This is a genomic window from Pseudomonas sp. SZ57 (genome assembly GCF_009495975.1).
GTDB classification, from domain to species: domain Bacteria; phylum Pseudomonadota; class Gammaproteobacteria; order Pseudomonadales; family Pseudomonadaceae; genus Aquipseudomonas; species Aquipseudomonas syringae.
The window spans coordinates 173,015-229,955 of sequence record NZ_WIBD01000018.1; the positions used below are offsets into that span (position 1 = coordinate 173,015).

The following is a 56,941-nucleotide window of genomic DNA, read 5'->3' on the forward strand; positions in this document are numbered from 1 at the left end:
TCATCGACGACCATTCGTCAGGTGCGAAGGCAATCGCTTTGAACAGGCGTCTTCTGGTTGTGACAGATATTCGGTGAGCCCTAAGAAGCCCCATCGAATTTTTCACCAAGGAGACTCCGAACATGAAAGCCATCGTCTATGGCGGTCCGCGTGACGTCAGTGTCAAAAACGTACCGGATGCGAAGATTCAGAAGCCAACAGATGCTCTTGTCAGAGTGACCTCCACCAATATCTGTGGCTCGGACCTGCACATGTATGAAGGCCGTACGTCTTTCGAGACCGGGCGCATTTTCGGCCATGAGAACCTCGGCCAGGTGATTGAAGTCGGCGCCGGCGTCGACCGTATCAAGGTGGGCGACTGGGTGTGCCTGCCGTTCAACATCGGCTGCGGCTTTTGCGAAAACTGTGAGAAGGGCCTGACCGGTTATTGCCTGACTGCCAACCCTGGCAGCGCGGGTGCGGCTTACGGTTTTGCCGACATGGGCGATCATGAAGGTGGCCAGGCCGAGCTGTTGCGTGTGCCGTATGCCGACTTCAACTGCCTGCTGTTGCCCGAAGATGCCGCCGAGCGTGAAGAGGATTACGTCATGCTCTCGGACATCTTTCCGACCGGTTGGCATGCCACCGAATTGGCCGGGCTGCTGCCTGGCGAAAGCGTTGCCATCTATGGTGCCGGTCCGGTCGGTCTGATGGCCGCTCACTCGGCAATGATCAAGGGCGCCTCGCAGGTGTTCGTGGTCGACAACCATCCAGATCGTCTGGCACTCGCGGCGAAGATGGGCGCGACGCCGATCAACTCGCTGGAGCAGGGCGCAGTGGATCAGATCCTCAATCTGACCGATGGCAAAGGTACTGACCGAGGCTGTGAGTGCGTCGGTTATCAGTGCTGCGACCGTCATGGCCACGAGGCCAACCACGTGACCATGAACAACCTCGTTGCCTCGACCAAGGCGACGGGTGGGATCGGTGTCGTGGGCGTTTTCGTGCCGCAGGATCCGGGCGCCAAAAGCGACCTCGCGAAGGAAGGCAAGATGGCCTTCGACTTCGGTTCGTTCTGGTTCAAGGGCCAGCAGATCCGCACCGGCCAGGCCAACGTCAAGGCTTACAACCGTCGCCTTGCCGAGCTGATCCACCACGGTCGCGCCAAACCGTCGCAGATCATTTCCCATCGCCTGAAACTTGAAGAAGGCCCTGACGCCTACAAGCACTTCGATGCGCGTGATGAAGGCTGGACCAAGGTCGTGCTCAAGCCAGGTGCGTGATAAGCGCAGTTGACCAGGCCTGGCCTGAGAGCCCTTGTCTTATCTGCTACAGGCGATCGACAAGGGCATCAGCACTTCAGCCACAACGTTTTATTTAAAGAGATTTATTCAAATGAACGAAGAATACCCAAAGCCGCCATTTGCCAGTCAGCCACAGGACGTTCCAGGCCTGCAGGGCAAGATGGACCCCTATCCCGATTGCGGTGAAAAGAGCTACAAGGGCTCTGGACGTCTGCAGGGCAAGATCGCGCTGATCACCGGCGCGGACAGCGGCATCGGCCGTGCAGTCGCGATTGCCTTCGCACGTGAAGGCGCGCAGGTCGCGATCTCCTACTTGAACGAGCATGAGGACGCGCAAGAAACCAAGCGCTGGGTCGAAGAGGCGGGTCGCAAATGCCTGCTGTTGCCGGGCGACCTGGCGCAGAAGCAGCAATGCGAAGACATCGTGAGCAAGACCGTTGCAGAGTTTGGTCGCATCGATGTACTGGTCAACAACGCTGCGTTCCAGATGACGCATGAAACGCTGGACGAAATCTCCGACGAAGAGTGGGTCAAGACCTTCGATATCAACATCACCGCGATGTTTCGCATCTGCAAGGCTGCGGTTCCGCATATGCCGCGAGGTGGCTCGATCATCAATACCAGTTCGGTGAATTCGGACATGCCCAAGCCGACGCTGCTGGCCTACGCGACCACCAAGGGCGCGATTGCCAACTTCACTGGCGGTCTGGCGCAGTTGCTGGGCGAGAAGGGCATCCGCGTGAACAGTGTTGCTCCCGGCCCGATCTGGACGCCACTGATTCCGGCGACCATGACCGACGAAGATGTGAAAAGCTTCGGTAGCGAGACACCGCTGGGGCGCCCGGGGCAGCCGGTGGAAGTTTCGCCGATCTATGTGCTGCTGGCCTCGGACGAAGCCAGTTACATTTCCGGCTCGCGCTATGCAGTGACGGGCGGCAAGCCGATTCTGTAATTGCCCCGACAACGCCTTTTTGTTGAAACGGTGCCCAAACAGGCACCGTTTTTTTGGCGTCAATGGCACTTTGTATCTGCACAAGCAGGTACTGCCATTGATCGTCTAATTTCCAGACTGATTCATCCGTGTTTGCGCATATCGGGCAGGCTGGCCGGTCGCCATGACCAGCGACGAAAGCGTGTCGGCATTCATCTGCAATAATAAAGTCCGGGTCGTTGTGTTGCTCAAGAACTCTTGTTTTCGCTGTGTCGGGGTGCGCGCATTCTTGGTCAACGCCTGCATAGCGGCTATATAGTCGGCAGGATCAAATTGTTCTTCGTTGGGGCCATTCGTCGAGATTTCTCTTAATGATTTTAGGATCCCGCTGGACCACGCCTCGACCTGTGCAGTATCCGCTCCATCGAGGAGGGGGTTGCCAGCGTCCGTCGGATAATAAAACGCATCCACTGTATTCAGGCGGACATGGGAGGCCTCGTGAATAAGGGCTCGTGCAACTTTCAGCACATCGTAGTTGGCAAGCAGCGAGGCTGACACCCCAATCCGTTCGACCGCTTCCTGAAACTCGCCTTGAAAATCAGTCGATGCGAGAATGCTTTCAGGTCCATTAAAAAGAAACAGCGTCAGATCGGATTCTGGACTGCCGATGCCCTCAATGAGCTCCTGCATCTGCCGTAAGGAATCCTCCACGTCGATACTCGTAGCGGCGCGAGCGCTGGGGGCCAGCGCCCCAAAGGTTGCGTCGAATGCCTCCTTTACGTCTTCACCTGGTGATGCTTTTAACAGCTCGGAACGCGTGAACGTCAATAACGAAACGGCAACATCCCTGGCTTCATACATTTTGGATAGTTGCTCAGGTTCGAACTCGGAAAGGTCGTCTGCGACGACTGTGAGGGGCGCGTCGTGGGGAGCAGCCCCTTGTTGATCAGCAAACCGCAAAGGCGAATTCCTGACAAAACGATACAGATTCATCCCGTCCACTGCGCCCGCCGGATCCGGATTGATCCATCGCTGCAACCACGGCGCGTAATAGCGCAGGCCGTAGTAGTACAGCCCCGTCGCATCGCGTTCCTTGCCGGAATAACGAATGGTTTTATAGCTGGCTTCAACCGTACTGCGTCCTGCCCACCACGAGGTACCACCAAACGGGTAGTAACTTTCCTGGCTGATGATGTGCGCGTTTTTATCCAGCTCCAGGGTGCCGGACCCCAGATGATCGGCGAAGCTGTAGCGAACCTGATCGTTTTCAAGTCCTTCGGGTTGACCCGCCTGCCAGTGCAGCACCCGTACCTCGTTGCGCCCGGCCTGGGTGACGATAACGTGCAAAGTCTCGGCTGTGGCGCTGTTGCTGTGCACCTCCAGACCTGGTAGGTAGCGCACTTCGGCATTGTGGACAACGGCTTTCGCCTTGGTCGTATGGATTTTGCGCAGGCGTTGCCCACTGGCGTCGTAGACATAGCGCTCTTTGTCGTCGTCACCCGCTTCCCGAACCACAGGCCGCACTTGCTGCAACTGATTGCGCCAGTCCCAGCTCATTGCTTGCCCGGCTTGCAACTCATTTAGATTGCCATTGGCGTCGAATGCGGCAGCGATGGCCGCTTCATCCGGCGGTCGATCGTTGATAACCGGCAAGCTGCGATTGCTGGTTTGCGAAGTGACCAGAGTGCGCGAGTGGGACTGGGTGCCAGTGTGAGTCAGTTGCAACAGATTGCCGCTCGCATCATAACAGTAGGTTTGCGTGTAATTGGCCAACTGCGTCGCATCGAGGGGAGTCTGGAAGGATGGAAAAACAGGGCCTTGGTTGAGTTTCTTGGCCTCCCTGCCGGTAGCCTGGATCAACTGATAAAGCGTGTCGTATTGATAAGTCGACACCGGCTCAATACGCTGACCGGCACAACACCGTGTCGGCTGGGCGCGATCATCGATACGCAGGACATTGCCCGCCGGGTCGTAGTCATACAGCAGATGTTGCAGCAGTTGGCCATCTGCCCGTGTGCCTTTGAGTTCAATCAGACGGCCATTTGCGGCGTCATGCAACGCCTTGGTCACAACACCGTTGCCAGCCGTTTCCGAGGTTACGTAGCCTTGAGCGTCGTAATCGATACTGTGAACCAGAACTCGCTCTGTCTGTCCGGGGAGGCCAAGTGAAGTGGCCTCAACATGACCTGCCACAGTATGGACAAAGGTCTGGACGTTACGCTGGGCGTCCGTCTGCGAGATGACATCGCCAAGCGGACTGTGTGCCCAGCGCGTAGTCGCGCCTGGACCAGATTCGAGCAGGGCGTCACGTTCTGTCAGCGGTTCTGGCCAGTCGACATTTTCGGGATTGAAGAGAAAATGCCGCGTCTGTTCAAGCACGCCACCCGCCAGGGCGAACTCGTCATCCATTCGCGAACCAGCCGGGTCATCATGGCGTATACATTGGCCGCACTGGTTATGGCCCTTGGTATCCGGCCCGCCGTATTGCCGCCGCTCGACGCAGCGCCCGTTTTCAATGATGGCGACGGGTCTGAGCAGGGCGTCATACTGCACGCTCCGCTCAGTCCCACGGCCATCCCAGCCAGCCACGACCGCGCCGCTGTCACCGGCCAACATCAGCCGCCAACCGGCATCGACACTGTCGCTGAGAAGCGCCTGACCACTCAGGGAAAACACAGTAGCAAGATTGACGGCAGCCTGGCTTTCCCAGAGCCTTGCATCCCAGCAGTTGACCGGATGCCCGGCAGCATCATGAGCCACGCGGTTTATAAGAACTGTCGGCGTGTCCGTGGCCTGGTTGCGCCAAAAATCAATCGCGCGAATCTCCAGACCGCGTGGCTCAATGACATTCAGGCGGGGCGTATGATGATGCAGTGCGGCAGACTGTACGTTCATGATCACGTCATCCCTGACTGGTGACTTGAGTCCAGGCTATGTAAGTAAAGTATCGTCGTAAGTGCAGCATAGCGCAGGCCTATGAGACCACCGGCGTCAAACGTGTTGTGAGCCTGTCGACGCGCGTCACGACGCGTCGCAAAATCGACGAGCCGTAGCGCTTGGCATTTTTGCCGATGGCCGGTGCTGATCAGCGAGTCTGATCCATCGGCCACACCGTTCCTTTCAGCGACTTATGGAGAAATTGTTCATGTATCCAGACGTACAGCTTTATATCGATGGTCAGTGGCGCGCGAGCCGCGACAATCGCACGTTGTCAGTCATCAACCCGGCGACGGGCGAGGCGCTGGGCACTGTGGCGCATGCCGGTATCGCCGATCTTGACGAAGCCCTGGCGGCCGCCGAGCGTGGTTTTGCCACCTGGCGCGCGACCTCGGCTTATGATCGCTACAAGCTGATGCAGAAAGCGGCGAACCTGATTCGCGAGCGTGCAGACAGCATCGCCCGAATCATGACGCAGGAGCAGGGCAAGCCGCTGGCCGAAGCGCGTATGGAAACCCTGTCGGCGGCGGACATCATCGACTGGCTGGCCGAAGAAGGGCGTCGAAGTTATGGCCGTCTCGTGCCATCACGGGTCGTGTCCATCGAGCAGAAAGTCATCAAGGAGCCGGTCGGCCCGGTCGCTGCGTTCACACCGTGGAATTTCCCGATCAACCAGGTAGTGCGCAAGTTGTCCTCGGCATTGGCTGCGGGCTGCTCGATCATCGTCAAGGCCCCGGAAGAAACGCCGGCGTCGCCTGCCGAATTGATTCGCGCCTTCGCCGATGCCGGTGTGCCGGCCGGCGTCATTGGCCTGGTCTACGGTGACCCGGCAGAAATCTCCGGTTACCTGATCCCGCATCCGGTCATCCGCAAGGTCACCTTCACCGGCTCCACGCCGGTCGGCAAGCAACTGGCCGCATTGGCTGGCAAGCACATGAAACGGGCGACCATGGAGCTGGGCGGTCATGCACCGGCGCTGGTGTTCGATGATGCGGATATCGACCTCGCCGCTCGCGTGCTGGCCACCGCCAAGTTCCGTAACGCCGGGCAGGTCTGCGTGTCGCCGACGCGGATTCTGGTGCAGCGCAAGGTCCTCGATGCGTTCACCGAGAAATTCGTCGGCCTGACTCGCGAAATCAAGGTCGGTAACGGTCTGGAGGCAGGCACCACCATGGGGCCGGTGGCCAATGATCGACGTATTCCTGCGCTGGTCGATCTGATCGATGACGCGGTGCGTGGTGGCGCGACGTTGTCTGCCGGTGGCAAGGCTGTCGAGGGGGCGGGCTATTTCTTCGAGCCGACCGTGTTGAGTGGCTTGAAGCCGCACATGCGCATCATGAACGAGGAGCCTTTCGGCCCCGTCGCGCTGCTGGTGCCGTTCGACACGCTGGAGGAGGCCATCGCCGAGTCCAACCGCGTGCCGTTCGGGCTGGCATCCTATGCCTTCACCACGTCGATGAAGACTGCCCAGGCGCTGAGCACCTATATCGAAGCGGGCATGCTGTCGATCAACCATCAGGGTATTGGTTTGCCGGAAGTGCCGTTCGGCGGGATCAAGGATTCCGGTTACGGTTCCGAAGGTGGCACCGAAGCCATTGAGGCCTACCTGAATACCAAGCTGGTCACTCAATACAACTGAGTGTTGCTCGGGCAAATAAAAAACGGTCGCGATGTGCAAGCATCGCGACCGTTTTTCGTTGCTTGCGCCACTCAGTCTCTGGCTTGAATACCGGTCTGTCTCATGACCAGGTTCTTTTCCTTCTTGTACTGCAGGGCCACTTCGGGCGCGGGGCCGCTCTGGCCGGTTTCCATCCACTTGCGTATGCGGCTGGCGTCGGCGAAGTGCGTGTACTTGCCGAACGCATCGAGAATCACCACTGAAACCGGGCGGTTGGCCATGCTGGTCAGCAGCACCAGGCAGTGACCGGCCTGATTGGTAAAGCCGGTCTTGGTCAGCTTGATGTCCCAGTTGTCCTTGCGCACCAGATGATCAGTGTTGCTGAAACCGAGGGTGTAGGTCGGTTTGCGGAAGGTCACGGTCTTCTGCTCGGTGGTGCTCAGTTCACTGAGCAGCGGGTATTTGCGCGCCGCCATCACCAGCTTGGTGAGGTCGCGCGCGGTCGACACGTTGTACACCGACAGACCGGTGGGTTCGACGTAGGCCGTGTGTTTCATGCCCAGCGCCTTGGCCTTGGCGTTCATCGCCAGAATGAACGCCGGATAGCCACCCGGATAGCTGTGCGCCAGGCTGGCCGCCGCGCGGTTTTCCGAGGACATCAGGGTAATCAGCAACATGTCCCGACGGTTCATTTCACTGCCGAGTTTGACGCGGGAGAAGACGCCTTTCATTTCCGGGGTCTGGGAAATGTTCACCGGAATGACTTCGTCCATCGGCTGCTTGGCATCCAGCACGACCATCGCGGTCATCAGCTTGGTGACCGAGGCAATCGGCACGATCACATCCGGGTTGCTGGAATACAGCACCTTGTCGGTCTGCAGGTCGATAACCATTGCGCTGCCCGAGGCAAGGTGCAGGTTGGAAGGATCACGGCTCAGGACGGCAGGTTCGTTTGCCAGCGTAGGGGTAGAAAGCACGGGGCCGGTAAGTACAAATAATAGGCCCAAGAGAGACAGACGGATTTTCAAGAGCAAGGCTCACTCGATAAAAGGTGGTAAATGGAAGGGATCGCGTCAAAACGCTGCATTTTATGAGCAGACTTTGCCGTATGTCGATGGGCTGGGGTAGGCGTTTGCGCAATAAATGACGCAATCGGTCGTTCATTAAGTTGCTGTTAAGTCGCTTTCTGCTCTGCAACCTGCCAAAAACCACATCTCAATTGAATATTCGTGGTGCGCAAGGCCCGCACCGATTAGCATTCCATGCCATTCAGGTCACCGATTCAGGAGTCATGCAATGCTCAAGGGGTTTGTCAGCAAGGATTACGCAGTACTGGTGATCATCGCGTCATTGATCGTCATTCTGCTGCTGGGTGTCGGCTTTACCTCACGTCCAAGCGACTGGGCGGGCTGGATGCAGGCGATCGGCCTGATTGTCGGGCTGATGGCGGCCGTGGCAGTACCGGCCATCCAGCGCAAGCAGGAAGCGCAACTGGCGCACAAGCAGATACGTGACCGGGAAGTGGGCTACGCGCGGCGCATGCAGTACCTGTGCGGCGAGCTGAGCGAACTGCAGGGTCGCATCAGCCTCAACCTGACCCATCTGCGCGCCAGTGACCGGCACAGCTTGAAATACACGTTACAGGATTACCTGCATCGCCTGTTCGAGTCACATAAACAGGATCTTAACGATGACCGCGTGGTGCTGGCTTATGAATTGCGTCAGGTCGCCAATGACCTGATCGATGAACTCGACAGCGGCCGTACCGATCGCGTGGTGTTCATGGCGCTGGAGAAACGCCTGCAGAAACTGACCCATCGCTGTCAGGTCAACGCGGCCATGGCCGAGCGCGGCTGAGTCTGATCACCGGCTTTTTCCGTGGCAAAAAAAAGCCCGCCATCGAAGAGGCGGGCAAGGGATGTGCGGAGCAACGCACGAGGTTTGCAGAAGAAGTCAGCTGTTGAGGGGCTGGCACTGCATTTGCCGCGACAGGGCCTCTGCAACAGGCAATGACGCGAGCGGGCCGCTGACGGGTTCGCCATCCTGAATCAGGTACCAGCAGGCCAACAGGCCGCGCGCTCTGAGCGGGGCTGGAACTGCGCTACCGACGACGGACATGATGTGTACCTTGGTCATAAGTGCCTCCTCAATCCATGGCGCTACTGTAGAGGGCGGACGGGCAAGTCAGAAATCGACGCTCTCAATAGTGGTCATTGATAACAACGAGGGTTTGGCGCATTGCATTGGCAGCCCATAATGTGAGCACAGCAACGAAAAACCCGCCTGAAAAGGCGGGTTTTTTTGTTCTGTTACCAGCGGCCGCGTGGCGGGCCGTAGTAATAGCCGGGGCCTGGCGGTGGCCCGTAACGATGGTAGTAGCCTGGCGGTGGAGGCGGTGGGTAGCGCTCGACAACCTGATAGACCGGGGCCGGCTGGTAATAGACCGGTGGCGGCGCGTAGTAGACCGGCTGCTGTTGCACGTATACCGGCTCGCGCTCGACGTACACCGTTCTGTCGCGACCTGAAGATACCGCCGCCCCGACAACGGCAGCGCCAACGATAGCACCTACCACGGCAGGGCCACCCCAGCCACGGTCAGCATTCGCCTGGCCAGCAAGGGCCAGGGCACCTACAAACAAGGCGATCTTGGGGATTTGACGAATCATGACTGTTCCTCGCTCTCAACCCGTTGTCGCGCGCCTGCATCACTCTCAAGCACTGCCACGGGATAACACTATGACACCGAAATTGTAAGAATCTGCGAAAGTGCTGAGTAAATTTTATGTAAGGTGTGCCGCGTATGTCCTCGCGCTCACTGGTGCGTAGCATACGCTTCTATCGAAGATTCAAGCCATTACCGTCTGGAGGAAACACCCGATGTCCGTCACTGCTAACAGGGAGACATTATTGTGCATGTCCATGGCCGCCCGTCCCGGCAACTTTGGTGTGCGTTTCCATAATCATCTTTACCAGCAGTTGGGCTTGAACTTCTATTACAAGACCTTCGCCCCCAATGACCTTGCCGCCGCCGTGGCCGGCATACGCTCGCTGGGGATTCGTGGCAGCGCAGTTTCGATGCCCTTTAAGGAGGCCTGCATCGAACTGGTCGACGAACTGGACGCCTCGGCTGCCGCTATCCAGTCGATCAATACCATCGTCAACACCGACGGGCATCTGAAGGCGTTCAACACCGATTACATCGCCGTCGCTCAACTGATGGAGAGCCATGCGGTGCCGCACAGCGCGTTTGCCCTGCGTGGAAGCGGGGGAATGGCCAAGGCGGTTGCGTTCGCGCTGCGCGATGCGGGTTTCACCGAGGGGCTGATCGTGGCCCGCAACGAGCAGGCTGGCCGGCGTCTGGCAGCGGCGTGCGGCTTTCGCTGGCAAGCGGAGCTGGGCAGCGCGCGGCCACCCTTGCTGGTCAATGTCACTCCATTAGGAATGCAGGGCGCGCAAGCTGACGAGCTGTCGTTTGACCTGCAAGCCATCGAAGCCGCTGAAACGGTTTTCGATGTGGTGGCTACCCCCGCCGACACGCCGCTGATCCAGGCTGCACGTCGCTTGGGCAAGCGTGTGGTGAGTGGTGATGAAGTGGCGGCGATCCAGGCACTGGAGCAGTTTGTGCTCTATACCGGCGTGCGCCCGACCGATGAGCAGTATCAGCAGGCGGCAGCCTTCGCCAGAGCCGGCTAGCCGTCGGGTCGGGCAGGGCACATTACGCCTCGGCGTGTTCCAGTCTGGCCAGGCGTTCTTCAAGGGCCGCAACCCGTGCCTCCAGCTCATCGATACGCGAGTTGGCCGCCGGGCTTGCCGAATGTCGCTCCGGTGCCTGTTGGCGAGCGGCAAGCAGCTCCTGCAGCGATTCCGGGTCACCGAGCAGATGCATGTAACGGTCTTCGCGCTGGCCCGACTGGCGCGCCACGAGCATCGCCAGACCTCTGGCGATCAGGCGTTCCAGCTGGTGGACGACCTGCTCGCTGTCTTCGAAATCGTGCATGCGGTTACTGCGGGTCAGTAGCTCGTTGACGGTCTGCGGCCCGCGCAGCAGCAACAGACCCGTGAGTATCACCTGCGCCGGGACCAGCTCGAGCCCCTTGTCGACCCTGTGCTCCCAGCGATCGGCGCGACTGCCCATGACCAGCCGCGTCAGACCGCGGCCTTCCAGGGCTCGAAGGCTCTGGCCGACCTGCCCCTGGGTGAGGTTCATGACCGGGTCACGACTGGTCTTCTGGTTGCAGGCAGTCACCAGTGCATTGAGGGTCAGCGGGTAGGTTTCCGGATTGGTCGCCTGTTTTTCGATCAGGCAGCCCAGAATGCGCACTTCGGTGCCGTTGAGTTGTAGCGCCTCGGCATTCGGGGAGGATTCGGTGGAGGACGATTCGATGGACATGACGCTTCCCTGAGTGATGGCGGTGGATCAGCGTAGGGCGTGGCGGACATTATTGCCAGTGTCTGCTGCACGGATCTGCAGGAGCGCTGAAAAGTGTCACGGCGTTTGGCGTCATGTGAGTCTATAATTGCGCCTTTCTCAATCAGGATATGTCATGTCTATTTCCCTGTACGCCGCTTCCATTCCTGTCTTTCAGCAAATGCTCAACGCGCTGAGCGACGTTCTGACCAAAGCCGAAGCCTACGCGACCGAGAAGAAAATTCAGCCCCCAGCATTGCTGCAGGCACGTTTGTTCCCGGACATGCTGCCGTTCACCCGTCAGGTGCAGATCGCCGTCGATTTTGCCAAAGGTGCCTCAGCGCGCCTGGCAGGCGTCGAGATCCCGCAATACGATGACACCGAAACCACCTTTGCCGAGTTGCAGGCACTGCTTGCCAAGACTCTCGCGTTCATCGGCAGCATCACCCCGGATCAGGTCGACGGCAAGGAAGGCATCGAAATCGTCCTGCGTCCCGGCACTGAAAAGGAAAAACGCCTGAACGGTCAGGCCTATCTGCTCAGCTACGCCTTGCCGCAGTTCTTCTTTCACGTCACGACTGCCTACGATCTGCTGCGCCATAACGGCGTTGAAATCGGCAAGCGTGATTTCATGGGCAAGTTCTAAACAGTGGGGGCTGAAGCCTCATTGATGTTCTCGGCCCTCGGCGTTATACACAAAGCCAACTGACCCTCGTGCCAATGCTCCGCGTTGGCATGGATTGGGTGACGCAGAGCGTCACGAAATGCATTACCGCGCGGAGCGTGGGAACGAGAATTATCAGAGTCTCCGCCTCGTTTTTCGGGCTCTGCTTCACTAACTGCATGCCAGTGCGCAGCATTGGCGTGACAGTCACCTTCAAGCTGTTTTAATCCCCCTCCCGCAGGCCGCGCTGTTGCAGCGGCGTCTGTTGTTGTTCTGGAGTATTCATGTTGTTGCCCATCCTTCTGCTGTCAGCCGCCGGGTTTACCGTGCTGACCACAGAATTCGTTATCGTCGGTCTGTTGCCAGCCGTTGCCCGCGACCTGAATGTCACGGTCTCGCAGGCAGGGCTGCTGGTGACGCTGTTTGCATTCACCGTCGCCGCCTTTGGTCCTTTTCTGACCGCGTATTTTTCGCGCTTCGAGCGCAAGCGCCTGTTTGTCAGCATCCTGGTGCTGTTCGGCTTTGCAAATGTCTTGGCGGCGCTGGCGCCCAATATCGCCGTGATGGGTATCGCCCGGCTGATTCCGGCGTTGGGGTTGCCGGTGTTCTGGGCGCTGGCCAGCGAGACCGCCGTGGACATTGTCGGTCCGCAGTTTGCCGGCCGGGCAATTGCCAGAATCGGTTTCGGCATCGTTTGCGCCACGGTGTTCGGCATTCCCATCGGCACTCTGATTTCGGACGCATTCGGCTGGCGCACGGCCTTTCTGGTGCTGGCCGTTCTGGCGTTCGCCAAGGCACTGTTGCTGACGGTCTATCTGCCGAAGACGGCTGCCAAGCAGAACCCGGTATCGATCCTTAAGCAGTTCGGCATCTTGCGCAGCCGGATGATGCAGGGGCATGTGCTGCTCTCGGTGCTGGTGTTCAGCGGCATGTTCACGGCGTATACCTACCTGGCGGACATGCTCGAGCGTCTGGCCGGTTTCGACGGCGCTCTGGTGGGCTGGTGCCTGATGGGCTTTGGCGCTGTCGGCTTGCTGGGCAACTCGCTGGGTGGGCGCATGGTCGACCGTCATCCGTTGATTGCCAGCCTGGTGTTCTGCGCCTTCATGGTGGTCGGCATGGTCGCGGTAGTGCCGAGCATCCATTCGGTGGTGGCCTTGCCACTCGCGCTGGCGGTCTGGGGCATCACCCAGGCGGCCTTGTTTCTGGTCAGTCATGTGCGACTGATCAAGGCCGCGCCGCAAGCACCTGCGTTCGCGGCGTCACTGAACATCGCTGGTGCCAACCTCGGCATTGGCATCGGCGCGGTGATTGGCGGCAGGGTCATTGATCACCTGGGGCTGGGCAACGTCGGTTTTGCCGCTGCGGGCATCATCGTGCTGGCGATTGTGCTGGCGCTGTTGTTGATCAGGCGTGATCCGGGGCCGCTCCCGGCTTAGCCTGCATCGGTAAACAGTTGGTTTCGAGCACTTTCGGCAATGGCAACAACGCCGGGGTGCTTGACCTTGCGTTCCACGGTTATGGCATAGAACGATTCGGTCACCGCGTCAGTATGGCCAAGCACTTGTACGCCATACTGGTTCTGCACCTCATCGGCGATCACGCTGGGCGCAACGAACACGCCGCTGCCGGATTTGCCAAACGCCTTCATCAGCGCGCTGTCATCGAATTCGCCAATGATGCGCGGCTGAATGCTTTGTTCGGCAAACCAGCGCATCAGTCTGCCTCGAACCACGGTTTCCTGACCTGGAATCAGCAGGGGAGCGCCGTGCATGCACTGCGGAAAATCGTTCCCGATACGCTCCGCCATTTCACGTGTGGCGAAAAAGCTGACCCCGCATTCTCCCAGCTTCTGGCTATAGCCCTTGATGTCCAGATGCGGCGGCATAGGGCTGTCGGAAATCACCAGGTCGAGACGCTGGATGGCCAGGTCTGCCAGCAGTCGTTCCAGCTTGTCCTCGCGACAGGTGATGCGGATGGGCTCATCCAGCGTCATGGTCGGAGCGATCAGGCGGTAGACAATGGACTTGGGCACCACGTCGGCCACGCCAATGCGCAACAGCAATTGCTGTTCATCCGGCTGCGAGCGCAGCAGGTTTTCCAGGTCATTGCCGAGCTGGAACATTTGTTCGGCGTAGGGCAGGGCGAGGCGACCTGCTTCGGTCATTTCCAGTTGCCGACCGACGCGCTGGAATAGATCGACCCCCAGTGACGCCTCGAGCAGGCTGATCTGCCCGCTAACGGTCTGCGCGGTCAGATTCAGTTGTTCGCAGGCGCGCACAATGCTGCCGGTCTTGGCCACAACCCAGAAGTAGTGAAGCTGGCGGTAATTGAGCATATTTTCTGCCGATTCGGTAAAACCGAAGTATATGCCTTATAAAATCGAATTTTCCTTATGTTTCAAGATGTCTAGAATCCGCTCCAACGCCGGGCTGAACAGGCCGCCCGGTTTCACTGATTGAGGAGCCCATGAACAAAGTCCTTTACGCTGTACTACTGAGCGGTTCGCTGCTGGTGGTGACGGGATGCGATCAGCTAGAGTCTTCCACCAAGCATGTGGTGAACGCCGCCGCTGACAGTGCAAAACAGGTGGTCGATGACACCCATAAAGCCGCGACCAAGGCACTGGACGAGGCCAGGCAGGAACTTTCGTTGCAGGAACCACCACCAAACTCGGCTGAAACCGAAAACACGTCTGATAAAGAAATCTGACTTACAACTATTGGCGCAGGCAGGGCAGTGATCTATGGAATACCTATTGGAACTCGCGACAAGTCCGGCAGCCTGGATCGCGCTGGCGACACTGGTGGTGATGGAAGTCGTACTGGGCATCGATAACCTGATTTTCATCTCGATTCTCACCAACAAGCTGCCTGAGCATCAGCGCGAGAAGGCTCGCAAGCTGGGTATCGGCATGGCGCTGGTGATGCGCCTGGGCCTGCTCAGTACCGTTGCTTACATCGTGCAACTGACAGAGCCGGTCTTCGAGGTCTTCGGTCAGGCGTTCTCCTGGAAGGACATGATTCTGATCGCTGGTGGTCTGTTCCTGGTCTGGAAGGCAACCACGGAAATTCATCACAGCATGGACATCAAGACCGAGGAAGAGAAAGCCCTGGGTTCGGTGGTGATGTTGAGCATGAGCGCGGCGATCGTACAGATCCTGATGCTGGACCTGGTGTTCTCCATCGACAGTATCATCACTGCCGTGGGCATGACCGAACACCTGCCGATCATGGTCATCGCGGTCATCTCTGCGGTCGTGGTGATGCTTGTCGCAGCCAACCCGCTGGCGAAATTCATCAACGACAATCCGACGGTGGTCATGCTGGCTCTGGGCTTTTTGATCATGATCGGTATGACGCTGATCGCCGAAGGCTTCGGCGCCCACGTACCCAAAGGTTACATCTACGCGGCCATGGCCTTCTCGGCAGCCGTTGAAGCCTTGAACATGCTGGTACGCAGGGCAAGACGCAAGAAAGCGGTTGCCCAGGTGTCCACGCACTGATAACTGGCGAAGCTGTAAAAAAGGTCGACCCTGGCAGCAGGGTCGACCTTTTGCATTCAAGGTGCGGGCAAATACGCTGAGGAGGGCAGATCAGCTAAACGCTGCTCGTACTCCTGTAAATCAGCTGGCTGCTACAGCGGGGGCCTTGATGTGTTTTGCAAGTACAGCCGGTTGTGCCGCACGCGGCTCGACGCTGCGCGGCTGATGACGGCGACGGGATACACGCATCACCCCCCACAGCATCGCGCTGGCGACGGCGAGCCACGAAGCGATCAGCATCACTATTGTTAATTCCAGGCTCATAAGTGCCTCCACATTCCTGCTTTTTGTTGCGGTCTTGATAACTGACAGTCTAGTACGGGGCATGTTTCGGTTAATTGACCAGTGGCATCGGGCTATGAATTATTTTCGCCATTCTGTTGGTCGAGGTGCCACGCACGGCTATCCCCGAGACCCGGTCAGCTCTATCATCGGTGCTCAGGTCGGGTCGCGGGTTGCCCGACAACAGTTGAAGTGAGTGAACATGCTGTCGGTTTCTTTCTTTACCGGTACTTCCGGTGCGCTGCGTTCATGGCTGATTGCGGCCTTGCTGATGGGCCTTGCCGGTTGTTCGTCAATGGTTACGCCGGAGATGAAACGCCTTCCGGACCGGGTCGAGCTGACGTCGATTCCGTTCTTTCGGGGCAATGCCTATCAAAGCGGCCCCATGGTGCTGGCTAGCATGCTGGCCAATCAGCAGGTGCAGACGACGCCTGGTTTGCTCGACAAGCCGTTGCAATTGCCGGGTGCCGAGGACCGGCTCGAGCAGAACATGCAGAAGGTCGCGCGTGAGTACGGTTTCATGGTTTACCCGCTTGATGGCCAGTTGCAGGATCTGCTGACCCAGGTCTCGGCGGGTTATCCGGTCATGATGCGGTTCACCCAGGGCTCTGCGTTGTGGAAAGGGCCGCGTTATGCGGTGTTGATCGGCTATAACCGCATCAAGGAAACCGTGCTGCTCAACGCAGGCATGGATCGTCGCTATTCCATGAGTTTCAGCAGCTTTACGTCGGCCTGGAAAGACGCGGGCAGTTGGGCGGTGCTGATTCAGTCGCCCCGGCAGTTGCCGGCCAATGTCGATGCGCAGCGCTGGCTGCAGGCGGCCGAAGCGTTATCCATATCAGGGCAGGAACAGGCGGCGGGCGAGGCGAAAAGAACGCTGGCACGCGGCGTTAAATGAAATCAACGCGGCAGGAACAAAAACGGCACCGATAAGGTGCCGTTTTACGTTCAGCGAACCTAGAAACCGAGTCGGTCACGCAGGCTGTAATACCACGCGCCCAGCGCAGTCAGCGGGGTGCGCAGCACCTGGCCGCCGGGGAACGGGTAGTGGGGCAGGTCGGCGAACGCATCAAAGCGCTCTGCCTGACCGCGCAGCGCCTCGGCCAGTACTTTGCCGGCCAGGTGGGTGTAGGTCACACCGTGTCCGCTGCAGCCCTGCGAGTAATAGATGTTGTCGCCCAGTCGTCCAACCTGGGGCAGGCGAGACAGGGTCAGCAGGAAGTTGCCGGTCCACGCGTAGTCGATCTTCACGTTCTTGAGCTGCGGGAATGCCTTGAGCATTTTCGGCCGGATAATGGCTTCGATATTGGCGGGATCTCTGGCGCCGTATACCACACCGCCGCCGAAGATCAGGCGCTTGTCGGCGCTGAGGCGGTAGTAATCCAGCAGGTAATTACAGTCTTCGACGCAGTAATCCTGCGGTAGAAGTGTCTTGGCCAGTTCATCGTTCAACGGCTCGGTGGTGATGACCTGAGTGCCGCACGGCATCGACTTGGCCGCCAGCTCCGGGACCAGATTGCCCAGGTAGGCATTGCCGGCCACGATAATGAACTTGGCCCGGACCCTGCCTTGCGCCGTATGCACCACAGGGTTTGCCCCGCGCTCGATACGAATCGCCGCTGATTGTTCGTAAATGGTGCCACCCAGTGTTTCAACGGCCGCGGCTTCACCCAGTGCGAGGTTAAGTGGATGAATATGCCCGCCGGTCATGTCCAGCAAGCCGCCGATGTACTGATCACAGGCCACGACTTCATTGATCCGGCGCTTGTCCATCAGCTCGAGGCCGGTATGCCCGTAGCGCTCCCAAAGCCGCTGCTGGGCTTCGAGATGCGCCAGTTGCTTGCTGGTCAGCGCTGCGAATACACCGCCATCTTTCAGGTCGCACTGAATGCCATAACGGGAAACCCGATCGCGAATGATGGACGCGCCTTCGAAGGCCATCTGCCCGAGCAATTGCGCCTGGCGTGGCCCCACGGTTCGCTCGATGACATCGATGTCGCGGCTGTAGCTGTTGACGATCTGCCCGCCATTACGCCCCGATGCGCCGAAGCCTACCTTGGCCGCTTCCAGCACCGTGACCCGAAATCCGTTTTCCAACAGGAACAGCGCGCTGGACAAACCTGTGTAACCGGCTCCGATGACACACACGTCAGTTTCGACTTCACCCTGCAGCGCCGGACGTTCCGGGGCCGCATTGGCTGAAGCCGCATAATAGGACTGCGGGTAGGGCGTGTTTGCCATCCTGAGACTCCGTTTAATATTCTTGACGATGGCGGCAATCGTACCCGAGATATAAAAGCTCTGCCAGCAGCAGGCCAAAAGAGCCCTTGTCTGTCGATTGGCAAAAAACGCTGTATTTCATAGGGTTAGCAAAAAAACAGATTGACAGGCATTCGCATATCCGTAGAATGCCGACCCACAGCAGGCACGTAGCTCAGTTGGTTAGAGCACCACCTTGACATGGTGGGGGTCGTTGGTTCGAGTCCAATCGCGCCTACCAGACAAAATCCGCTCTGCTGGGCGGTAAGAAAAAGGGTCAGCCGAGAGGCTGGCCCTTTTTTGTTTTGCTGTCAGTTGCCAATGATCGAGTAGACGCGCGTGTTGCGCAGTCCTCCCTGAATGCTCATGCGATCCTGTCTAAGCGTGCCTTCGTACTCAAATCCGACCCGCTCGGCGAGTCTCTGGCTCGCCAGGTTTCTTTCATCCATTGTCAGAAACACGCGATTAGCCATCAAGTTGTCCAGCGCATAGCTGACCAATGCTGCAACGCCCTCACTTATCAGGCCGGCGCCAAGGTATTGAGTTCTGCCCCAATAGCCTACTTCAAAGCTTCGCAACTGCCAGTTGGCGTTATGCAAGCCGCTGCTTCCTACTAATGCGCCGTTGTTTTTCAGAAATAGAAGCGCCCTGAGATCCTCATTCAGGAGGAACCGGGCGTAGGCATGGCGGCAGATCAGTTCGGACTGATCGATACCAGGAGTCGGCGTTGCCCAGGCCAACCATTTCTGCAAATGCTCAGCCGATTCGGCAACAGCCTGATTGAACACGATGCCGTCACCTGGCTTTGCAACGCGAATCAACAGGCGCTCTGTCTGGATTTCAGCAGGCAGTAGATTGGACGCTGTCATCGACAATGTTCATGTGTCAGTACTTTGAGCCCTCTTTAGTATCGGCCTTGCACGGTTTCCAGTCAGGCGTCGGGGGCGGGCCCGGGATGTTTTGAATGATAATGACGATCCCGTCACTTCCCACTCTTGCATAGCGATTCGTGATAGCGGCCCCGTCTGCGGAGGCTGATTTGCTTTCATTGTTGCTCTGAACCGAGCCTGAGCCGTTATCAACCACCAGTGCGGACACTTCATCGTCCATGATTTTTCTCCTGAGTAACGCATAGTTCGACGCCTATGACGCTAGCAAGGCTATTGCGGCCGGATGATGAGTGATACTGGTAAATGTGCTAGGTAAGGTTTGGAAAGGTGCGTGAACACAAGAAGGCCGCTCGATCAGCGTGCTGGAAAGACGAAAGGAATCCGATGGCGCGTGATCACTGGCAGGAGCCTTAAAAAATTCACGTATTCAGAGAGTTACTGCAAAAAAGCGTTTGACAGGCAATCGAATATCCGTAGAATGCCGACCCACAGCAGGCACGTAGCTCAGTTGGTTAGAGCACCACCTTGACATGGTGGGGGTCGTTGGTTCGAGTCCAATCGCGCCTACCAAACAAAATCCGCTCTGCTGGGCGGTGAGAGGGGGAATCCGAAAGGGTTCCCCTTTTTCTTGCCTTGAGAAAACGTTCACAATCTATAGGCATCGTTCACACACTGCAATGGGAACGTCCGTTCTCGTTCAAATCATCGTTCACACGAACGTTCACAGTGGCATTCACACGAGTAAATGTGAACGACCATAGCTAACCTACTGATCTATATAGCCTGATTACCTTCTTGTTAAGGTGGTGCTCATTGTTCGTGGCCTCACAATGGCAAGCTTCTAACCAACTGAGCTACGTGCCTGCTGTGGGCTGGACGCTACCCAACCCCTCTGTGGAATTTTCTTGACGCTCAAGGGGCAGGGCTATTTCTGTGTGCGTGGGCTCATCAAGGCGAGAGGGGTAGGCAGGGGGTTAGGGGCTGTCCTTTCTTATGCATTGCTGGTCGGAAATTTCTATGAAAAATTATTGACGTGGTGTATGTATGGCGCAAGGCCATCCCTTGTCTGAGGTGTAGGAGGTACTGTGCAAAATCTTCTCAAAAGTCTGATGCTGCTATGGAGAGAGAGAAAATTCGGAGATGAGATAGCAGACCTGCTCGGAGTAAACAGACGTCTATTCCACAGCGCTATGGAAGAGGGTGGTTGCCGGTCTCACATGGTGAGGTTGTGCATATTGCGTGATGGGGGCGTGTCGAAAGTATTGATTGCTGTTGATTGTTGCAATTACTTGCTACCAGGTCTCAGGAGGTTAGAGAATAGATATGGACAGCAGATATTGATAGAAACAGGTAGGGCGAATTTAATGGCCTATATTATAGAGAATCGATAGCTATAGAGTTAGAGTACGCAACTGAGTTGAACACTCACAAGAGCCATTCGCTGGTTGCAAATGTCTAATCTGTCGGGCAGGAAGTGCTATGGATGATGAGCGCAGGAAGAGTATGAAGTTGGTTATGAAAGCAACAGCAGGCTATCATCCTGTGGGGGTTTTGTGTAACTGGGTTTTGATTAATTTCCTTTTTGCGTGTGTTGCGATAGCAGTATTCAAGGGTAAGGTGTTGAGTGCATTGCTTGTTTTCTTTGTGGTGTTCCTGATCAGACAAGTGGCTATGTATATGCTCACTCTGTATCTCGTCAGAAAGTATGTTAAAGAAAGGTGAGTGTGGTCCTAGAGCTTTAGGAACAATGCACCCCACCTCTTTTAATAAATAATTCTCTCAGTTTGGTGACACTAGGGTCAGTCTTCGGAAGTCTGCTTCCCATTCCTCGGTCACTTTGGCTTCTTTAGCTAAATGGCCTTCAATGTCTTGTTTCTTTGGTCTACCCACTGGTCTGGTTACACCAGCAATCTTAAGCAGTTCCTTGACAGCTGGTATGCTCCCTTCGTTAAGCGCATACTTTAATGACTCAAGTGACTTGTCGAACCAGTAGAGTCGATGCTCCTCTTTCCATCCTTGATTTTCTGCATGCGTATCTAGCAGGGCTAGACTAACTCCAAGTGTCTTGGCTAGCTCAATGTGTGAGTAAGCTTCTACATATTGCTGTTTGTGTTCGTCTTGAATGTTCATGTTGTTCTCTTTAAGTGTGTGAGGGTAGTAGTGGGCTTTCAGCAGGAGTCACTGCGTGACAGCAGAAGCAAGAGCACGCCACGTAGTGGCATACGCAATAAAGAAAGATCAAGAGCAATACATGCTGGTTGGTAGTCCGCTTTTGATTCTCTCTTTTATGCGTGCTCTTGTCAGCTATGCTGACGTTGCTTTTGCTTTTAAGGAAGGTCCATCGATAGATGGTAGTCTAAGGATGGTGTCTTGCTTAATATCCTAAGAAGGGAGTAGCACCTGTCAGCTTGCTGACGTTAAGGTATTCTTAGAAATTTCCCAATTTCTCTTAAGGAGTCTTTAAGAGTTTTTGGGAAAAAGTAATGCCGACGTTGGGAATTATGCTGCTTGTTTAAGTCCTGCTGTCCAATTGAGGATGGATTTGTATGGTACGCCTAAGGTTTCAGCAATATCTTTTCGGCTCACGCTTTTCTCAATGAACAGAGAGATGGCTTCAGCTTGTAGCATGGCCTTAGCCTTCTTCAAGTCTGACTTCTCCTTTTCCCAAGGAGTCATTACCAATTCAGTATTGATGACGGCCAGTCTTCCAAGTAAGCCTTGAAGGTAATTCGCCATATCCATGTTCTGTACGAATAGCAGAACTGGTTCCATATTATCTCTGTCTCTCAGGGAAGTACGAGCAATGGCTTGTAGTGTGCTTTCGTAGAAGCGTTCAAACTCAATGGCCTTTCTAATCTCTTGTGCAGGTACGCCCAGCATATCACTCAAGCTATGAAAGCTTAGGGCATCATCAGGACTTACATTGCCGTGCTGAAGGCAGATAGCAATACGTCTATCTTGATAACCATTAATTCCCCTGCTGTCGATTGGTAGTGTGGTTACATTGCTCTTGAAGTTATACTTAACCCATTCATGCATGAAGGCTAAGCTTTCTTCATTCCCAATCATTGCAGTTACGCAATGCAACCAGTCAGCTAGCTGAACTCCATCATCCCAAGCATCAGCACTCTTTCCGTTACGTTGCATCATGCTCTGAGTCTTAGAGTATTTGCCTGTAAGGAAGGGGTGTAGCTCAACACGCTTGCCATAACCATCAAACTCTGGTGTGAATATAGATGGTTCAAACTGCCAGCCTTGGTAGGTGGCATGAATGCCCAGTAGCGTGTCTCTGACGTTGTTGGCGAGAATATGAACACTGTTGGCATACGAGAAGGCTGGTAAGAAGTCTCTGTAGCTTACGATGCGTACTAAGCGCTTACCCTTAGCAGATAGAGCCTCTACCTCTACGCTGCATTTAGGTTCAGTCAAAGCCTTCAATACGTCAATGGCAGTATTGCTTAGGGCGCTACTATCTTTAGATTTAATCATACCTTCAATCAGAGAGGTGTACTCAGGTTTGAGTGATGCCTTCTTGCTGGGACTGATATCTAGATAGTTCGCAATGCTTCCAAGGTAACTGCCACTATCGAATAGGTGGGCCTTACAGTCAGAGACGCTAGGTACCTCATCTACCACAAGCTCCCAGCCATCAAGGAGCTTAGGGTTTACTCTACGTAGCGCCTCATGAGTAATCATGATCAAGGGGGTACTGTTCAACGCCAACACACGCTCAAGGTGCAAGGTCACATGGTCTACAGTCTCAGAGGTAATGACCATCGGAGCAATGCCAGCCTTGACGTTTATGTCTAATGCTAACTCCTTGATAAGCTTGTTCGTGGGCATTGCATAAACAATATTGTTGTCTATGATTAGCTGTGGCAGTGATTGAATAAACTTGGTGGACTTGCCACTGCCCGGAAGGGCTTCAGCAATGAACAGTGTTTTCTCTTTCATAGAATCCTTATCGCCGTTTTTGAGATTGCTCAATGTCTTTTAGCTGTAGGTTGGAGATGTAGCCTGCTGCTTGTGACGAGAGTCGATACTGTAAAGAGAGGGCAGAGATGGCTTTGGTATTACCCTTAGCCGCTATCAGTTCCTTTGCTAGTCCTCGCTTGATGGTTGTAGGGATAAGGTGTTTTGTTCGATACTCTAGGTCAGGGATATTGATGTAGTCGTCATCTGAGTTCATATATGTGCTTCATGCTGTACATGCCATAACTGCTAGGGCGAGTCTGGCAATAGTAAGGATGGTTAGGCAGATGGCATACACGATGAATGCTGTAACCAACCAGCTAATAATTGTCTTCATTTGCTTGAGTTGCGTACTTCCATGTCATCAATGATCTTATGCAAAGCAAATGCTGATGTGAATGTACCTTCCAACGGTGAATTCTTAGGAAGGCCTACACAGACATAGCTTCCACGTTGATGCATCTGGTAGCTAACTCCCTTGTAAGTCTTCACTTCACCTACAAGGCTATTGTTACTCACCTCTGCCTGTTCAATCATGGCCTTGAGCTGAGCCTTACGATGTTCCTGATACTGACGCTCACCCTCTGAGATGTAATAGTTCATTCTTGAACTCCTAGACGCTTATAGACGCTTGCCTTGATTGCTTTCATGGCATCAGTTTGGTTCTTACCAGTTGCTGCTGGCCCACTTATGATACTTCTCGTTACGCCAGTGAAGTTCCCTTCGCTATCATACTGGTTATTACTAGGCTTATTGGTGGTTCGATCAAGGCGTGCTTGCTGCACTGCTACCTGCGTATCAAGGCTCTCTCGAATCAGCGGATCATTCTTATAGAGACGCTCAAGAGTGGCTTGCTTAACTTGCTTCATAATGGCTACTGCATCCTTGGAACTGTCAAGGGCTCGGAGAGGGCGTGCCTCCTGCTCTAGTACCCAGCCTGAGTTATGAGCAACCTGTTTTACTTCCTCAAGGGAGCGTCCTGTTTCTTGTGCCAATGCTACAAGGTCTTCGTGTTTGTATGTACGCATGTGTGTGTTCCTTCTTGGAGGGTTAGAGAGTGATGATACGATATTGATAGCGAGCTGAATGGGCCTTGCCAGTCTTTCTACGCTCAACCATTGCTGTTGCTACCAGATGTTTGAGAACGCCTTCTACAGAGCGTCTGGGGAGCCCTGTAGCAATACAGAAGTCAGCGCTTGAGATAGTAGACCAACCAAAGACATCAGCCTGATTACGAACCATGAGCCAAATGATCTTTCTTGGTAGTGTGTTAAGCTGGTTATGTTGCAAGGCAACAATCTGTTCTAAAGTAATAGACATTTAGTCTTACCTATAAGTGAGTTAGTAAAGGCAACCCCCTATATCCCCCACTGTGATTGGGCGTGATATTATCTAGGAGGAAGTCTTGTGTTCCTACATCGCGTAATGGCGAGTAATGGGAGTTGGTGCTAGAGGGTGGAGCTAATGAGAGGGGAGGCGCTAAGAGAAAACTTTGTCTTGTAATATACTATACCTGATTTTCAGGGAAAACCGGACAAACTAAATTGAGAAAAGCTTCTCCTACACATACTAGACCTGATTTTTAGGCAAAAGTCCTCAAATTATTTTCACATGCCGTAAAGTCATTATTTGCTGGGGTGTACTCACAGTCTATATAATACTAGACCTCGTTTTTAGAGAATTCCCCTCAAACTAATTGAGATATTTTTCACACTCACATATACCTATACCTAAATTTCAGGCAAAAGTCCTCAAACTATTTTTCAAAGGGGGCTAATTAGTTTGCTTGATTGGTATACTGTGGGTGTCTCTATGCCCTCTGTGAGGCTCTGTAAGGCACGCTATAAGCAAAGCCTGCAACTGGTGAGGGTTGTACTCTAACGCCTCACCAGCGAGCTTGTAGGGCCTCAGTCAATCAGGTGTAAGACATCCTTAGCATTCAGGTGAGAGTATCTGGCGACAGACCTTGTGTCCCTATGCCCCGACACAATCATTATCTGAGCGTTGTTAAACCCTCTCTTAGCTACATTGGTTATTCTTGTATGCCTGAGCTGGTGTAGTCTGACATTACTATCAAGGTTAGCTGCTGTTCGGGCTCTCCTGATGGCCTGTGAGACGCTGTGAGGCGCTACTGAGAACAGTCTGCCTCGTTGTATGCGTTCTGCTATGGCGAGTCTCTGAGCCTCTTCCAGAAGCTCTATCGCACGTAAGGTCAGGGGCACTGAGCGTGTACCATTCTTGCCATCTACTACGTCCACAATCCTCTGTCCCAAATGCAGGCAGTTAACTGTCAGCTTCAGTATCTCAGAACGACGCATGGCTGTTTCATATGCAAGCTCTGCTATCAGGGCCATTGTGGGTGATAGCTCATTGAGGATTAGACGTAGCTCACCAGCAGTCACCACCTTGTCACTGGACTTGTCAGGCTTAGGTAGGGTGATATCACAGACAGGGTTAGGTATGTCTATCAGCAAGCCACGTTTAGCGTACTTGAAGAACCGAGAGAGGAACGCTAGTTGATGTCTGCATGTGGCTGCCTTGACGGTCTGTAAGCGCATCAGTTTGAAATCGTTCACTAGCTTGGGTGTTATGTCATGAATTGACTGAGGGAAGGCGTGAGCTAGTTGCTCAACGATCTGGACAGCATGAGTGTAGGAACCCTTGCCCTTGAGGTGGGAGTCACAGTAGGTCATGCCCAATGTGAAGATGGTGTGGTGCTTATGGTCCTTGATGACAGCCTCAAGCTTGTCAGCCCATGCCTGAGCCTCAGCCTGTGTAGCAAATGTCTTCGACTGAGGGGGTTTCCCTTTCAATCTGACCTGAGCGTTCCAGTTGCCTGATGGTAGGGAGCGGATGTTAGCCATGTTGACGCCTCATGATGTGAATGGGCGTTCTCTCAAGGCCATAGCCTGTATGGGCTAGGGGGTATTGCTCCTCTCCTTGACATGGTGGGGGTCGTTGGTTCGAGTCCAATCGCGCCTACCAAACAAAATCCGCTCTGCTGGGCGGTAAAAAAAGGGTCAACCGAGAGGTTGACCCTTTTTTGTTGTGCTCGCTTTACCCGCAGCCAGTGCCGGCTCTCGTGCCAACGCGAGCATTGGCACGAGAGGGCAGGTTGCCTCAGGGAATCAGGCGGTCACGACGCAGCTTTTCAAACACGTCGAAGAACGCATCGTCACTGGCCTGGAACGCCGTGAAGCCCAGTTTGCGGCTCTTCGACATGTCAGTGACAACTTCAATCGGACGGCCGAGGTCGGCATCGCTGTGCCATGGCGAAATCAGGCGGTTGATGTCACTTTCCTTGAGCTGATGCTCGCGAACGATGTCATCCCAGACCGCCTGATCGTTGGCCATCTGCGTTTCCAGCGGGGCTGGCTCGCTGGGGAAATCGGCTGGCTGCAGGCCGAAGTATTCGGCGATCTGTCCCCACATCCAGCTCCAGCGGAACACATCGCCGTTGGTGATGTTGAACGCCTGATTGGCGGCTGCAGGTGTGGTCGCGGCCCACAGTTGCTGACGGGCCAGCTGCCGCGCATCGGTCATGTCGGTCAGGCTGTCCCACTGCACGCGTGAGCCCGGGAATACGAAAGGTCGGCCGGTGGCTTTACAGATCGAGGCGTAGACGGCCAGGGTCGTCGCCATGTTCATCGCGTTGCCGACGGCGACACCGGTCACGGTGTGCGGGCGATGGACGCTCCAGGTAAAGCCATCCTTCTCGGCGGCAGCGAAGACTTCGTCTTCCTGGGCGTAGTAGAAGTTTTCGATATCCAGGCGCGCCTGCGATTCCCTGAACGGCGTTTGCGGCAGGGTGCCTTTGCCATACGCTTCGAACGGGCCGAGGTAATGCTTGAGGCCGGTCACCAGCGCAACATGCTTGACACTGCCAGCGGGCCGCACAGCGTCTAGCACGTTACGCACCATTGCAGCGTTGACGCGGATGTTTTCTGCTTCAGTGGCCTGACGCGACCATGTAGTGATGAACACGTGGGTGGGCTTCACATCAGCCAGAGCCGCACGCACGGACTCCGGGTTCTGCAGGTCTGCAGCTACCGGGATCACGCCGGGCCGCGCTGACGGGCTACGGGAGAGGGCGGCAACCTGCCAATCGTTGTCCAGTAACAACTGTGTGATTGCACTGCCGACAATGCCACTTGCGCCAACAACCAGGGCGGTCTGAGTCATAGGGGTCTCCTGAGACGGGGAAGAAAGTAATGAACCGTCTGCTGTCTCAGAACAGCATCAGGCCATACCGTTCAACCCGATTGTCCCGATTACCCTGTAACGTGGCTCCGGGCACCGGAAACGCCTTCGGACTCGTTGGCATATGACTTGACGATGGTTTTGGTCGCACTGCTGGCTTTCAGGTCACCAAGTTTCTGCGGCGCAAGCCATTTGCAGGCGGCAATTTCGTTCTGCGGCGATGGCTCGCTGGAGGCTGGGACCTGGGCGGTGAAAACGTAATGGGCCACTTGATCCTTTTCGTACACATCGAGGTACAGAAGATCAAGGTCGGCAAGCCCGGTTTCTTCGCACAGTTCACGCACTGCGGCCTGGAAGGGCGTTTCACCCGCTTCAATCTTGCCGCCGGGCAATGCCCAGCGGGATTTCGGTTTGCGCACGTAAAGGACCTGGCCGTCACGTTTGCAGATGACTGTCGCGCGTTGTTTCATAATCCGTTCACCTGTTAAACGTCCGTTGACATGAGTATCTGCAAGGACTGCGTGAACTTGAGACTCAAAGACAGTCAGTAGTAGTCACCAAAATGTAATAAATAGTTCATTTTGGCGGGCGCCGCTCAGGCCGTAGCGTGAAACAGCCAGATCGAGTCGCACAGCAGGCGGGTTGCCGATGCCTGTAAGCAGAGTCCTGCACCTAGAGTATGGACATCAGTGGGCGATTGGCGGCGATCGGTTCACCGGGGGCGACGTACGGCATGTCAAATTGCAGCCGTCCTTGGCTGCCAGGTGCGCATCAGGCAGCGTTCGAGTCGGCAGCCGCTTCCTGCTTGAGGCTGTCCATGTCGATGACGAAACGATACTTGACGTCGCCCTTGAGCATCCGCTCGTAAGCCTCGTTGATGTCCTGCATGTTGATCATTTCGATGTCAGAAACGATGCCGTGCTCGGCGCAGAAGTCCAGCATTTCCTGGGTTTCCTGAATGCCGCCGATCAACGAGCCAGCCAGGCTGCGACGCTTGAAGATCAGGTTGAACACAGCAGGTGACGGATGCGGCTCTGCCGGCGCACCGACCAGTGTCATGGTGCCGTCGCGCTTGAGAAGAGACAGAAAGGCGTCCAGATCATGCGGCGCTGCCACTGTGTTGAGGATAAAGTCCAGGCTGTTGGCCTGAGCAGCCATCTGTGCCGCGTCCTTGGATACCACCACTTCGTCGGCGCCCAGACGCAAGCCATCTTCGCGCTTGTTGGGGGAGGTCGTGAACAGCACCACATGGGCACCCATGGCGTGGGCGATCTTGACGCCTATGTGGCCGAGACCGCCAAGCCCGACAATGCCGACTTTCTTGCCCGGGCCGACCTTCCAGTGGCGCAATGGGGAATAGGTGGTGATACCTGCGCACAACAGCGGCGCGACGGCAGCCAGGTTGGCATCATGAGAGATGCGCAGGACGAACTTTTCCTTGACCACGATCTTGTCGGAGTAGCCGCCGAAGGTGTTCTCGCCGCCAAACACCGGGCCATTGTAGGTGCCGGTGAAGCCGCTCTCGCAGTATTGCTCGTCGCCCTCGGCACACGATGCACATTGCTGGCAACTGTCGACCATGCAGCCGACGCCAGCCAGGTCGCCGACCTTGAATTGCTTGACGTCGGAGCCGACCGCCGTGACCCGGCCGACGATTTCGTGACCCGGAACAGAAGGATAGAGTGTGTTGTGCCACTCATTGCGCGCAGTATGCAGATCGGAGTGGCACACGCCGCAGTAAAGGATGTCGATCTGAACATCGTCAGCGCCGGGCGAGCGACGTTCGAATTGATGGGGCTTGAGTGTGTCCTGAGCCGATTGCGCTGCGTAGCTGTATGTCTTGACCATTACTGTCACCTGTTCAATGGGGATAAGTGTAACGCCGTACGACAGCATAGCCGAGGCTCGCTCAATGACCTTGCTGTCCGGCAATGCACCTGAATCTGACCCATGGGGCTGCCATGTAGTGCCCCGCGTCACACAAGCATCATCGGGAAGCCGAAGGATCTGCCAAAAAGGTATGAACTTTGCAACAATGCCCTGTCACGCTTGTAATCTTTGGTCATGGTTTTAAGGATGACCGCCGTCGGCTCATGCATCTGGATGCTTCCATGACAGTCTCACTTCTGGCCACGGGCCTTTGCCCAAGCGTAGCCTGCACCTCACGCACTCCCGGGAGCGCGGTGACGGCTAACCGAGACCGATTCTCCTGTCACGCCTCCATCGAAGCACTCATCAGCGCCGCAAGGGAGCAGACAGGCGCCATTGCCTGGGCTGCATACGCCGCCGGCGAGTTGAAATGCCTGCTTGGACAGGGCGACGATACCGTTGTCTGGCCTGCACACATCGCCGCTGAAGACTTCGAGACGTATTGCACTCAATTGCAGCTGCATTGCCGGGTCGCGGGGCAGGGTGAGGGCGTGCTGGGTTGGGTGTTGGTACCGATGGCTGAAAAAGACCACCCCTTGCTGTTGGATCTGGCGGTCAGGCTGGGCTCGCTGTTGCAGACCGCGGCGTTGATCCGGGCGCAGAACACCCAGCGGGTTCTGTATGAAATCAGCCTGCTGGCCAGCACTACGCTGGACCGCGGTGCTTTTCTGCAAGGCGTTCATGAGCAACTCGGGACCCTGATCGATGCCGAGAACTTCTACGTTGCGCTGTATGACCGGCAAAGCGGCAAGATCACCTATCCTTATTACATTGACCGCTTCGATGACGAAGCGATGGCACACGAGACGTTCGAGTTTATCGACGCTGATCGAATGTCGCTCACCGGATATGTGTTGAGCAGCGGGCAGCCGTTGTTTCTCGATGCCGCCTGTATCGAGCTGGCCAAGGCCGAAAACCGGTTCTACTGCGTCGGACGTCTGCCCGAGTTCTGGATGGGCGCGCCCTTGAAAAATGCATCGGACGAAGTCTTTGGCATGGTCGCGATGCAGGTTTATGACGTGTCTCGTGTCTACAGTGCTCAGGATCGGGCATTGTTCGCCGTCGTGTCGCGCCATGTGGCCATGGCACTGGACCGCCAGCTACACCGGACGGACCTCGAGCAGGTAGTGGCCCTGCGCACGCAACAGCTTTCTGCAGCCAACGACGCGTTGCGTCAGGAAGTCAGGGATCGCGAGCGCGCCGAGCATCTGCAGAATGCGTTGTTCCAGATTGCCGAGCTTTCCAGTCAGCCCGGTGACATGAACGAGCTTTTTCGCAGCCTGCACATGATCGTCGGCGAGTTGCTGGTGGCGCTCAATTTCTACATCGCGCTTTACGACAGTGCGACGGGCGAAGTGACCTTTCCGTACTACATTGACGAGTTCAAGCCCGCGCCGCCGCGCTCACGGCGCGGGCAGCGGGGGTTTACCGAGTACGTTATAGGCCAGCGGCGACCGTGCCTGATCGATTACGAGGAAGCTCGCAGGCTGGAAGGCCTTGGCGAGATCGAGGTACAGCGACAATCCGGTCGTTGCTCTTCATGGCTGGGTATTCCGCTGTTCGACGGCGGACAGGTTCGCGGCGTGCTGGTGGTGCAGAGTTATTCCAAGGACGTGAGCTATACCTTGCGCGATCAGGAGCTGCTCACCTTTGTTTCTCGTCACATCGATACGGCACTGTCCCGGCGCAGCGCGGCAGAAGCGATCCATACTGCCAATGTTCTGCTTGAAGCCAGGGTTCGAGACAGGACCCGTGAGCTGGACCGGGCCAACGCCAGGCTGCAGCACGAAAACTCCCATGACTCACTCACCGGGCTGCCCAATCGCAGCCATTTGCAACATCGGCTGAGGCAGGCCTGGCAAGACTTCTGCAGCAATGGCCAGCAAGTGATCGTGATGTTCATCGATCTGGATCGCTTCAAGATGATCAATGACAGCCTGGGGCATCACTGCGGCGACATCCTTCTGGTGCAGGCCGCCGAGCGCCTGCGCAATTGCATGCGCGAACGGGACCTGCTGGCGCGGCTGGGTGGCGACGAGTTCGCCGTGTTGAGCATTGACACGCCGTTGCAGACCGGGACGGAGATCGCCCAGCGAATACTGACGGCGTTCGAGCAGCCGTTCGTGATCGATGATCACACGGTGTTCTCTTCCTGCAGCATCGGTGTGGTGGGCGCCGACAGCCGCTTCCATCAGGAACCGGCTGACCTGCTGCGCGATGCCGATACCGCCATGTACCGGGTCAAGAACGGTGGGCGGGACAGCTTCGCGGTGTTCAATCAGGCGTTGCGCCGCGAGGTGTCGGACCAGGTCGAGCAGGAAGGTGCGTTGCGCACGGCGCTGAAACGTACGGATCAGTTGATTCCTTATTTTCAGCCGGTGATCTGCGTCAATAGCGGAAAATTGCTGGCGTTCGAGGCGTTGATCCGCTGGTGCATGCCGGATGGACGAATCGTCGGGCCAGAGAGCTTTCTGCCGGCGCTCGAGGGACTGCGCCTGATTGGCCGCCTGGACCTGTACATGCTCAAGCGTGTGGTTTCCATTCTGGCGCAACCCGAGAACGGTCATTGGCCACCCGTGCATGTGAACTGTTCGAGTTACAGCATCACCCGTCCGGCATTCGCTGCGGAAGTGCTGGCGTTGCTTGCCGAGCACAATGTTGCACCTCAACGGCTGTGTCTGGAACTCACCGAGGGCGCACTGGTGGCCGATCCCGAGCAGGCACGTCTGTCAATGAAGCTCCTGGCCGAGCAGGGTATGTCGGTCATGCTCGACGATTTCGGCGCGGGCTTCTCTTCGCTCAGCTACGTGCATCAATACCACTTCAGCGGATTGAAAATCGACAAGTCGTTTATCTTCGGCCTGGCCTCCAGTGTGCGCAGCCGCGCCATCGTGCGTGCCATTGTGCGCATGGCCGAATCCCTCGATCTGACCGTGGTGGCCGAAGGTGTCGAAGACCTTGAAACGCTTGAGCTGCTTCGCGAGATCGGCGCCACGCAGGCGCAGGGCTACTACTTTTCCGAGCCGTTGCCGATTGAGCTGCTGACTATCAACACCGGCCGTGCTGCAGGCTGACGCTCGGCCAGTGCTTGCCGCAGACGGCAGGCTGTATCCGTTCTTTGACGCGGTCGATTTGTCCGGATTTTATTTAAACTTGTAAAATCAACAGGTTATGGATTTATAAGGCAGTTGGCACTGGACTTGCTGGTGAACCTGCGCAACAGGTTCATCAGGAGGTGAGAGATGATTATTGGCACGAGTGCGCTTGAGCAGCTTGTTTCCCGGGCTGTTGTCGGGCGCAAGACCGTGGATGAAGTGTCCCAGGACGCCTTCAGCTCGGTCGCTGCCGCTGGCCTGACATCAGGTTCGGCACCGGTTACAGCGCAGACCAGCAGTTCGACATCGCAAGACAGCAAGCAGGAAAACAGCGGTTACAACGAATCCTTTGCACGGATGATGATCAACCTGAAGTCCGCCGGTGATACGTCACTGTCGGAAAAGACGGCTGACCGTGACAACGGTGTCATCGGTTCAGTGGCTGGCACCACCAGCACCACTGACACGTCATCGACGGATTCGGTACAACAGAAATTCATGGACTCTCTGAAGCAGACAGCCGAAGAGAAAGTGCGCGAAAAGCTGACGGGTATTACCCAGAAAGACTACGACGCCATGGCACCTCAGGACCAACTGGCGATTGACCAGAAGGTGCAGGACGCGCTCAAGGACAAGCAGAACGACGTTGCGGATGACATCAACACCCGCATCAGAGGCATCAAGGCCGGTATGGTAGCTTGATGTTTGTTAGGCGACTTTGATGGCCTTTTCGTGAACAAGCGAAGCGTCGCCCGGCTCACTCCCACCTAGGGAATGCTTTCCGATGGAGTTAAGTATCGATACTTTCTCCCTTCAGACATGCATTTAATGGGTGGGAGTGAGCTTGCTCACGAAGACTACCGTCCATACACCGCAGTTGATGCGGGTGTATGGAGGTAGCGTTTAAGCCTTCTCACCCCAATTGATGCCTGTACGGCAAGTCCGGCCCGACCTTTGTGCAGGTCAGTGCGGCCGCGCCGACGGCGAAATTCAGCATCTCGTCCAGTGTTTCCCGTGACAGCGTCGACAAGCCTTGTGGCGTGTTGAGCTGGCGTTCACTGAGGAAGGTCAGCAGCGCGGCCTGAAAAGTATCTCCAGCCCCGACGGTATCGGCGGTGACCACGGTTTTTGCCGGCACCGACCAGGTGCCGTGCTGGCGGGTGAAGACGCTGGCACCTTGTGTGCCGCGAGTGATGATGACCAGTTGCGTACGCTTGCCGAGCCAGCCTTCGGCGATCTTTTGTGGATCGCTGTCCGGGTACAGCAGGTGCAGGTCTTCGTCGCTGACCTTGATCAGGTGCGCATGCTCGGCGAACGCTGCGACCTGGCTGCGCCAGCGCTGAATATCCGGTGCCGGGTTGAGGCGCACGTTGGGGTCCAGCGAGATCAGCCGTGTGCTGCTTTCACGGGCGACCAGCGCCAACAGCGTGTCGGCAATCGGCTGCACCACCAGTGAAAACGAGCCGACGTGAATGCCGCGTACCTGCCCGTCGAGTTCCGGCAAGTCTTCCAGGCGCAACTGGCGGTCTGCGCAGCCGTCGCCTCGAAAGCTGTAAGTCGGCGATCCATCGCTGCCCACGGCGACCATGGCCAGAGTGGTAGGCGCGTCGAAGTCGATCAGGTGGTCGGTATTGACCGTTTCCTTTTCCAGCACGGCACGCAGACGGCGGCCCAGGTAATCGGTGGACAGCCCGGCAAGGAAGCTTGCGTCCACGCCCAGACGGCGCAGGCCAATCGCAACGTTGAACGGAGAGCCGCCGGCAATCGCATCGAACCCCAATCTGTTCAGGGAACCGCTGTCATCCGCACGGGTGAAAATATCGAACAGTGCTTCGCCACAAACCAGAAACATAAGTGCTCCATGAAAAAACGCTTCAAACCTTGCGCAATTGCGCCTGATAACGCTGATAGACCTGCTGATAGGCGGCCACATTATGCACCACAGGATGCGTCTCACTGCCTTGGTCGAGACTCACGCAGCGTTCGCAGAGTTGCTGCAGGTCCTGAGCCTTGCCGTTGGCGCGCGACCAGCACCAGGCCGCTTGAATGGCGGCGCCCAGTGCGGCGGCTTCCGAGTGGTCGGTGCAGATCACCGGTGTGTTCATGATGTCGGCCACGATCTGCCGCCACACGGCACTTTTGGAGCCACCGCCGATCAGACGTATCTTTTCGCTTTTGATACCGCTGTCGCGCAACAGGTCCAGCCCGTAGCGAAGGCCGAAGGTAGTGCCTTCGACCACCGCACGAGACAGGTTGGCCTGGGTCAGATTGGTGCTGTCCAGCCCGACGATGCTGCCGGTCGCATCGGGCAGGGCGGGCACGCGTTCGCCGTTCAGAAAGGGCAGCATCAGTACGCCTTCGGCACCGATCGGCGCCTGGGCGACCGCCTGATTGAAGCCGGCGATGTCGAGGGCGAACAACTCGCGAATGGCGGTCGTCGCGTTGGTCAGGTTCATCGTGCAGATCAGCGGCAACCAGCCGCCGGAGGATGAGCAGAAAGTCGCGACCGACTCATGCTCGCTGACCCGCGCCTCTTCGGCGTAGGCATACACCGTGCCCGAAGAGCCGAGGCTCATGGTGATCAACCCCGGCTGGATATTGCCTGTGCCGATCGCGCCCATCATGTTGTCGCCGCCACCACTGGAGACCAGCGCGTCTGGGTTCAGGCTCAGCAGTCTGGCGACTTCGGGACGCAGTACGCCCACCGGTTCGTGGGCTTGCAACAGCTGTGGAAGTGCCTTGCCCAGACGACCGCTCGGGTCGATGTGCGCGAGCAATGGCAGGTCCCACTCGCGAGTGCGCACGTTGAAATAGCCGGTGCCCGACGCGTCGCCAAACTCGGTGCAGCAGCGGCCGGCCAGCCAATAGTTGAGGTAGTCGTGGGGCAGCAGTACCTTGTCGATCCGCTCGAACAGATCCGGGTATTGCTCCTTGGTCCACAACAGCTTGGACACGGTATAACCTGGGGCGATAACCAGGCCAAGGCGTCGCAGCGACCCCTGCGCGCCGCCCAGGTAGTCCAGCAGGCGCTGGTTCTCCGGTGCCGACTCGGTGTCACACCACAGCTTGGCCGGGCGCAGTACCTGGCCCTGAGCATCGAGCAGCACCAGGCCATGTTGCTGGCCCGAGACGCCGATGCCCTGAATCTGCTGGCCGGAAATGCCCGCCGCTGCGAGTGCATCGCGGGTCGCCTGTTGCAGCGCGTCCAGCCATTGCTGTACGTCCTGTTCGCGGCGACCGTTGTGGTCGCTGATCAGGCTGTGCGGCGCCGAGCCTTCGCCCAGTACGGTGCCGCTTTCGGTATCGAGCACCAACACCTTGGTGCCCTGGGTCCCGCAATCGATTCCAAGAAACATGGGAAGTCCCTCAGGCCTTGGCAACCAAAAGTTTTTCCAGTGTGCCACTCACACCCAGTGTGCGCAGATCATCGAGGTTCTGCTCGAAGGCCGCCACGAATGCTTCCGATTGCGGAATGGCCGAGCCAAAGATTTCTTCCACTCCCAACAAGCGCTGAGTAATAAGCGCGTCATCAGCCACCAGCGCCTGACAGAACTCGGCTCGCGGGTCAGGAATTTTGTAGGTCGCGCCGTTCTCGTCGACACCTTTCAGATAGAGCGCCCACGCGGCGACCACCAGTGAAGCGCGCGCAAGGTTGCCTTCGTCCAGAATCAGACGATTGATCGTCGGAACGGTGAACTTGGGAAATTTCGACGATCCGTCCGAGCAGACCCGTTCCAGCTGATCGGCAATCGCCTGGTTGGAGAAGCGATCGATCAGGGTGTCTTTGTAACCTTCCAGGTCGATACCTGGCACCGACGCCAGTTGCGGGGTCACGTCCAGGTCCATGTAGGTGCGGATATAGCTCACGAACAGCGGGTCATTCATGGTTTCGTGTACAAAACGATAACCCTTGAGGAAGCCCAGGTAGGTCAGTGCAAGATGACTGCCGTTGAGCAGTTTGATCTTCATCTCTTCATAGGGCGTCACGTCATCGGTGAACTGCACGCCGACGTTCTCCCACGCCGGGCGACCATTGACGAACTTGTCTTCCAGCACCCACTGCACGAACGGTTCGCAGACCACCGGCCAGGCGTCGTCGATGTGTTTGTCGTCGGCCAGTTGCAGACGGTGGGCTGCGCTGGTCATCGGCGTGATGCGATCCACCATCGCGTTGGGAAAGCTGACGTTTTTCTTGATCCAGTCATGCAGATCGGCATCGCGCAACGTGGCAAATGCCAGCAATGCCTTGCGGGTCACTGCGCCGTTGTGTGGCAGGTTATCGCAGGACATCAGGGTGAAGGCCGGTGTGCCTTGCGCGCGGCGTCGAGCCAGTGCGGCGCAAAGGAAGCCGAATACCGTCTTTGGCTGATCCGGGTTTGCCAGGTCGTGCTGGATCTGCGGCAGATGGGCCATGAACTGATCGTTGCTGTCGTCGATGCAGTAACCGCCTTCGGTGATGGTCAGCGAGACGATGCGGATGTCCGGACTGGCCAGTTTATCGATCAGCGCCTGCGGGCTGTCTTCGGCCAGCAGCATGCCGCTGATCGAGGCAATGATGCGGGTTTGGGTGTTGGGTGTGTCACCCAGTTCATACAGGGTGTACAGGTAGTCCTGTTGCGCCAGTGCATCGCGCACGGCCTTGTCCTCAGGACGCAGGCCCACGCCGCAGATGCTCCATTCAAAGCCTTCGCCGCTGTTCATCAGCGCATCGGTGTAAAACGCCTGATGCGCCCGGTGGAAGCCGCCGACGCCGATGTGGGCAATGCCCTGGCGAGTGTTGTCGACGGTGTAGGCGGGCAGGGCGATGTCGGCGCCCAGTTGGGACAGATTGTTTTTGTTCAGTTTCATGACGGGCTCTCCGGAACTCAGGCTGCGGCGGTCTGCAAGGTTTTGGCAATCACCAGACCTTGAGCGTCGAACAGGTGGCATTGGGCACTGTCGAGATGCAGGTTCAGCGTCTCGCCGTACTGGCTGGCCAGGTCACCACGAATACGCATGGTCAGCGCCTCGCCCGAACGGGTGCGCACGTGACAGTAGGTATCGCTGCCAAGACGTTCGCTGACGTCGGCAATCACCTGCAACTGGCAATCGTCGCCCTGGGCAAGGTTCAGGTGTTCCGGGCGGATGCCCAGCGTTACCGCAGCGCCGACGCTTTGTCCTGCGCCATTGACCGGCAGGCTGATACGCGTGCCGGCATCCAGTTCGACTTCGCAACTGGTGCTGTCCAGCCGGCTGATCGTGCCCTTGAGGAAGCCCATTTTCGGTGTGCCGAGGAAGCCGGCAACGAACAGGTTGGCCGGGTGGTGGTACAGCTCGAGCGGCGAGCCGACCTGCTCGACCTTGCCGCCGTTGAGGACGACAACCTTGTCGGCCAGGGTCATGGCTTCCACCTGATCGTGCGTCACGTAGATCATGGTGGCCTGCAGCTCTTTATGCAGGCGCGACAATTCCAGGCGGGTCTGTACGCGCAGCGCGGCGTCGAGGTTGGACAGCGGCTCGTCGAACAGGAAAATCTTCGGGTTGCGTACGATGGCCCGGCCAATCGCGACACGCTGGCGTTGCCCGCCGGACAGCTGCTTTGGCTTGCGCTCCAACAGCGGCCCGAGCTCCAGAATGCGTGCGGCTTCATCGACCTTCTTCTTGATCTCGGCCTTGTCACCGCCCGCCAGGTCCAGCGCAAACGACAGGTTCTTGCCGACGGTCATGTGCGGATACAGCGCATAGGTCTGGAACACCATGGCCAGGTCGCGCTTGGCCGGGGTGACCTGCGTGATGTCCCGGCCATCGAGTTCGATGGTTCCCGACGTCACTTCTTCAAGCCCGGCGATCAGCCGCAGCAGGGTGGATTTGCCGCAGCCCGAAGGCCCGACGAAGACCACGAACTCGCGGTCTTTCACATCCAGGTCGATACCCTTGATGATCTGGTGACCGTCAAAGCCTTTTTGCAGATTGCGGATGCTCAGGTTAGCCATGTTTGACTCCTTCTTGTTCTTTGGGCCGGGCTATTTCACAGCGCCGAACGACAGGCCGCGAACCAGTTGTTTCTGACTGATCCAGCCGAAAATCAGAATGGGCGCACACGCCAGGGTCGATACCGCTGACAGCTTGGCCCAGAACAACCCTTCGGGGCTGGAGTAGGAAGCGATCAAGGCAGTCAACGGCGCTGCGGCGGACGAGGTGAGGTTCAGCGACCAGAATGCTTCGTTCCAGCACAGGATCAGCGACAGCAACGCGGTGGAAGCCAGGCCGCCCTTGCAGATCGGCATCAGCACGCGAAAGATCTCCTGGCGGGTGCTGGCCCCGTCCAGCCGCGAGGCCTCGAGGATCTCGCCGGGGATATCCTTGAAGTAGGTGTAAATCATCCAGACCACGATCGGCAGGTTGATCAGCGTATAGATGATGATCAGCGCCAGCCGCGAATCGAGCAGGCCAAAGGTCTTGGCCAGCAGATAGATCGGCATCAGCACGCCCACCGGCGGCAGCATCTTGGTCGAGAGCATCCACAGCAGTGTGCTCTTGGTGCGCTTGGTCTCGAAAAACGCCATGGAATACGCCGCAGGAATCGCGATCAGCATGGCCAGCACCGTGGCGCTGAAAGAAATCAGCACCGAGTTCCAGGCAAAATGGAAGTAATCGCTGCGCTCCTGAATATGCAGGTAGTTTTCCAGCGTCGGGGTGAAGAACAGCTGTGGCGGTGTCGCGAATGCATCGATCTCGGTCTTGAAGCTGGTCAGGACCATCCAGAAGATCGGAAAGAACACCAGCGCAGCGATGATCCAGGACAGGGCCCCGAGCAGCAGGCTTTGCAGACGGCGTGATTGTTTGAGGGTCATCATGGCAAGGTCCTCATGACTTGTCGGTGAGGTTTTTGCCGATCATCCGGATCAGGATGATCGCCGCGATGTTGGCTATGACCACGGCAATCAGCCCGCCCGCCGAGGCCATGCCGACGTCGAACTGCAGCAGCGCCTGGATGTAGATCAGGTAAGCCAGGTTGGTCGAGGCAAAGCCCGGCCCGCCGTTGGTCGTGGTAAAGATTTCAGCGAATACCGAAAGCAGGAAGATCGTTTCGATCATCACCACCACGGCGATCGGACGCGCCAGATGCGGCAGGGTCAGGTGCCAGAAGATCGCCAGCGGACCTGCGCCGTCCAGCCGCGCTGCTTCCTTCTGCTCCTGGTCGAGCGACTGCATGGCGGTCATCAGGATCAGAATGGCGAACGGCAGCCATTGCCAGGACACAATGATGATGATCGACAGCATCGGGTAATGGGCGAACCAGTCAATCGGTTCGGCGCCGAAGAACTTCCACACCGCTGCGAGTACGCCGGACACCGGATGAAAGATCAGGTTTTTCCAGATCAGCGCGCTGACCGTGGGCATGATGAAGAACGGCGAGATCAGCAGTACGCGAACGATGCCGCGACCGAAAAACTCGCTGGCTTCCAACAGCGCCGAAATCAGCACGCCGAGGATCACACTGATCGCCAGCACACTGCCGACCAGCAGTAATGTATTGCCGGCACCCGGCAAGAAGCCGCTGTCGGTCACGAAATACTGGAAGTTCTCCAGGCCGACGAATTCGTTTTCGCCGGGGGAGAGCAGGTTGTAGCGGATCAGCGAGAAGTAAATGGTCATGCCCAGCGGCACAATCATCCACACCAGCAGAAGCGCCACGGAAGGACTGACCAGAAACCAGCCCGGCTTGAATCGACGGCTTTTGAGCGGTTGCTGTTCGCCGGACAGGTCCGTGCGTTCAGGGGAGGCTGAGGTATTCATGGGGAGCTCCGAACCGGATTGCACCAGAGTTGTTGCGCAGTTGAGCGGCAGGGCGAAAGCATCGGCTTTCGCCCTCGTGCGTGACGGTTACTTTTTCGAGTAACCCGCTCGTTTCATGTCGCGCGCGGTAGCGGTTTGCGCATTCTGCAAGGCCTGATCCACGGTGGACTGACCTATGAGTGCTGCGGAGAACTGCTGACCGACGCTGGTGCCGATGGCCTGGAACTCGGGAATGGTCACCAGTTGAATGCCGACGTAAGGCACGGTTTTGAGGGTTGGCGACTTGGGATCGGCCTTCTTCAACGACTCAAGCGTGATGTTGGCAAACGGTGCAGCCTTTTTGTACTCGTCGGTGTAGGTCGAGGCGCGGGTGCCCGGCGGTACGTTGGACACGCCGTCGGTATCGGCAACCAGTTTGGCGTACTCTTTCGAGGTGGCCCACTGTGTGAACTCGGCAGCGTCCTTGGTGTTCTTGGCGCTGGTCGGGATCGCCAGCGACCACGAGTACAGCCACGACGAGCCCTTGTCGGTCACTTCGTGCGGGGCGTAGGTGAAGCCGACGCTGTCAGCCACTTTGCTCTGCTTCTTGTCGGTCACGAACGAACCGGCCACGCTGGCGTCGACCCAGATGGCGCACTTGCCGCTGTTGAACAGCGCAAGGTTTTCGTTGAAGCCGTTGCTGGAGGCGCCCGGCGGGCCGGACTGCTTCATGGTGTTGACGTAGAAATTCAGCGCATTCTTCCACTCGGGCTGATCGAACTGTGGCGTCCACTGCTCGTCGAACCAGCGTCCGCCATAGGCGTTGGCCAGCGTGGTGATCAGCGCCATGTTCTCGCCCCAGCCAGCCTTGCCGCGCAGGCAGAGGCCGTACTGTTCCTTGGACTTGTCGGTCAGTTTGCCGGCGAACTCGGCGATCTGGGTCCAGGTAGGGCGCTCGGGCATGGTCAGGCCGGCGGCCTTGAACAGGTCGGTGCGGTAGTAGGTGATCGAGGCTTCAGCATAGAACGGCAGGGCGAACAGTTTGCCGTCTACCGACAGGCCGTCGCGCACGGAAGGGAACACATCGTCCAGCGCGTAACTGGCAGGCAGGTCTTTCATTTCCTGCAACCAGCCTTTCTGACCCCAGAGTGAGGCTTCGTACATGCCGATGGTCAGCACGTCGAACTGGCCGCCCTTGGTGGCGATGTCAGTGGTCAGGCGTTGACGCAGGACGTTCTCTTCCAGCACGACCCAGTTGAGCTTGATATCGGGGTGCTGTTCTTCGAAGGTCTTGGAGAGGCGTTGCATGCGAATCATGTCGCTGTTGTTGACCGTGGCGATGGTCACGGTCCCCGCTGTGGCACTGCCACTGAACACGAAACAGGTGCTGAGGACGGAACTGGCGAGCAGAAGTTTTGCTGAGTTCTTCATTGATCACTCCTCTTCCACGCCCAAAGGACTGTAGAAGGATGGTTATTGTTTTTTTCTCTTCCGGAGGTGAGGAAGATGTGCATTGATTACACCGGCGTTCGGTCTGAAAGACAAATCCTGCGCCGCACTCTGACTGATACTTTTTTGCACTCGGGTGCGAAAACGCAATAGCGCCGAATCGCCTATAGGGCGGCTTCGGCGCAACTCCAGCGTAGACGATGAGGGCGAGGGCGGGGCAAATCAGTACAGGTTTTGTTCGGTCAGACGCTGAACGGCGAGGCGGCGGTAGTGCGACGGGGTCATGCCTTTGAGTTGCTGAAAACGCCGATTGAAGTTGGAAATATTGTTGAATCCGGACTCGAAGCACACATCGGTGACCGGTTTGTCTCCGTCGGCGAGCAGTTCGCACGATTTGCTGATGCGCAGACGATTGACGAACTCCACGAAGCAGCGCCCGGTAGCCTGTTTGAACACCCGGGAAAAATAGGTCGGTTTCATGCCCAGATACTCGGCGACTTCCTCCAGCGGCAGCTCGCGGCCATAGTGGGCGAAGATATAGTCCACCGCCCGGTTGGTGCGATCCACGCTGTGCTCGTCCGCCGTATGGGCAACCGCCGTGCCCGACAGCAACTGGTAATCTTCGCTGGCGGCCAGCAGCTCGAGCAGGATGAAGAAGTGACCCAGGCGAGTGATGCCTCGCGAGTCGGCGATCTTCTGCATTTGCTTCATCGCCTGACGAATTGTGCGTTTGCAGCGAAATTCGATGCCGTAGCGGGCGCGCTCCAGTAGCGGTGTCAGGGTCTTGAGTTCGGCAAACACCTGATTGCCACTTTCCAGCAGCTCATCGGTAAAGTTGACCAGCATGTCGCGCTTGGGCACCTCTTCGCCGTCGTCGATCTGGCTGATCCAGTTATGCGGCAGGTTGGGGCCGGTAAGGAACAGGCTGGCAGGATTGAAATTGCCGATGTAGTCGCCGACAAACACCTTGCCGGAGCTGGCGACGATCAGGTGCAGTTCATATTCCTTGTGGAAATGCCAGCGCACCAGCGGGCAGGGGAAACCATGCTCGCGGTAGATGATCGACAGACCGTTGTGGTCGTCCATCAATTCGTAGGAAGGGTCGGCAATTCTTGTTGTTTTATTCATTGGCGATGTCATGTTCATCCGTTGCCAGAAGAGTAATGTGCCTGATTTTTCAGTTCAATGCCCGGTCATTGGCAAAAATCGCCTACGACCGGGCCTCTGCCAGTGGAGACGTTGACCGATGAAACAGATCCTGCTGATCGGCATGGGGGCCGGGGATCCCGAGCAGATCACCCTGCAGGCCGTTGCGGCCCTGAACCGTGCAGAGGTGATCTTCATCCTCGACAAGGGCTATGTCGACGATCAGTTGCTGAGGCTGCGCAAAGAGCTCTGTCAGCGCTACATCACTCATGAACGCTACCGTCTGGTGCAAGTCCAGGATCCTCGGCGTGAAGATGATCCGCAGGCCTACGAGCGCGGCATCGAGGGCTGGCACGAACAGCGCGCAATACTCTTCGAGCGGTTGTTGACCGATGAGCTTGGTGTGGATCAGGTCGGCGCGTTTCTGGTCTGGGGCGACCCGTCGCTCTACGACAGTACGATGCGCATCCTTGACCAGGTCCTGGCGCGGGGTAAGGAGGCTTTCGAGTATCAGGTGATTCCCGGCATAACCAGCGTCCAGAGCCTGGTCGCGCGGCACCGGATCCCGCTCAATCGCATCGGCGAGTCGATTCATATCACCACCGGCCGACGCATGGCGACAGCTCCGCGGCAGCAGCCCGGCAACGTCGTGGTGATGCTCGACGCGCACTGCACATTCGAGCGTTATACGGGGCAGGGGCTGGACATCTATTGGGGCGCGTACCTGGGCACGCCGGACGAAATACTGGTGGCCGGCCGGCTCGATGAGGTCTGCGAGAAGATCAAGCGGCTGCGCAGCGAGGCACGCGAGCGCAAGGGGTGGATCATGGATACCTATTTGCTGCGCAAACCGGCCTAGGCTCTGCAGGAAAAGTGGCTGCGCTCGGTGATGCTGCGTTAAAAACAGGCTCGTGCGCGAGTCCGATCGGAATGCTCATTTACAAACCGTAGAGTCGAACGCGACCCCGGCCGTTCCTCGCCTGTTTTTGCCTTGCCTGACCTTCGCTCGCCGACTTTTCTCATTGAGCCTAAGCCGGTTTTTCATCCTTGTTGCGATTCTTCGCCTCGATCCACTGCGCCATGTATTTGGTGCTCTTGTGGTGATGGTGCCGCAGCATGGCGCCGGTGAAGTTCGCCAGACGATGCTCCGCCAGTCCGTTGCGAAGGGTGTCGATGCGTTCGATCAGGCTCGCACAGTGCTGCCGATGCTGAAAGCGCGCCTGCAGTAACGCCTGACCCGCCTGTTGCGCTTCAAGCCAGAGGTTCTGATCCTGATACAGCCTGACCGCAGCGCCCGCGATTTCCGCAGGGTTGTCGGCAATGATGCCGGGCCACGGCAGCCCGCCGCTCATGGCCTCCGCACCCACCGGCGTCGTGACTGACGGCGTTCCGCAGAGCATCGCGTCCATCAGCTTGCCCTTGATGCCGGCGCCGAAGCGCAATGGCGCGAGGCACACTCGCGCATGGGACATGACCTCCAGCGCATCCTCGGCCCAGTGCTTCACATGAAAGCCCTGCGAGGCATTGTGCAGCGCCGAGGCCTTGGGTGGCGTGTAGGCACCGTAGATGTGCAACTGAGCGTCAGGCAGTTGCTGACGAATCAGCGGCCAGATAGCGGTTTTCATCCACAGCACCGCATCCCAGTTGGGCGCATGGCGGAAGTTGCCGATGCTGAGGAAGTGCGCACGCTGTGCAAAAGGCCGGAAGCTGTCGGGCGCGCCGTCGATCATCAGCGGACACCAGTGCAGCAGCGCGGCGGGCAGGCCGAAAGAGCCGCTCAACAGGGCGATTTCGACATCCGACGTCATCAGGTTGAGGTCGCAGCGATACAACGAAGCAATTTCGCGCTGCGCCAGATCACTGGATGCGATCTGCCGGAAAAGCTGCGGCGCTGAAACGTCGGCGCTGCACGGTCCGGTCTCGGCGCAATCGCTGTTAAGCGAATCCTTCAACAACTGATGACGTGCGTGGCGCAGGCTCTGGAAATCCGACGTTTCCAGAATGCGTAGTGCGTCGGGACACTGCTGCTCGACGCGCCAGCCGAACTGTTCCTCGATCATGAACTGATCGAAGAGCACGACGTCAGGCTGCAATTCGCTGACAAATACGTCAAAACTGCTGTCGTTGAGCGCGATATGCACTTCGCGGATGCCCAGACCGAGCAGATCGGCGCGGTGCTCGCCTTCGGTGGCAGGGCTGGCAAAGGTGATCTGCCAGTCCTGCTCCAGAAAGCATTGAATCAGTTGCATCATGTGCCCGCTGGCAGCCGAAGAACGCGGCTCTGGCCATACGTAGCCGATGATCAATAAGCGGGTGCTGGCAGGCTTTTCAGTGCTGTTGAGGGCAGCGTCGATGTCAGTCAAGGCTGTTTCCAAGAATGCTTTTTACCTTGTCACGCAACTGGTCGATGGAGAACGGCTTGCCGATCGAGTGCATGCCTGGCGGCACGTCGATATTTTCGGAATAACCGCTGGCGAACAGCACCGGCAATTGCGGGCGAAGTTCGATGACCTTCTTGGCCAGTGCGGTGCCCTTCATATCAGGCAGCCCCTGGTCAGTCATCAGCAGGTCGATGTGATTGGAATCGTCTGCAACAAAGGCCAGTGCCGACGTGGCGTCCTCGGCTTCCAGTACCTTGTATTCCAGCTCTTCGAGCACGTCGACAATCAGCATGCGCACTATGGCGTCGTCTTCGACCACGAGAATGGTGCGGGCTGTGTCGGGCATGGTTGACTCCTTAAACCTGAATAATGGCGATAGCGCAGACAGTGTGGAATTTTGCGCATCCTTTCCCGTCGACTCAGGGTAACCGAGCGAGGGCCTGTCGGCTGTTGATACAGTCCTTGTATCAGTAAATAAAAACCGGGTGGAAGTTCAATCGAGGCACAAATACCGTAAATCGCGAGGGCGAATCACGGGTTGGCGTCATTAATGAATACAGGCGTGAGCTTATCGCCCATTTATGTGTGAAATTTCAATCCTCTATGTCGGAAATAAGAGTGTTTTTCGTAGGTTTACGGCAAACTCTACGGTTTTGATCCACTCGTCAGGGATATTTCATGAATCGGACGTCTGTTGTCGATGAACAACGCTTTCGAAAATTGCTGGGTCGTAACGTTGGCTTGCCATTGGGTGTCGGTGTACTGAGCGCAGTTTTCTTCATTTTGCTGATCAGTTATCTGCTCACTGCAATACAGTGGGTCGAGCACACTGACCGGGTAATCAACAACACCAACCGCTCAATGAAACTGTCGATAGACATGGAAACCGGCATGCGCGGTTTTCTGCTGACGGGTGATCAGCATTTTCTCGACCCCTATGAGGTCGCCAAGCCGCTGTTGCTCGCCGAGTTGCAGGGGCTGGAGAAACTGGTAGACGACAACCCCACGCAACTGGATCGGTTCAGACGTCTGTCCACGCTGCAGCAGGAGTGGAATGCGTTCGCCCAGGAGATGATCACCTTACGGCGCACCAACGGCGATTATCAGACGCCGGTGCTGGCCGGACGTGGCAAGCGCATCACCGATCAGATCCGCACCGAATATGATCAGGCCGTGGAGATGGAGCAGCAACTTCGCCTGACCCGCAATGCGGAAGTCACGCGCAGTACGATTCTTTCCGTCAGCCTTTATCTAATATTCGTGGTGATCGTCAGCGCAATTCTGGCCTATATCGGCCGCAGGGATCTGCTCTCGCTGTCGAATACTTACAGCGAAAACCTCAGGCTCCAGGAAGTCAACGCCGAGCGCCTGCAGAAGGTGGCCTGGCTGCGCAATGGTCAGAGCGAGCTGGCCGAGCAGGTCTTGGGGCAACTGACGCTGAACATGCTGGGCCGCAATATTCTCCAGTTTCTGACCCAGCATCTGGGCGCGTCGGTGGCGGCTGTCTACATCCGCCAGGACCACGGCGGCCTTACGCGAGTCGCCTCGTATGGCTTCTCCCGCGAACAGGAGCAGCAGGATCAGACCATTCACAGTGATGAAGGCATTGTCGGGCAGGCCGCCCAGCAGGACCGCATCATTACGCTGGATGAACTGCCTGACAATTACTTCAAGGTTGCGTCCGGCCTGGGCGACGGTTCGCCGCGCAGCGTGGTGGTGGTGCCGACCAGCAACGACGATCAGGTCAACGGCGTGATCGAACTGGGCTTTCTGCGCACCCTGACCGAGCGGGATGTCGAGTTTCTTGAACTGGTGGCGGACAACATCGGCACCTCTATCGAAGCCGCCCGTTATCGCCAGCGTCTGCAGGAAGTGCTGGCCGAGACCCAGCAGCTCAACGAAGAGCTGCAGGTGCAGCAGGAAGAACTGCGCACTGCCAATGAGGAACTGGAGGAGCAGTCGCGCATCCTCAAGGAATCCCAGGCCCATCTGGAGACCCAGCAGGCCGAGCTGGAGCAAACCAACGAGCAACTGGCCGATCAGAGTCAGGCGCTGGCCGATCAGCGCGATGCGCTGGATCGCAACAACGAAGAACTGAATATCGCTCAGGCCGAGTTGCAGGCGCGGGCGGACGAGCTGCAGCGCGCCAGCAAATACAAGTCCGAGTTCCTCGCCAACATGTCCCACGAGCTGCGCACGCCGCTCAACAGCTCGCTGATTCTCGCCAAACTGCTGGCCGAGAACCCGGGCGAAAACCTCACCGCCGAACAGGTCAAGTTTGCCGAGTCGATCTATTCGGCGGGTAATGACCTGCTGAACCTGATCAACGACATTCTGGATATTTCCAAGGTCGAGGCCGGCAAGCTGGAAGTGCGCCCGGAAAACAGCAGCGTCCCCCGACTGGTCGAAGGTCTGCGGACGCTCTTCCAGCCGCTGGCCGCCGAGAAGAAACTCGCGTTTACCGTCGACATCCAGGCCGGTGCGCCCACCATGCTGTTCACGGATCGCCAGCGTCTTGAGCAAATCCTCAAGAACCTGCTGTCCAACGCGATCAAGTTCACTGAAGCAGGCTCGGTCAGCATGGTCGTTTCGCGTCAGCCGGGCGCGGGTATCGCGTTCATCGTGCGTGATTCGGGCATCGGTATCGCCGAGGAGCATCAGCAGGGTATTTTCGAAGCGTTCCGTCAGGCAGATGGCACCACCAACCGGCGTTATGGCGGTACCGGATTGGGGCTGTCGATTTCACGAGATCTGGCGGCATTGCTGGGCGGGTCGATCAGTGTGACCAGCGCACCGGGGCAGGGCAGTATTTTCAGCCTGGTGCTGCCGGAGCATTACGTCGAGCAAGACGACCGCGAGCCGGGCAGCGATCTGCCAATCGTGCCAGCGCCTGCTGCGCTGCAGCCGTATGCCCCTGTGCTTCCGGTCATTGCGCAGCCTGTTCCGGCACCCGTGCCGATGGATACGCCGGTGCCGGTATTTGCCGACGACCGCGACAAGGCACCTTTCCAGCGGCGCTGCATTCTGGTGATCGAAGACGAGGTGCGATTCGCCCAGATTCTCTACGATCTCGCCCACGAACTGGGCTACGACTGTCTGGTGGCGCATGCTGCCGACGATGGCTTCAATCTGGCATCCCGCTATACGCCGGATGCGATCCTGCTGGACATGCGCCTGCCGGACCATTCGGGCCTGACCGTGCTGCAGCGTCTCAAGGAACTGGCGCCCACCCGGCACATTCCGGTGCACGTGATATCGGTCGAAGATCGCCAGGAAGCCGCCTTGCATATGGGCGCGATTGGCTACGCGGTCAAGCCGACCACGCGTGAAGAGCTCAAGGACGTGTTCGCCAAGCTGGAAGCCAAGTTGACGCAGAAGGTCAAACGTATTCTGCTGGTCGAGGATGACGCGCTGCAGCGTGACAGCATCGCGCGCCTGATTGGTGACGATGATATTGAAATCACTGCGGTGGGCTTCGCCCAGGAGGCGCTGGACCTGCTGCGCGATCACGTCTACGACTGCATGATCATCGATCTGAAGCTGCCGGACATGCTCGGCAATGAATTGCTCAAACGCATGTCGATGGAAGACATCTGTGCCTTCCCGCCGGTGATCGTCTATACCGGCCGTAACATGACCCGCGATGAAGAAGCCGAGCTGATGAAGTATTCGCGCTCGATCATCATCAAGGGTGCGCGTTCGCCTGAACGGCTGCTCGATGAAGTCACGCTGTTCCTGCACAAGGTCGAATCGCAACTGTCCAACGAGCGGCAAAAGATGCTCAAGACCGCGCGTAGCCGTGACAAGGTCTTCGAGGCGCGCAAGATTCTCGTGGTCGACGACGATGTGCGTAACATCTTTGCCCTGACCAGTGCCCTTGAACATAAAGGCGCGGTGGTGGAAATCGCCCGCAACGGTCTGGAGGCGATTGCCAGGCTCAATGAAGTGGAAGACATCGATCTGGTCCTGATGGACGTGATGATGCCTGAAATGGACGGTTTTGAAGCGACCATCGAGATTCGCAAGGACCCGCGCTGGCGCAAGCTGCCAATCATTGCCGTCACGGCCAAGGCCATGAAGGATGATCAGGAGCGCTGCCTGCAGGCGGGTTCAAACGATTACCTGGCCAAGCCCATCGATCTGGACCGACTGTTTTCGCTGATCCGCGTCTGGCTGCCGAAGATGGAGCGTATCTGAATGAGGCTTGAATGGAGGGGCGTCTGCGATGCCAGCCCCGGGCGGTACCATGCCCATTGATCGAAGCATGGACATCGAACTGCGCCTGCTGATCGAAGCGATTTACCTTCAGTACAGCTACGACTTTCGTGACTACTCAGGCGCTTCGGTGAAGCGCCGCGTGATCCATGCGCTGCGTCAGTTCGATTGTGCAACCATCTCCGCCTTGCAGGAGCGTGTGCTCCATGATCCTGCAGCGTTCATGCAGCTGCTGCAGATTCTCACGATTCCGGTCAGTGAGATGTTTCGTGACCCGTCGCACTTTCTGGCGATCCGCAACGAAGTTGTGCCGGTGCTGCGCACTTACCCGTCACTCAAGGTATGGATCGCCGGTTGCAGCACGGGCGAAGAGGTCTATTCCACGGCTATTCTGTTGCGCGAGGAGGGGCTGTTGGAGCGGACCATCATCTATGCGACCGATATCAACCCCAGCTCGCTGGAAAAGGCCAAGCAGGGCATCTTCTCCATGGACAACGTGCGGGCCTATGCCGAGAACTATCGAAAGGCGGGAGGGCAGCGCGATTTTGCCGAGTACTACACGTCTGCCTATGACTATGCGATCTTCGACAAGACGCTGTGCGAGAACGTCACGTTTGCCGATCACAGTCTGGCCACAGATAGTGTATTCTCCGAAACGCAATTTATTTCTTGCCGTAACGTACTGATTTACTTCAACAAAAAGCTTCAGGATCGAGCGTTCGGGTTGTTTCATGATTCGTTGTGTCATCGTGGCTTTCTGGCGCTGGGCAGCAAGGAAACGCTGGAATTTTCCGCCTACGGTGGCGACTTCGAGGCGCTGGTGAAACCCGAGCGGATTTACCGGAAATCATGAGAACCACGTTTGGCGATGAAGCGCCCAGCCACGCGTTACCCGTGGTCGATGCCATTGTGGTCGGTGCCTCGGCGGGCGGCGTGGAAGCCCTGCTGAAAATATTCAGCGGTCTGCGCAGGGGGTTTTCATTGCCTATCCTGATGGTTCTGCATCTACCTGATGATCGGCACAGCCAGTTGGCCAATGTGTTTCAGAACCGTCTGGCAATTCCGGTCAAGGAAGCCGACGACAAGGAGAGCATAGTGCCCGGCACTTTGTACGTTGCGCCAGCGGGCTATCACGTCTCGGTGGAGTCCGACTTTTCCCTGTCACTGAGTCAGGAGGACAAGGTGTTTTATTCAAGGCCCAGTATCGACATTCTGTTCGGTTCGGCCGCTGATGCCTATGCGCCGCGACTGGCTGGCGTGCTGTTGACCGGTGCCAACAATGACGGCGCGAACGGGTTGCTGCAGATCAAGAAGTACGGTGGTTTCACGGTGATTCAGGACCCCGCGCAGGCCCAGGCGTCTACCATGCCTGAAGCGGGCCTGGCGCTGCACTCGCCCGATTACCTCCTTTCCCTGAACGATATTGGCCGCTTGCTGGTCGAGCTGGAACGAACCGCATGTTAAGTGAAATTCAGGCAAAACTGCTCATCGTCGATGATTTGCCGGAAAACCTGCTGGCGCTCGAAGCGCTGATCAAGCGCGGCGATCGAATCGTCTACAAGGCGCTGTCTGCGGACGAAGCACTGTCACTGCTACTGCAGCACGAATTCGCCATGGCCATCCTCGACGTTCAGATGCCCGGGATGAACGGCTTCGAGCTGGCCGAGCTGATGCGCAGCACGGAAAAGACCAAAAGCATTCCAATCGTCTTCGTCAGTGCTGCCGGGCGCGAGCTGAATTACGCCTTCAAGGGCTATGAAAGCGGTGCCGTGGACTTCCTGCACAAGCCGCTGGATATTCACGCGGTAAAGAGCAAGGTCAATGTGTTCGTCGATCTCTACCGACAGCGCAAGGCCATGAAAATACAGGTCGAGGAGCTTGAGCGCAGTCGCCAGGAGCAGGAAGCCTTGCTCAAGCGTCTGCAGTCGACTCAGGGCGAGCTGGAACACGCGATTCGCATGCGGGATGACTTCATGTCCATCGTCTCCCACGAGGTGCGCACGCCGCTCAACGGCCTTATTCTGGAGACCCAGCTGCGCAAGCTGCACCTGGCCAAGGACAACGCCGCGGCGTTTACCATGGAGAAGCTGCACGCGATGGTCGATCGCGATGAGCGACAGATTCAGAGTCTTATCCGCCTCATCGAAGACATGCTCGATGTATCGAGGATCCGCACCGGCAAGCTGTCGATCAGACCGAGCCCGTTTGACCTCAGCGAACTGGTCACGCAACTGCTGGAAAGCTTTGCCGCACAGATCGCTGCCGCCGATTCCAGCGTCACCCGGTTTGCCGAACAGCCGGTAATCGGCGTGTGGGACGAATTCCGTATCGAGCAGGTGGTTGCCAATCTGCTCACCAACGCGCTGCGTTACGGTGCGCGAAAGCCGATTGAAGTGCATGTGTACAGCAAGGACAGCGAGGCGTTCATCGAAGTCAGGGATCAAGGTATTGGCATTACGGCCGAAAACCAGAAGCGCATCTTTCAGCAGTTCGAGCGGGTGTCGAGCAATCACGCTGTTGCCGGATTAGGTCTTGGGCTGTTCATTTCCGATCAGATCGTCATGGCGCACGGCGGTCGTATCGAAGTGGAGAGTGAAGAGGGCAAGGGTTCGGTGTTTCGTATCTGTCTGCCTCTGTAAGGTCGCCGCCACCGGCAGTCAAGTTTAATCGCAGGTTGGCGCAACCTCCCACGCGTGCCGTGGTCGTAATGGCAGCTATTTATAAGATCAAAGGCAGTTCAATGAGCGCTGATGCAGAAAACGTCGTACTAATCGTCGAAGACGAGCCCCTGATCCTGATGCTTCTGGCCGATTATCTGTCGGGTGAGGGTTATCGTGTCCTGAAAGCCGAGAACGGCGAGCAGGCTTTCGAGATTCTGGCGACCAAACCCCATCTCGACCTGATGATCACCGATTATCGGCTGCCGGGCGGCGTTTCGGGCGTCCAGATTGCCGAGCCTGCGATCATGCTGCGGCCTGAGTTGAAGGTGATTTTCATCAGCGGTTACCCGGCGGAGATACTCGATTCGGGCAGCCCGATTGCGTTGAAGGCACCCATTCTCGCCAAGCCCTTCACCATGGACACCTTGCATACCCAGATTCAGAAACTGCTGGCTTGATGACGAGTGGGCGGGCAACTGGACAAATCTGCGCTACCTGAAGCCTGAGCATTGCTCAGGCTTCTATCATTTCCCGTACTTTTGAAGTCAGGTGATCGAACGCAAAGGGTTTGGTGATCAATTGCATCCCTGTGTCCAGAAAACCTCCGCGCACCGCCGCATGTTCTGCGTAGCCGGTGATGAACAGCACCTTGAGCTCCGGCCGCAGTTGTCTGGCTATTTCTGCCAGCTGTCTGCCGTTCATGCCTGGCAGCCCGACATCGCTGATCAACAGATCGATGCGCTGTCCTGATTCGAGTATCGGCACCGCGTCCGACGCTTCTCCGGCCTCGATGAAGGTGTAGCCCAGCTCACCGAGCACCTCACTGACCAGCGTACGCACGGCCGGGTCGTCTTCGACAATCAACACGGTTTCGCCATTCTCGGCATAAATGGCATTGCTCTGAAAACTCTGCTCGGCCTCAGACGCAAGCCCCTTAAAGCGCGGCAGAAACAGTTGTACGGTAGTGCCGACGCCGACCTCGCTCTTGATCAGGACGTGGCCGTGCGATTGCTTGCTGAAGCCGTAGATCATCGAAAGCCCCAGACCAGTGCCCTGGCCGATGGGTTTGGTGGTGAAGAAAGGGTCAAACGCCCGACTGATGACGGTTTCAGGCATGCCGCAGCCATTGTCACTGACGCTCAGCACGACATAGTCACCAGGCAGCAGGTTCTCGTAGGCGTTGGTGAACGATCTGTCCAGCTGCTGATTGGAGGTCTCGACCACCAGCGTACCGCCATCAGGCATGGCATCGCGGGCATTGAGTACCAGATTGAGCAGGGCGCTCTCTAACTGGTTGGGGTCGGCTTCTGCGGTCCACAGATCGTGCGCAAGACGCAGTTGCAGGTGAATGCTCTCGTTGACGCTGCGCTGCAGCAGTTCGTCCATGGCATTGACCAGATGGTTCATTTCGACCGGCTTGGAGTCCAGCGACTGACGCCGCGAGAAGGCCAGCAGCCGATGGGTCAGGGCGGCCGCGCGGTTGGCCGATGTGACCCCCAGATCGATCAGGCCATTCAGGTCTTCGATGCGGCCACGCGCCAGCCGGCGCCTTATCAACTCCAGGCTGCCGATAATGCCGGTCAGCATGTTGTTGAAGTCATGGGCAATCCCGCCGGTCAACTGGCCGACCGCTTCCATTTTCTGTGACTGGCGGAGAATCTCCTCTTTGTGACGCAGCTGCGAGGTTCGCTCTTCAACCTGTTGTTCGAGCGTTTCATTGAGGCGGCGCAATTGCGACTCGGCCTGTTTGCGCTCGGTGATGTCAGAGGTCACACCGGCAAGGGAGCCGACCAGGCCGTTCTTGCTGCGAGTGGCGCGGGCGCGTACATCCACCCAATTGAGTGAGCCGTCCGGCCAGACATTACGGTATTCGATGATCAAGTCGACACCGGTGTCCAGGCTGCGCTGCAGCGCCGATTGCATCCTCGGTTGGTCTTCGAAGTAGACGGCGGCCAGCCACTCCTGGTAATCAAGCGTGTTCTGCTCATCACGGCCGTAATGACTTTTGGTGATGTCCGAACAGGTCAGCTTGAGGTGTTCCGCCTCCAGCACCCATGAGCCCAGCCTGCCAGCCTTCAGGGCGTTCTGCAGGCGGCCTTCACTTTCGTGCAGGTCCTCCATGCGCGCCCGGGCTTCATACTGGCGTCTACGACCACGTACAGCCGTCATGACCAGACTGACCAGCGTGACGGGATGGAAAGGGCGTTCAAGAAAGGTCACGTTGCCCAGCAGGTTGCCCATGCGTGCCGACGGGTTGTGATCCGGTCCGCCGTGATGGGTCAGCAAAACGATCGGCAAGTCCGACCAGGGCGGCTGGCGGCCGAGGAGTTCGAGCAACGGGGTCATGTCGGCGTTGCGCAGTGCCTCGTCGGCGATAATCGCCAGGCCGGCGCCCGCGCTCAGCTCTCTGACCAGCTCGGACACATCATGGGCTACCGTTGACGGATAGCCCGCTTCGTCGAGAATACGCGTGGCGATCTGGCTGTCCCGCCCGCGTGGGGCGAGAATGATCGCGCGCTCTGACAACAGACCTGGAGTACTCACAGGTCGTCATCCTCCAGTAGCGGTTTCTTGTCACCCATGTATGACGGCACACCGCGCAGCACGCCCTGAAAGGCCGCCAGCGGTTCGCCGATTTTCAGTCCGCTGGAACTGATGCGGTACTCTCGGATAGTGGATTCGTGAGTGCCGGTACGTTTCTTGATGATCGATATGGCACGGCGTACCTGACCCAGCGCTTCGAAATAGCGCAACAGAATCACGCTGTCGGCAAGGTAGGTAATGTCCACCGGCGAGCGCATGTCGCCCACCAGTCCGTGTTGCGCTACGGTCATGAAGGTCGAGGCGCCCTGGCGGTTGAGGTAGAGCAGCAGCTCGTGCATGTGCAGAACCAGCGCGCTTTCTTCCGGCATTGCCGCCTGATAGCCGTTGATACTGTCGATGACGACGGTCTTTATCTGCTTTCTATCGACTGCGCGCCGCACGCGGTGTGCGAATTCACCTGGGGACAGCTCTGCCGCGTCGATCTGTTCGACCACCAGATTGCCGGTTTCCTGCAGCGCACGCAGGTCGATACCCAGTTTGAGCATGCGCTCGAACAGCAGGCCCATTTCCTCATCGAATATGAACAGGCCGACACGCTCGCCGCGCGCCACCGCCTGTGCGGCAAAAACCAGCGAGATGAGCGATTTCCCGGTCCCGGCCGGGCCGAGAATCAGGGTGCTGGAGCCGCCCTCGATGCCGCCGCCCAGTAGATCGTCCAGCTCCTTGATGCCACTGCTCAATTGAGTGCGCGCGTAGTTGGAGCGGTGCTCGGCAGCCACCAGGCGCGGGAAGACTTGAATACCGTTCTCGGCAATGTTGAAGTCATGAAAACCACCGCGGTACTTCTGGCCACGGTATTTGACGATTTTCAAACGTCTGCGCTCGGCACCGTAGGTAGGTGTCAGTGCTTCGAGGCGGATAACGCCGTGGGCAACGCTGTGCACGGTCTTGTCCAGCGCCTCGGTGGTCAGGTCGTCCAGCAGCAGTACCGTCGCGTTGTAGCGGGTGAAGTAATGTTTGATGGCCAGAATCTGGCGCCTGTAGCGCAACGAACTCTGCGCCAGAAGACGGATTTCCGAGAGGCTGTCGATCACCACACGGGTGGGTTTGACGCGCTCGACCACCTCGAATATCTGCCGCGTTGCTTCACCCAGCTCCAGGTCAGAGGAATAGAGCAGGCTCTGGTGGTGATCGGCGTCGAGCAGGCTTTCAGGCGGCGTCAGTTCGAAGATATTGATATGTTCGTCGAGCTCCCAGCCGTGCGAGGCTGCACCCGAGCGCAACTCGCTTTCAGTCTCGGACAGGGTGATGTACAGGGATATTTCGCCCGCTGCCGCTCCGGCCTGCAGAAATTGCAGGGCCACAGTTGTCTTGCCGGTTCCGGGCTCTCCCTCAAGAAGAAACACATGACTGCGTGAAAGACCTCCTGCAAGGATGTCGTCCAGGCCTTCAATGCCGGTTGCCGCTTTTGACGTATTCAAGTATCGCCCTCTGATAACCGCACAGGTTTTGTTGCTATTCATTACTGGACCTTAAGGTGATGCGGCCGTTCCCTCTATTTGAGGGGGGCGGCCATATCCAATATAGCCGGGCGGGTGGTTTGCGGGTCCGGCGAATGTCAGTTCAGCCCGGTTACGATGTATCGGGTGCTGTTGTTATAGTCCTGCACCTGAACACCCCAATCTCCCTGAGGATCACGTCGTGACCGATTATCAAAGTTTCCGGGTCGAGCTGGCCGACAGCATTGCTCACGTACAAATCAACCGGCCTGAAAAACTCAACGCAATGAACGAGTCGTTCTGGACGGAGATAATCGACATTTTCGACTGGATAGAGTGCACTGACGAGGTACGCGTCGTGGTACTCAGCGGTGCGGGCAAACACTTTTCGTCAGGCATCGATCTGGCACTGCTGGCCTCGGTGGCCAGCCAGATGGGCAAGGATGCCGGGCGTAATGCCCGTCTGTTGCGGCGCAAGATCCGCGACATGCAGGCCTCGTTCACTGCCGTGGACAATTGCCGGAAACCGGTTCTCGCCGCCATTCAAGGCTATTGCCTGGGCGGCGCCATCGACCTGATTTCCGCGTGTGACATGCGTTATGCGGCGGCCGACGCGCAGTTCGCCATTCGCGAGATCGACATGGGCATGGCTGCCGATGTCGGCACGCTGCAAAGGCTGCCAAGGATCATCGGTGATGGTGTATTGCGCGAACTGGCCTACACCGGGCGTACCGTCGGCGCTGAAGAGGCGCAACGGATCGGGCTGGTCAATCGCACCTTCGATGACCCGGACGGTCTGTTGCAGGGTGTCCTGGCGGTGGCTCGGGAAATAGCCGGCAAATCGCCCATCGCCATCGAGGGCACCAAGCAAATGATCAGCTACATGCGTGATCACAGAGTGGATGACGGTCTAGAACACGTTGCCATCTGGAACGCAGCCATGCTGCAATCACCTGACCTGAAACTGGCGATGGCTGCGCAGATGAGCAAGCAGAAACCAGTCTTCGATAATTGATACATGACAAGGCTCGAGTCTGAGCTAAGGAGTTTCCCATGTCGCGCCCGGAGCGTTGGACAACTGCAGTTCTGGATGTCGAGGCCCCTGGCGGTTTGGCTGTGGTTCAGGGGGATCAGGGTTTTTTGCTGGATGCCAACGGGGTGCTGTTCCCCAGAAGCTGGCTGGCTGCGCAGGACCTGCCGGTGCAGAGCGAGCACGGCATCGGCTATTTCGACGGTGAGCCTGTCTACCTGCTGGTGCTGGAACGCTCGTTTAGCGT

52 protein-coding genes and 2 tRNA genes (1 of these 54 only partly in view) are annotated in these 56,941 nt (G+C 57.4%); 23 read left to right on the top strand and 31 right to left on the bottom strand.

Features of this window, described 5'->3' with window-relative positions; translation table 11 throughout:
- Positions 1–122: 122 nt before the first annotated feature.
- A complete protein-coding gene (locus GE543_RS16710; RefSeq protein WP_003318011.1) occupies positions 123–1,262 on the top strand; it encodes a glutathione-independent formaldehyde dehydrogenase in 1,140 nt (379 codons plus the stop codon).
- Positions 1,263–1,374: 112 nt separating this feature from the next.
- A complete protein-coding gene (locus GE543_RS16715) occupies positions 1,375–2,235 on the top strand; it encodes an SDR family oxidoreductase (RefSeq protein WP_003318012.1) in 861 nt (286 codons plus the stop codon).
- A 105-nt stretch (positions 2,236–2,340) separates the two neighbouring features.
- On the opposite strand, the gene GE543_RS16720 is transcribed toward GE543_RS16715, so the two are convergent.
- Positions 2,341–5,109 (bottom strand): RHS repeat domain-containing protein, encoded by a 2,769-nt coding sequence (locus tag GE543_RS16720; protein WP_153221913.1) that lies wholly within the window; start codon positions 5,107–5,109, stop codon positions 2,341–2,343.
- Between the two features lie 250 nt (positions 5,110–5,359).
- Here GE543_RS16720 and GE543_RS16725 point away from each other — a divergent pair, with 250 nt between their 5' ends.
- Positions 5,360–6,790, top strand: a complete 1,431-nt coding sequence (locus tag GE543_RS16725) for an NAD-dependent succinate-semialdehyde dehydrogenase (protein WP_153221914.1) — start codon at positions 5,360–5,362, stop codon at positions 6,788–6,790.
- Positions 6,791–6,861: 71 nt separating this feature from the next.
- Here GE543_RS16725 and pbpG read toward each other — a convergent pair whose 3' ends face one another.
- Positions 6,862–7,797: a D-alanyl-D-alanine endopeptidase gene (gene pbpG / locus GE543_RS16730; RefSeq protein ID WP_032698456.1), complete on the bottom strand. Its 936-nt coding sequence runs from the start codon at positions 7,795–7,797 to the stop codon at positions 6,862–6,864.
- 268 nt (positions 7,798–8,065) lie between these two features.
- Between pbpG and GE543_RS16735 the strand changes: the two genes are divergently transcribed.
- Positions 8,066–8,626, top strand: coding sequence for a hypothetical protein (locus GE543_RS16735; protein ID WP_003318017.1), 561 nt, complete (start codon positions 8,066–8,068; stop codon positions 8,624–8,626).
- A 96-nt stretch (positions 8,627–8,722) separates the two neighbouring features.
- Here GE543_RS16735 and GE543_RS16740 read toward each other — a convergent pair whose 3' ends face one another.
- Complete coding sequence (locus GE543_RS16740) at positions 8,723–8,905, bottom strand: hypothetical protein (protein WP_003416408.1); 183 nt, start codon at positions 8,903–8,905, stop codon at positions 8,723–8,725.
- A 173-nt stretch (positions 8,906–9,078) separates the two neighbouring features.
- Complete coding sequence (locus GE543_RS16745) at positions 9,079–9,435, bottom strand: hypothetical protein (RefSeq protein ID WP_003410180.1); 357 nt, start codon at positions 9,433–9,435, stop codon at positions 9,079–9,081.
- Positions 9,436–9,646: 211 nt separating this feature from the next.
- Between GE543_RS16745 and GE543_RS16750 the strand changes: the two genes are divergently transcribed.
- Positions 9,647–10,462 (top strand): shikimate 5-dehydrogenase, encoded by an 816-nt coding sequence (locus tag GE543_RS16750; protein ID WP_153221915.1) that lies wholly within the window; start codon positions 9,647–9,649, stop codon positions 10,460–10,462.
- 22 nt (positions 10,463–10,484) lie between these two features.
- Here GE543_RS16750 and GE543_RS16755 read toward each other — a convergent pair whose 3' ends face one another.
- The gene (locus GE543_RS16755) at positions 10,485–11,159 is read right to left on the bottom strand and encodes a YceH family protein (protein ID WP_003416409.1); all 675 of its coding nucleotides are present in this window, start codon (positions 11,157–11,159) and stop codon (positions 10,485–10,487) included.
- A gap of 154 nt (positions 11,160–11,313) precedes the next feature.
- Between GE543_RS16755 and GE543_RS16760 the strand changes: the two genes are divergently transcribed.
- Together GE543_RS16760 and GE543_RS16765 are read left to right on the top strand one after the other, a co-directional pair.
- A complete protein-coding gene (locus GE543_RS16760) occupies positions 11,314–11,823 on the top strand; it encodes a DUF1993 family protein (RefSeq protein ID WP_003369297.1) in 510 nt (169 codons plus the stop codon).
- A 302-nt stretch (positions 11,824–12,125) separates the two neighbouring features.
- Complete coding sequence (locus GE543_RS16765) at positions 12,126–13,280, top strand: MFS transporter (RefSeq protein WP_046237534.1); 1,155 nt, start codon at positions 12,126–12,128, stop codon at positions 13,278–13,280.
- Here the strand turns inward: GE543_RS16765 and nhaR are convergent.
- Positions 13,277–14,179 carry a transcriptional activator NhaR gene (gene nhaR / locus GE543_RS16770; protein ID WP_046269316.1) on the bottom strand — a complete coding sequence of 301 codons (903 nt, stop codon included), beginning with the start codon at positions 14,177–14,179 and terminating at the stop codon, positions 13,277–13,279. The two genes, GE543_RS16765 and nhaR, sit on opposite strands and share 4 nt — an antisense overlap.
- Positions 14,180–14,310: 131 nt before the next feature.
- Between nhaR and GE543_RS16775 the strand changes: the two genes are divergently transcribed.
- Both GE543_RS16775 and GE543_RS16780 read left to right on the top strand, forming a co-directional pair.
- Complete coding sequence (locus GE543_RS16775; protein ID WP_153221916.1) at positions 14,311–14,553, top strand: hypothetical protein; 243 nt, start codon at positions 14,311–14,313, stop codon at positions 14,551–14,553.
- A gap of 34 nt (positions 14,554–14,587) precedes the next feature.
- A complete protein-coding gene (locus tag GE543_RS16780) occupies positions 14,588–15,346 on the top strand; it encodes a TerC family protein (protein ID WP_003405473.1) in 759 nt (252 codons plus the stop codon).
- Positions 15,347–15,466: 120 nt separating this feature from the next.
- On the opposite strand, the gene GE543_RS16785 is transcribed toward GE543_RS16780, so the two are convergent.
- The gene (locus GE543_RS16785; RefSeq protein WP_003405471.1) at positions 15,467–15,649 is read right to left on the bottom strand and encodes a hypothetical protein; all 183 of its coding nucleotides are present in this window, start codon (positions 15,647–15,649) and stop codon (positions 15,467–15,469) included.
- A 220-nt stretch (positions 15,650–15,869) separates the two neighbouring features.
- On the opposite strand from GE543_RS16785, the gene GE543_RS16790 reads away from it, so the two are divergent.
- Entirely contained in the window at positions 15,870–16,565 is a 696-nt protein-coding gene (locus tag GE543_RS16790) for a peptidase C39 family protein (RefSeq protein ID WP_153221917.1), read from the top strand.
- Positions 16,566–16,624: 59 nt separating this feature from the next.
- On the opposite strand, the gene GE543_RS16795 is transcribed toward GE543_RS16790, so the two are convergent.
- Entirely contained in the window at positions 16,625–17,908 is a 1,284-nt protein-coding gene (locus tag GE543_RS16795) for an FAD-binding oxidoreductase (protein ID WP_153221918.1), read from the bottom strand.
- 182 nt (positions 17,909–18,090) lie between these two features.
- Between GE543_RS16795 and GE543_RS16800 the strand changes: the two genes are divergently transcribed.
- Positions 18,091–18,167, top strand: a tRNA-Val gene (locus GE543_RS16800).
- 70 nt (positions 18,168–18,237) lie between these two features.
- Here the strand turns inward: GE543_RS16800 and GE543_RS16805 are convergent.
- Together GE543_RS16805 and GE543_RS16810 are read right to left on the bottom strand one after the other, a co-directional pair.
- Entirely contained in the window at positions 18,238–18,795 is a 558-nt protein-coding gene (locus GE543_RS16805) for a GNAT family N-acetyltransferase (protein ID WP_153221919.1), read from the bottom strand.
- A gap of 16 nt (positions 18,796–18,811) precedes the next feature.
- Entirely contained in the window at positions 18,812–19,036 is a 225-nt protein-coding gene (locus tag GE543_RS16810; RefSeq protein WP_003402841.1) for a hypothetical protein, read from the bottom strand.
- Between the two features lie 273 nt (positions 19,037–19,309).
- Here GE543_RS16810 and GE543_RS16815 point away from each other — a divergent pair.
- Positions 19,310–19,386: transfer RNA gene (locus GE543_RS16815), tRNA-Val, on the top strand.
- 909 nt (positions 19,387–20,295) lie between these two features.
- On the top strand, positions 20,296–20,538 hold the full coding sequence (locus GE543_RS16820) for a hypothetical protein (protein ID WP_046237015.1): 243 nt from the start codon (positions 20,296–20,298) through the stop codon (positions 20,536–20,538).
- Between the two features lie 57 nt (positions 20,539–20,595).
- Here the strand turns inward: GE543_RS16820 and GE543_RS16825 are convergent, their stop codons facing one another.
- The 9 genes from GE543_RS16825 to GE543_RS16865 all read right to left on the bottom strand — a co-directional run bounded on the left by GE543_RS16825 (position 20,596) and on the right by GE543_RS16865 (position 28,836).
- Positions 20,596–20,946: a hypothetical protein gene (locus GE543_RS16825; protein WP_024660084.1), complete on the bottom strand. Its 351-nt coding sequence runs from the start codon at positions 20,944–20,946 to the stop codon at positions 20,596–20,598.
- Between the two features lie 369 nt (positions 20,947–21,315).
- On the bottom strand, positions 21,316–22,803 hold the full coding sequence (locus GE543_RS16830; protein WP_256664771.1) for a DEAD/DEAH box helicase family protein: 1,488 nt from the start codon (positions 22,801–22,803) through the stop codon (positions 21,316–21,318).
- Positions 22,804–23,121: 318 nt separating this feature from the next.
- Positions 23,122–23,391, bottom strand: a complete 270-nt coding sequence (locus GE543_RS16835; RefSeq protein ID WP_096116787.1) for a hypothetical protein — start codon at positions 23,389–23,391, stop codon at positions 23,122–23,124.
- Positions 23,388–23,816: a hypothetical protein gene (locus GE543_RS16840; RefSeq protein WP_103751030.1), complete on the bottom strand. Its 429-nt coding sequence runs from the start codon at positions 23,814–23,816 to the stop codon at positions 23,388–23,390. The genes GE543_RS16835 and GE543_RS16840 overlap by 4 nt, the downstream gene beginning before the upstream one ends.
- A 22-nt stretch (positions 23,817–23,838) precedes the next feature.
- Entirely contained in the window at positions 23,839–24,108 is a 270-nt protein-coding gene (locus GE543_RS16845) for a hypothetical protein (protein WP_080267605.1), read from the bottom strand.
- 587 nt (positions 24,109–24,695) lie between these two features.
- On the bottom strand, positions 24,696–25,652 hold the full coding sequence (locus GE543_RS16850) for a site-specific integrase (RefSeq protein ID WP_103751029.1): 957 nt from the start codon (positions 25,650–25,652) through the stop codon (positions 24,696–24,698).
- 256 nt (positions 25,653–25,908) lie between these two features.
- Positions 25,909–26,970 (bottom strand): SDR family oxidoreductase, encoded by a 1,062-nt coding sequence (locus tag GE543_RS16855; protein WP_003410201.1) that lies wholly within the window; start codon positions 26,968–26,970, stop codon positions 25,909–25,911.
- An 89-nt stretch (positions 26,971–27,059) separates the two neighbouring features.
- Positions 27,060–27,458 carry an NUDIX hydrolase gene (locus GE543_RS16860; protein ID WP_003347204.1) on the bottom strand — a complete coding sequence of 133 codons (399 nt, stop codon included), beginning with the start codon at positions 27,456–27,458 and terminating at the stop codon, positions 27,060–27,062.
- 301 nt (positions 27,459–27,759) lie between these two features.
- Positions 27,760–28,836, bottom strand: a complete 1,077-nt coding sequence (locus tag GE543_RS16865; RefSeq protein WP_178118624.1) for an NAD(P)-dependent alcohol dehydrogenase — start codon at positions 28,834–28,836, stop codon at positions 27,760–27,762.
- A 245-nt stretch (positions 28,837–29,081) separates the two neighbouring features.
- Between GE543_RS16865 and GE543_RS16870 the strand changes: the two genes are divergently transcribed.
- Entirely contained in the window at positions 29,082–31,991 is a 2,910-nt protein-coding gene (locus GE543_RS16870; RefSeq protein WP_153221921.1) for an EAL domain-containing protein, read from the top strand.
- A 168-nt stretch (positions 31,992–32,159) separates the two neighbouring features.
- Entirely contained in the window at positions 32,160–32,714 is a 555-nt protein-coding gene (locus tag GE543_RS16875) for a hypothetical protein (protein ID WP_004417896.1), read from the top strand.
- 211 nt (positions 32,715–32,925) lie between these two features.
- On the opposite strand, the gene GE543_RS16880 is transcribed toward GE543_RS16875, so the two are convergent.
- From GE543_RS16880 to GE543_RS16915, 8 genes are all read right to left on the bottom strand, one after another.
- Positions 32,926–33,864, bottom strand: a complete 939-nt coding sequence (locus GE543_RS16880; RefSeq protein WP_153221922.1) for a carbohydrate kinase — start codon at positions 33,862–33,864, stop codon at positions 32,926–32,928.
- 22 nt (positions 33,865–33,886) lie between these two features.
- Positions 33,887–35,368 carry a xylulokinase gene (gene xylB, locus GE543_RS16885; RefSeq protein WP_153221923.1) on the bottom strand — a complete coding sequence of 494 codons (1,482 nt, stop codon included), beginning with the start codon at positions 35,366–35,368 and terminating at the stop codon, positions 33,887–33,889.
- A gap of 10 nt (positions 35,369–35,378) precedes the next feature.
- Positions 35,379–36,860 carry a mannitol dehydrogenase family protein gene (locus GE543_RS16890; protein ID WP_153221924.1) on the bottom strand — a complete coding sequence of 494 codons (1,482 nt, stop codon included), beginning with the start codon at positions 36,858–36,860 and terminating at the stop codon, positions 35,379–35,381.
- A gap of 17 nt (positions 36,861–36,877) precedes the next feature.
- A complete protein-coding gene (locus GE543_RS16895) occupies positions 36,878–37,984 on the bottom strand; it encodes an ABC transporter ATP-binding protein (RefSeq protein ID WP_003416442.1) in 1,107 nt (368 codons plus the stop codon).
- A gap of 30 nt (positions 37,985–38,014) precedes the next feature.
- Positions 38,015–38,848: a carbohydrate ABC transporter permease gene (locus GE543_RS16900; protein WP_003347187.1), complete on the bottom strand. Its 834-nt coding sequence runs from the start codon at positions 38,846–38,848 to the stop codon at positions 38,015–38,017.
- A gap of 10 nt (positions 38,849–38,858) precedes the next feature.
- The gene (locus GE543_RS16905; protein WP_003318051.1) at positions 38,859–39,791 is read right to left on the bottom strand and encodes a carbohydrate ABC transporter permease; all 933 of its coding nucleotides are present in this window, start codon (positions 39,789–39,791) and stop codon (positions 38,859–38,861) included.
- Positions 39,792–39,878: 87 nt separating this feature from the next.
- A complete protein-coding gene (locus tag GE543_RS16910) occupies positions 39,879–41,201 on the bottom strand; it encodes a sugar ABC transporter substrate-binding protein (protein ID WP_153221925.1) in 1,323 nt (440 codons plus the stop codon).
- 240 nt (positions 41,202–41,441) lie between these two features.
- Positions 41,442–42,347: an AraC family transcriptional regulator gene (locus tag GE543_RS16915; protein ID WP_032702878.1), complete on the bottom strand. Its 906-nt coding sequence runs from the start codon at positions 42,345–42,347 to the stop codon at positions 41,442–41,444.
- Between the two features lie 118 nt (positions 42,348–42,465).
- Here GE543_RS16915 and cobF point away from each other — a divergent pair, with 118 nt between their 5' ends.
- Entirely contained in the window at positions 42,466–43,224 is a 759-nt protein-coding gene (cobF, locus tag GE543_RS16920) for a precorrin-6A synthase (deacetylating) (RefSeq protein WP_153221926.1), read from the top strand.
- A 169-nt stretch (positions 43,225–43,393) separates the two neighbouring features.
- Here cobF and GE543_RS16925 read toward each other — a convergent pair whose 3' ends face one another.
- Both GE543_RS16925 and GE543_RS16930 read right to left on the bottom strand, forming a co-directional pair.
- The gene (locus GE543_RS16925) at positions 43,394–44,728 is read right to left on the bottom strand and encodes a glycosyltransferase family 4 protein (protein WP_178118625.1); all 1,335 of its coding nucleotides are present in this window, start codon (positions 44,726–44,728) and stop codon (positions 43,394–43,396) included.
- A complete protein-coding gene (locus GE543_RS16930; RefSeq protein WP_003410234.1) occupies positions 44,721–45,092 on the bottom strand; it encodes a response regulator in 372 nt (123 codons plus the stop codon). The genes GE543_RS16925 and GE543_RS16930 overlap by 8 nt, the downstream gene beginning before the upstream one ends.
- Before the next feature lie 332 nt (positions 45,093–45,424).
- Between GE543_RS16930 and GE543_RS16935 the strand changes: the two genes are divergently transcribed.
- The 5 genes from GE543_RS16935 (at position 45,425) to GE543_RS16955 (ending at position 52,079) form a co-directional block, all read left to right on the top strand.
- Positions 45,425–48,943, top strand: coding sequence for a response regulator (locus GE543_RS16935; protein ID WP_153221927.1), 3,519 nt, complete (start codon positions 45,425–45,427; stop codon positions 48,941–48,943).
- Positions 48,944–48,992: 49 nt separating this feature from the next.
- Positions 48,993–49,814: a protein-glutamate O-methyltransferase CheR gene (locus GE543_RS16940; RefSeq protein ID WP_003318059.1), complete on the top strand. Its 822-nt coding sequence runs from the start codon at positions 48,993–48,995 to the stop codon at positions 49,812–49,814.
- Positions 49,811–50,425 (top strand): chemotaxis protein CheB, encoded by a 615-nt coding sequence (locus GE543_RS16945; protein ID WP_003410240.1) that lies wholly within the window; start codon positions 49,811–49,813, stop codon positions 50,423–50,425. Before GE543_RS16940 ends, GE543_RS16945 begins: the two co-directional genes overlap by 4 nt.
- On the top strand, positions 50,419–51,600 hold the full coding sequence (locus GE543_RS16950; protein ID WP_003420766.1) for a hybrid sensor histidine kinase/response regulator: 1,182 nt from the start codon (positions 50,419–50,421) through the stop codon (positions 51,598–51,600). Before GE543_RS16945 ends, GE543_RS16950 begins: the two co-directional genes overlap by 7 nt.
- A 101-nt stretch (positions 51,601–51,701) precedes the next feature.
- Entirely contained in the window at positions 51,702–52,079 is a 378-nt protein-coding gene (locus GE543_RS16955; RefSeq protein WP_003318062.1) for a response regulator, read from the top strand.
- Between the two features lie 55 nt (positions 52,080–52,134).
- On the opposite strand, the gene GE543_RS16960 is transcribed toward GE543_RS16955, so the two are convergent.
- Both GE543_RS16960 and GE543_RS16965 read right to left on the bottom strand, forming a co-directional pair.
- The gene (locus GE543_RS16960; protein WP_046237000.1) at positions 52,135–54,165 is read right to left on the bottom strand and encodes a response regulator; all 2,031 of its coding nucleotides are present in this window, start codon (positions 54,163–54,165) and stop codon (positions 52,135–52,137) included.
- Entirely contained in the window at positions 54,162–55,646 is a 1,485-nt protein-coding gene (locus GE543_RS16965) for an ATPase domain-containing protein (RefSeq protein WP_024650114.1), read from the bottom strand. The genes GE543_RS16960 and GE543_RS16965 overlap by 4 nt, the downstream gene beginning before the upstream one ends.
- A gap of 220 nt (positions 55,647–55,866) precedes the next feature.
- On the opposite strand from GE543_RS16965, the gene GE543_RS16970 reads away from it, so the two are divergent.
- Both GE543_RS16970 and nudC read left to right on the top strand, forming a co-directional pair.
- Positions 55,867–56,679, top strand: a complete 813-nt coding sequence (locus GE543_RS16970) for a crotonase/enoyl-CoA hydratase family protein (RefSeq protein ID WP_046236999.1) — start codon at positions 55,867–55,869, stop codon at positions 56,677–56,679.
- Between the two features lie 38 nt (positions 56,680–56,717).
- Positions 56,718–56,941: the start of an NAD(+) diphosphatase gene (gene nudC / locus GE543_RS16975; protein WP_153221928.1), read on the top strand. 613 nt of this gene lie beyond the right edge of the window; the window shows 224 of its 837 coding nt (coding positions 1–224); the start codon lies at positions 56,718–56,720; the stop codon falls past the right edge of the window.

What these genes read in the sequence shown, in the direction of transcription:
- xylB (WP_153221923.1), bottom strand. Translation starts at nt 35,368, where the DNA reads ATGTTTCTTGGAATCGATTGCGGGACCCAGGGCACCAAGGTGTTGGTG.
- GE543_RS16935 (WP_153221927.1), top strand. Translation starts at nt 45,425, where the DNA reads ATGAATCGGACGTCTGTTGTCGATGAACAACGCTTTCGAAAATTGCTG.
- GE543_RS16875 (WP_004417896.1), top strand. Translation starts at nt 32,160, where the DNA reads ATGATTATTGGCACGAGTGCGCTTGAGCAGCTTGTTTCCCGGGCTGTT.
- GE543_RS16955 (WP_003318062.1), top strand. Translation starts at nt 51,702, where the DNA reads ATGAGCGCTGATGCAGAAAACGTCGTACTAATCGTCGAAGACGAGCCC.
- GE543_RS16940 (WP_003318059.1), top strand. Translation starts at nt 48,993, where the DNA reads ATGCCCATTGATCGAAGCATGGACATCGAACTGCGCCTGCTGATCGAA.
- GE543_RS16860 (WP_003347204.1), bottom strand. Translation starts at nt 27,458, where the DNA reads ATGAAACAACGCGCGACAGTCATCTGCAAACGTGACGGCCAGGTCCTT.
- GE543_RS16780 (WP_003405473.1), top strand. Translation starts at nt 14,588, where the DNA reads ATGGAATACCTATTGGAACTCGCGACAAGTCCGGCAGCCTGGATCGCG.
- cobF (WP_153221926.1), top strand. Translation starts at nt 42,466, where the DNA reads ATGAAACAGATCCTGCTGATCGGCATGGGGGCCGGGGATCCCGAGCAG.
- GE543_RS16775 (WP_153221916.1), top strand. Translation starts at nt 14,311, where the DNA reads ATGAACAAAGTCCTTTACGCTGTACTACTGAGCGGTTCGCTGCTGGTG.
- GE543_RS16930 (WP_003410234.1), bottom strand. Translation starts at nt 45,092, where the DNA reads ATGCCCGACACAGCCCGCACCATTCTCGTGGTCGAAGACGACGCCATA.
- GE543_RS16850 (WP_103751029.1), bottom strand. Translation starts at nt 25,652, where the DNA reads ATGGCTAACATCCGCTCCCTACCATCAGGCAACTGGAACGCTCAGGTC.
- GE543_RS16765 (WP_046237534.1), top strand. Translation starts at nt 12,126, where the DNA reads ATGTTGTTGCCCATCCTTCTGCTGTCAGCCGCCGGGTTTACCGTGCTG.
- GE543_RS16865 (WP_178118624.1), bottom strand. Translation starts at nt 28,836, where the DNA reads ATGGTCAAGACATACAGCTACGCAGCGCAATCGGCTCAGGACACACTC.
- GE543_RS16715 (WP_003318012.1), top strand. Translation starts at nt 1,375, where the DNA reads ATGAACGAAGAATACCCAAAGCCGCCATTTGCCAGTCAGCCACAGGAC.
- GE543_RS16790 (WP_153221917.1), top strand. Translation starts at nt 15,870, where the DNA reads ATGCTGTCGGTTTCTTTCTTTACCGGTACTTCCGGTGCGCTGCGTTCA.
- GE543_RS16915 (WP_032702878.1), bottom strand. Translation starts at nt 42,347, where the DNA reads ATGAATAAAACAACAAGAATTGCCGACCCTTCCTACGAATTGATGGAC.
- GE543_RS16890 (WP_153221924.1), bottom strand. Translation starts at nt 36,860, where the DNA reads ATGAAACTGAACAAAAACAATCTGTCCCAACTGGGCGCCGACATCGCC.
- GE543_RS16945 (WP_003410240.1), top strand. Translation starts at nt 49,811, where the DNA reads ATGAGAACCACGTTTGGCGATGAAGCGCCCAGCCACGCGTTACCCGTG.
- GE543_RS16905 (WP_003318051.1), bottom strand. Translation starts at nt 39,791, where the DNA reads ATGAATACCTCAGCCTCCCCTGAACGCACGGACCTGTCCGGCGAACAG.
- GE543_RS16755 (WP_003416409.1), bottom strand. Translation starts at nt 11,159, where the DNA reads ATGTCCATCGAATCGTCCTCCACCGAATCCTCCCCGAATGCCGAGGCG.
- GE543_RS16785 (WP_003405471.1), bottom strand. Translation starts at nt 15,649, where the DNA reads ATGAGCCTGGAATTAACAATAGTGATGCTGATCGCTTCGTGGCTCGCC.
- GE543_RS16810 (WP_003402841.1), bottom strand. Translation starts at nt 19,036, where the DNA reads ATGGACGATGAAGTGTCCGCACTGGTGGTTGATAACGGCTCAGGCTCG.
- GE543_RS16825 (WP_024660084.1), bottom strand. Translation starts at nt 20,946, where the DNA reads ATGAACATTCAAGACGAACACAAACAGCAATATGTAGAAGCTTACTCA.
- GE543_RS16840 (WP_103751030.1), bottom strand. Translation starts at nt 23,816, where the DNA reads ATGCGTACATACAAACACGAAGACCTTGTAGCATTGGCACAAGAAACA.
- GE543_RS16835 (WP_096116787.1), bottom strand. Translation starts at nt 23,391, where the DNA reads ATGAACTATTACATCTCAGAGGGTGAGCGTCAGTATCAGGAACATCGT.
- GE543_RS16725 (WP_153221914.1), top strand. Translation starts at nt 5,360, where the DNA reads ATGTATCCAGACGTACAGCTTTATATCGATGGTCAGTGGCGCGCGAGC.
- GE543_RS16820 (WP_046237015.1), top strand. Translation starts at nt 20,296, where the DNA reads ATGGATGATGAGCGCAGGAAGAGTATGAAGTTGGTTATGAAAGCAACA.
- GE543_RS16910 (WP_153221925.1), bottom strand. Translation starts at nt 41,201, where the DNA reads ATGAAGAACTCAGCAAAACTTCTGCTCGCCAGTTCCGTCCTCAGCACC.
- GE543_RS16795 (WP_153221918.1), bottom strand. Translation starts at nt 17,908, where the DNA reads ATGGCAAACACGCCCTACCCGCAGTCCTATTATGCGGCTTCAGCCAAT.
- GE543_RS16745 (WP_003410180.1), bottom strand. Translation starts at nt 9,435, where the DNA reads ATGATTCGTCAAATCCCCAAGATCGCCTTGTTTGTAGGTGCCCTGGCC.
- GE543_RS16740 (WP_003416408.1), bottom strand. Translation starts at nt 8,905, where the DNA reads ATGACCAAGGTACACATCATGTCCGTCGTCGGTAGCGCAGTTCCAGCC.
- GE543_RS16950 (WP_003420766.1), top strand. Translation starts at nt 50,419, where the DNA reads ATGTTAAGTGAAATTCAGGCAAAACTGCTCATCGTCGATGATTTGCCG.
- GE543_RS16720 (WP_153221913.1), bottom strand. Translation starts at nt 5,109, where the DNA reads ATGAACGTACAGTCTGCCGCACTGCATCATCATACGCCCCGCCTGAAT.
- GE543_RS16845 (WP_080267605.1), bottom strand. Translation starts at nt 24,108, where the DNA reads ATGTCTATTACTTTAGAACAGATTGTTGCCTTGCAACATAACCAGCTT.
- GE543_RS16710 (WP_003318011.1), top strand. Translation starts at nt 123, where the DNA reads ATGAAAGCCATCGTCTATGGCGGTCCGCGTGACGTCAGTGTCAAAAAC.
- GE543_RS16760 (WP_003369297.1), top strand. Translation starts at nt 11,314, where the DNA reads ATGTCTATTTCCCTGTACGCCGCTTCCATTCCTGTCTTTCAGCAAATG.
- GE543_RS16900 (WP_003347187.1), bottom strand. Translation starts at nt 38,848, where the DNA reads ATGATGACCCTCAAACAATCACGCCGTCTGCAAAGCCTGCTGCTCGGG.
- GE543_RS16855 (WP_003410201.1), bottom strand. Translation starts at nt 26,970, where the DNA reads ATGACTCAGACCGCCCTGGTTGTTGGCGCAAGTGGCATTGTCGGCAGT.
- nhaR (WP_046269316.1), bottom strand. Translation starts at nt 14,179, where the DNA reads ATGCTCAATTACCGCCAGCTTCACTACTTCTGGGTTGTGGCCAAGACC.
- GE543_RS16735 (WP_003318017.1), top strand. Translation starts at nt 8,066, where the DNA reads ATGCTCAAGGGGTTTGTCAGCAAGGATTACGCAGTACTGGTGATCATC.
- GE543_RS16750 (WP_153221915.1), top strand. Translation starts at nt 9,647, where the DNA reads ATGTCCGTCACTGCTAACAGGGAGACATTATTGTGCATGTCCATGGCC.
- GE543_RS16895 (WP_003416442.1), bottom strand. Translation starts at nt 37,984, where the DNA reads ATGGCTAACCTGAGCATCCGCAATCTGCAAAAAGGCTTTGACGGTCAC.
- GE543_RS16805 (WP_153221919.1), bottom strand. Translation starts at nt 18,795, where the DNA reads ATGACAGCGTCCAATCTACTGCCTGCTGAAATCCAGACAGAGCGCCTG.
- GE543_RS16880 (WP_153221922.1), bottom strand. Translation starts at nt 33,864, where the DNA reads ATGTTTCTGGTTTGTGGCGAAGCACTGTTCGATATTTTCACCCGTGCG.
- GE543_RS16870 (WP_153221921.1), top strand. Translation starts at nt 29,082, where the DNA reads ATGCATCTGGATGCTTCCATGACAGTCTCACTTCTGGCCACGGGCCTT.